The sequence below is a fragment of the Amycolatopsis sp. NPDC114478 genome (assembly GCF_055633805.1).
Window position 1 is genome coordinate 1 of sequence record NZ_JBVKDO010000012.1, and the last position, 53688, is coordinate 53688.

Sequence of the window (53688 nt, forward strand, 5' to 3'; positions counted from 1 at the left end):
CTTGCCAACGGCGATTCCGTGAGAGCCATACCCGGAGCCCCAGGGCCCACCGATCCTACGAATGACCAGTTCAGACCCAACAAAGAAGGTAGGACTTCCCGTGACCGACCTCTGGCACCAGCCGCTGCGCCACATCCGCGGCGCCGACCTCACCGGCGACACCAACCAGACCACCGGGATGACCCGGCTGGAGGCCATCTCCGGTAAGACCGTCGGGTCGTCGAAGGTCTGGATGGGCGAGACCCACGTAGCCCCGGTCACCAACTCCGGCGACCACCACCACGGCGAAGCCGAGACGGCGATCTACGTCAAGTCCGGCCACCCGGTGTTCGTCTTCGCCGACGGCGAGGAGGAGATCCGCATCGAGGCCGGGCCGGGCGACTACATCTTCGTGCCGCCGTACGTGCCCCACCGCGAAGAGAACCCGACTGACGAAGAGGCCGTGGTGATCATCGCCCGCAGCAGCCAGGAGGGCATCGTGGTCAACCTGCCCAGCCTGTGGTCCCCGGTCGACGTGCCCGAGGACTGAGGCGTGCCGCTCGACGTCGTCGAATACACCGATCCCGCCTGCCCCTGGGCGTGGGGATCGGAGCCGAAGTTCCGCCGGCTGCGGGCGGAACTGCCGGACGCCCGGTGGCGCCGGGTCTTCGGCATCCTCTTCGACGACGACGAGGACCCCGCACCGGACCCGGCCGCGGAAGCAGCCTGGTACGCGAAGTTCATCGACGGCGTCACCGAGCACACCGGCGCCCCCAAGCCACCCCACCTGGCCTGGGTGGCGCGGACGAGCTGGCCCGCCTCGCTCGCCGCGAAAGCCGCGGAGCAGCAAGGAAAAGCCGTCGCCGAGCTCGTCTTGACCCGGCTGCGGGAAACGACGTTCCTGCACGGCACCCCGGCCGACGACACCGAGCGCGTGCTCGCCGCCGTCGACGGCGTGCCGGGCCTCGACGTCGATGCGTTGCGCACAGCCATGGCGAGCGACGAAATCCGCCAGGCCGTCCGGGACGACTGGCGTGAGACGCGCAACCCGTGCCCGGAAGTCCTCGACATCACCGCGCCGGGACCGCACAGCGGCCGCGCGAAGCACCTTGAGCACCACGTCCGCTACGCCCTCCCGACGCTGACCTTCACCGGTCCCGGCGGCCGGTTCGTCGTGCCCGGCTGGCGTCCGCTGCGCGAGTACTTCGACGCCGCGCGGGTCGCGACGGTCCACAGTGGAACTTTTCTCGGCTCCTGGGAACCCGGCCGCGGGCGTTGACTCTCCCCGGGCGCGGGGGAAAATAGACACACGCCGGTGACCATTTAGCCCGGCGCCGCCACCGAATCTCCGCGGCCGACACCGCATTGGGGAGTTCCGCATGCCCTCGAAACCCCGGCTCGCCCTGCTCGTGGCCGCCTTGCTCGGCCTCACCGCGCTCACGGCGTGCGGATCGTCCACTTCGGACGCTTCCGGCGAGGTCGTGCTGCGCGTCGGCGACCAGACCGGCGCGACGCAGTCCCGGCTCAAGGCCGCCGGGCTGCTCGACAACCTGCCGTACAAGATCGAGTGGTCGCAGTTCGCCGCGGCGGTCAACCTGCACGAGGCACTGCGCGCGGACGCGATCGACATCGGCGGCGCCAACGACTCCCCCACCGTCACCGCGATCGCCGGCGGCTTCAAGATCAAGGTCGCCGCGGCGTGGAGCAACGGCGGCAAGGGCACCTACCTGCTGGTACCGAAGGACAGCCCCGCCCGCACGGTCGCCGACCTCAAGGGCAAGCGGATCTCCCCCACGACCCGGGGCAGCGTCGCGCATTACCTGGTGATCGGCGCCCTGAAGCAGGCCGGGTTGTCGGACAAGGACGTCACGCTCAACTCCTCGCCCCCTCGGAGGCGAACGGCGCGTTCTCCACCGGCAACATCGACGCCTGGGCCACCTGGAGCGTCTACGCCGCCCGCGCCCGTGGCGAACTCGGCGCTCGGGTGCTGTCCGACGGCGCGGGCATCAACTCCGGCCTCAACGTCTTGTCCGCCACCGACAAAGCCCTCGGCGACCCGCGTAAGCGCACGGCCATCCAGGACTTCGCGAGCCGCGTCGACAAGAGCTACACCTGGTCGAAGGACAACCCCGACGCGTTCGACAAGTGGTACGCCGGGTTCGCCCATCAGTCTCTCGAGGTCGCGAAACAGGTCCGGCCGGACGAGACGACCTACCAGCGCATCCCCGTCGATGCCGCGCTGGCCGCCCAGCTGCAGAAGACCTACGACACCTGGGTGCAGCAGGGGCTCTTCCCCGGCGGCAAGAAGCTCAGTGAGTACATCGACTCCGGGCTCGATCCGCGATGACCCGCGCCGTCGCCCGGCCGGTCGTCGTCCGCTCCCCGTACCGGGCCGTGTCCTGGCTGACGCCGATCGCCGTGCTCGCGCTCTGGGAACTGCTGGCCCAGGCCGGGATCCTGCCGAAGCAGGTGCTGCCCGCGCCGAGCGGCGTGCTGGCCAAGGCGGGCGACTTGATCGCCGACGGCGAGCTGCCGTCGAACCTGCTGGCCAGCCTGCAGCGCTCGGCGACGGGGTTCGCCATCGGCGCGAGCCTCGGGCTCGGGCTCGGCCTGCTCGTCGGACTGTCCAAAATGGCCGAAGCACTGCTGGACCGCAGCATCCAGATGATCCGCGCGGTCCCGTTCCTCGCGATCCTGCCCCTGGTGATCGTCTGGTTCGGGATCGGCGAGGCTGGGAAGATCTTCCTGATCGCGCTCGGCACCGCCGTCCCGCTCTACCTGACCACCGTGCTCGGTATCCGGCAGATCGACCCGAAACTGCTGGAGATGACCGACGTCGTCGGCCTCGGCCGGGCCGGGCAGATCCGCTGGGTGGTGCTGCCGGGTGCGCTGCCGTCGATCCTCGGCGGCCTCCGGCTGTCGCTGACGGCGGCCTGGCTCGCGCTCGTCATCGCCGAAACCCTCGGCGCCGACGCGGGGCTGGGGTTCATGGCCACCAACGCCCGCGAGTTCCTGCAGACCGACGTGATCGTGCTCGTCGTGCTCATCTACGCCGTGATCGGGATCCTCTGCGACCTGGTCACCCGTCTCCTCGAACGCCGCCTGCTGCGCTGGCACCCCACCTACGCCCGCCTGACCGCCTGAGGACAGCCATGACACTCTCCCGCCGCACGTTCCTGACCGCTGCCGGTCTGACCGCCCTCGCCGCCCCGCTCGCCACCGGTTCGGCCGGCCGCGCCACCCAGGGCAAGGTCAGGCTGACCTACAGCACGATCTCCGTCCCGAAGGCCCGCGGCGTGCTCGAGAAAACGCTCAAGGACCAGGGCATCACCGTCGAGTGGGTGGGCCCGTTCCCCAACCACGCGCCCACGCTGCAGGCCGTCGTCGGCGGCACCGCAGACTTCAGCTTCGGCGGCAGCACCACCCCGGCCGACCAGGCCATCCTGTCGGGCGCCGACCTCGTCTACGTCGCCTGGGCGGCCTCGACGCCGCGGACCACCGCCATCGTCGCCGGCGCGCACACGGGCATCGAGAAGGTCACCGACCTGGCGGGCAAGACGGTCGCGGTGAACAAGGCCGGGCTCGGCGAGTTCCTGCTGGTCGCCGCGCTGGAGAAGTACAAAGTCCCGCGCGAATCCGTGAAGGTCACCTACCTCAACCCGCCCGAGGCATCGGCCGCGTTCGGCGCCGGGAAGATCGACGCCTGGGCGATCTGGCAGGGCTTCCGCGAGATCGCCGAGGTCCAGTACGGCGCCAAGCCCATCTTCGTCGACGGCGACGAGCTGGACTTCCAGATCGACTTCACCAGCTACCTCGTCCGCCGCTACTACGCCAAGCAGAACGCCGACACCATCCGCAAGGTGATCGCCGCGTTCCAGGCCGACTACGACTGGCAGAACCAGCACTACAAGGAGTCCCTCGACATCGGCAACGCCGTCTCCCACTACCCCCAGACCGTGCTGGACAAGATGGCCGCCAAGAACGTCCAGACGAAGCTCGCGCTCATCAACGACGACGGCATCGCCCAGCTCCAGCGCGGCGCCGACTGGCTCACCCAGCGGAAGGTCCTCAGCGGGCCGATCACCATCGCCGACCACGCGGTCAAGCTGTGAGCACCGCCGTTCGCGTGCGAGCGCTGACCAAGAGCTTCGGGCCGCGAACCATCCTCAATGGACTCGACCTCGACATCGCGCCCGGCGAGTTCGTCGCGCTGATCGGCGAAAGCGGCTGCGGCAAGACGACGTTGCTGCGGCTGCTCGCCGGTCTCGACACCCCCGACGAGGGTGAGCTGGCCGCACCGGCCGAGCGGATGGTGGTGTTCCAGGAACATCGCCTGCTCCCGTGGCGGCGGGTGTGGCAGAACGTCGCCGTCGGCCTTCCCCGCGAGGCCGCGGCCCGCGCGCTGACCGAGGTCGGCCTGGCCGGGCACCTCGACGCCTGGCCGGTCACGCTGTCCGGCGGCGAGGCCCAGCGCGTCGCGCTCGCCCGGGCGCTGGTGCGCGAACCGCGTCTCCTGCTGCTCGACGAACCGTTCGCCGCCCTCGACGCGCTCACCCGGATCAAGATGCACGCCCTGGTCCGGCACCTCGTAGCCGCGCACCGCCCGGCCGTCCTGCTGGTCACCCACGACGTCGACGAGGCCATCCTCCTCGCCGACCGGGTCGTGGCGATGCGGTCCGGCCGGCTCGCCGCCGAACACCGCGTCGACTTCGAGGGCGAACGCAGCCGCCGCAACCCGGAGTTCGACGAGCTGCGGCACCGGCTGCTGGCCGAGCTGGGGGTCGCCGAGCTAGCGGAGTCCCGATGAGCGGTGACCTCGACCTGAGCGCCGGCGTGCTCGTCGTCGGCGGCGGTCTCGCCGCGACCTGGACCGCCTTGGCCGCGGCCCAGGCCGGCGGGGACGTCGTGCTGGTGGACAAGGGCTACTGCGGCACCAGCGGCGTCACCGCGACCGCCGGGGTCACGCACTGGTTCGTCGAACCGCGGCACCACGAACAGGCGGTCGCCGACCGGCACGCGCACGCGGGTGGCATCGCCGATCCCGAGCAGGCACTGCGGGTCCTGCGCACGACGTGGGAACGGCTGCCCACGTTGGATCGGTACTACCCGTTCCCGATGCGCGACGGGCAGCCGGACCGGACGAACAACGTGCGCGGGCCGGAGTACCTGCGGGCGATGCGTGGGCTCGTCCACCGCGCCGGCGTCCGGATCCTCGACCACCACCCGGCCCTCGAACTGCTGCTGCGCCCGGACGGATCCGTCGGCGGCGCAGCCGGGGTCCGCCGGCAGGCGGGCGGAACTGGCGCGTCCGGGCCGGCGCGGTCGTCCTGGCCACCGGCGGCACCGCGTTCCGTTCCCACCTGCTCGGCTCGCGCGGCAACACCGGCGACGGCCACCTCATGGCCGTCGAGGCCGGGGCGCGGCTGTCCGGCATGGAGTTCTCGAACTACTACACCCTCGCCCCGGCGTTCTCGACGATGGCGCGCTCGATGACGTACCTGTTCGGCACCTACACCGACGCCGACGGCCGCGTCATCGAACTGCCGTCCGGCCCGGACCGCAACCGCGTCCTCGGCGCGGCCATGCTCCGCGGTCCCGTCTTCACGACGCTCGACCGGGCACCGGACTGGGTGCGCCGGAAGATGCCCGTCGTGCAGCCGAACTTCCTGCTGCCGTTCACCCGCCGTGGCATCGACCCGTACCGGGACCGGTTCGAGGTCACCCTGCTCGGCGAGGGCACGATCCGCGGTGTCGGCGGCCTCGTCACCGGGCCGGACTGCGCCACCGGCGTGCCCGGCCTGTTCGCCGCGGGCGACGTCGCCGGCCGGGTGCCGGTCGTCGGCGCGATCTCCGGCGGCGGCTCGCCCAACTCGGCGTGGGCGGTCTCCTCGGGCACGTGGGCCGGGCGCGCCGCCGTCCGGTACGCCCGCGCGGCCACGGCGTCGCCCCTGCGGCCGGTGGGCGGAGCCGGGATCCGGCCGGGCGGGCGTCCGTCTGCAGTGGACACCGCCGCCGTGACCGACGTCGTCCGGGACGAGCTGAACGCCTACGACAAGAACATGTTCCGCGACGAAGCCGGTCTCCTCGCCTCGTTGTCCACATTGGATTCCTTGTGGACGGTGGTCGAAGGCGACTTGACCGGCACCGGCCGCGACGCCGTGACCGCGCGCGAGACCGCGTCACTGGTCGCCATGGGCCGCTGGGTCAAGACCGCCGCACTGCGCCGGCGCGAGTCCCTCGGCATGCACTGGCGCACGGACTGGCAGGAGGCTGCCGCGTGATCGAACTCGTCCTCGCCGACCGGTGCATCGCCTGCGACAAGTGCGTACAGGTGTGTCCCAGCGACGTCTTCGACGCCGTCCCGGGCGCGGCCCCGGTCATCGCCCGGCAGGCCGACTGCCAGACGTGCTTCCTGTGCGAGCTCTACTGCCCGGTCGACGCGCTGTTCGTCGACCCGGACTGCCGCACGCCGATGGCCGTCGACGAAACCGCCGTCCGGGCTTCGGACTGGCCCGAGCAGTACCGGCGCGACTCCGGCTGGGGCCGGGCGCGCCGCACCCACGCCAACGAAAGCTGGCGGATGAGCGACATCTTCGCCGCCGCCCGCGCCCTGGGACAGGAGACCCCGTGACGCTCGAATTCATCGGCTACGCCGCCGGCCGCCAGGCCAGCGAGACCATCGCGGCCGAAGGCCCGGTCATCCAGCCGGAGTACCTGCGCGAAGTCGCCCGGGCGCCGCCCCGGACGACGCACTGCGGCCCGGGGTGGTCCAGCTCCCCACCGGCGCGTGGTTCGACCCGGTCGAGGCCATCCGACCGGCCCGCTCCCGGAAGTACGAGCCCTGCGTCCCCCGACCGTGAGAGGACACCCGATGACCGCCTTGCAGCCCGTGACGTCCGAAAGCCGGTTGCGTGAAGCGTTCGGCTGCTTCCCGTCCGGCGTGACCGCCGTGTGCGCCCTGATCGACGGCGTCCCGCACGGGATGGCCGCCAGCTCCTTCACGTCGGTTTCGCTGGCGCCTCCGCTGGTGTCGATCTGCATCCAACGCACGTCGTCGACGTGGCCGCGGCTGCGCGACCGGCGGCTGGGCCTGAGCGTCTTGGCCGAGGGCCAGGACGACGCGTGCCTCAGCCTGTCCGCCCGCCACGGCGACCGCTTCCGCGATGTCGGCTGGGAACCCGGCCCCCACGGCAGCGTGTTCATCAGCGGCTCGAGCGCGTGGCTGGAGTGCTCGCTGCACGAGGAGGTGCCGGCCGGGGACCACCTGATCGCGCTGTTGCGGATCCACGGCCTGCACACCGCCGCGCACCCGCCGCTGGTCTTCCACGGCAGCCGCTTCCGCCGGCTCGCCGCGGTGTGACGCCTCAGGCGAGCTCCAGCGTGCGGTGCCGCTCCTCATCGGTGCCGACCGGGCTGACCAGCAGGTCGGTGACGCCCGCCTCCGCGAACCGGCGGACCGTAGCGGCCACGAGGTCCTCGAGCCCGGTCTTCCCCTGCTGCCGCGGCAACCGCCGGTAGCTCGCGAACTCCCCCGCCGCGCCGAACCGGGCGCGGATGTCGTCGCGGACGCGGTCCGGCACCGCCGTCACCGACAACATGGCCGACGCGACCACGCGCGGAGCCGGCGATCTTCGCAACCACGTCCTCGCCCAGCATTTCCGGGCCGGCCCACACGGTCATCGTGCCGTCGGCCAGCTCCCCCGCGATGCCGCGCATCACCGGGCCCAGCGCGGACACGAGCACCGGCGGCGGCTCCGCGCCCGGCACCTCGACCGTCCCGGACACCGTGAGCGTCTCGCCGCGAAAGTCGGCGGATTCCCCACGCAGCAACGGCGTCAACGCCCGCAGGTATTCGCGGACGTGCCGCGCCGGCCGGTCGTAGGAGAAGCCGTAGCCGCCTTCGATGATCTCGCGGTGGCTGGGCCCGATCCCCAGCGTCAGCCGTCCGCCGGTCGCCGCCTGCGCGGTCAGCGCGTCCCACGCCGTCAGCTGCGGGAGGAACGCGCTGTCCAGCGGGGCGCGGCGTCGGAACCCTGTACCGCCACTTCCCCGACCGGCGAGCGCTCGCACTGGACATCGGCCTCGGCGCATTGCGCGACCTCGCGGACTTCGCCCGGTCGACCAGCGAAGCCTCGTCGTGGGCCGAACTCCTGGCGAGCATCCGCCACTGCGCGACACTCCCGGCGCTCGCGAAGTCGCTGGCCGAGTTGCTGCCCGAGGAGGAAGCGCAAGCCGAGCTCGAGCACACGGTCGACACGATCATCTGCCGCTCGGGTGCCCGCCCCCACGGCTACCTGACCGTCATGCTGGACGGCCTCCGCGCCCGGGCCGAGTCCGGCTGAATGTCTGATCTCGATCGCACGGTCAGCCCGTTCTTCGCGGCTCGGACCAAGCCGCGGCGGCTTCACCGGCTCGGGCCGATGGCCCGGAGTCGCACCGCCTCGCTACCGCAGTCGGGCTTGCCGCCCATTCACTCACAACATCGCGCGATCGTTTACTGTCGTCCTCGACGGAAGGAGGCCCCGTGACCGAGGGCGACAGCACGCCGGGGCTGACGGTGCGGCTCACCACCTCGCCCGAAGCCGTCGTCCTCGCCGCGACCGGCGACCTCGACCTCGGCAGCGCCCAGCTGCTGCGCCTCCGGGCGCAAGGAACGCTGGCCGACGAGCCGCCCGCACTCGTCCTGGATCTCGGCGGCATCACCTTCTGCGGCTCGGCCGGGCTGCAAGTGCTCGCCGAGCTCGTCACCGCGACCGCGGCCGCCGGCCTGCCGTTCGCGCTCGTCGCCGACGGGAAACCCATGCTGCGCGCCATTCAGCTCAGCCGCCTCGACACCAAAGTCGGGATCCACCCGACCGTGGACGACGCCCGCGCGTGGATCCGCACGCAGGCCGGCCGGTGACACGTGAGCACCGAGCGCAACGACCGTCGCCACCCCCTCCCGGTACGGCCCGCACCTCGGCGAGCGAGCGTCGCACTGCTGGGGGACGCGCGGCGCGGACCGAGAGTCGAATGGTGACTGCGGAAGGCGCTGACCCGCCCGGCTGGCAGGTCCTGGACGTCACCGGAGCGGACCACGCCGGCTTGGCGGCTGCCCGGAGCTGGGCCAGGGCACGCCTGGCCACGTTCGGCGAGCTCGCGCTGATCGACATCCTGATAGTGGTCGCCGAGCTCCTGGAAAACGCCTACCGGCACGCCGGCGGACCGCTCCAGCTCCGGCTCCACCGCCCTCCCGGAACGGATGAGGTGACGGTCGCCGTCGCCGACGCGGGGCCCGGTGAGCCCCGGCCGCGGGAACCCGACACCGACGGCGGCCGGGGCCTGGTTCTCGTCGACCAGCTGTGCCGCGCGTGGGGGGTGCGCCACTACGACGGCGGGAAGCTGGTGTGGGGCCGCATCGGCGGTGAGGATCCCGGCTCGGTCTGACCGCGGGGTCAGTCCCCGCTCGCGCGCTCACTCCGCTGCCGCACGGGGACCCGCACCGCCAGCAGTGCGACGTCATCGCCCGGTGCCGGACCCGCCAGCCGCTCGGCCAGCTCGGCCAGCAGGTCCGGCAGCGGCCGGTCCCCGCGGGCGGCCAGCAGGGCCGCGAGCCGGGCGACCTCGGCGTCGATGTCGTGGCCGGGACGGTCGACCAGCCCGTCGGTGTAGAGCAGCAGCACCGATCCGGCGGCCAGCACGGTCCGGTGCGTCGAGCGGAGTTCGGGAGTTCCCGGGAAGATCAGCACGTCCGCGTCGGCGAGTTCCCGCACCACGCCGTCGGCCCCGCGCACCAGCGGCCGCGGGTGGCCGGCGGTCGTCCAGGCCAGCTCCCACCCCCCGTCGGGCAGCGGTCGGAGGTGGCCGTGCACGAGCGTGCCGCCCGCGTCGATGGAAGTGCGTGGTTGGCGTGTTCGAGGGCGCTGACGATGTCCGCGGGCGCCGCGCCGGGGTGGTCGAGGTCAGCTTGGCGCAGCATGCTGCGCAGCTGCCCCATCAGCGTGGCCGCGGTCGTGTCGTGACCGGTGATGTCGCCGATCGATATCGCGAGCTGCGCCGAATCCGGGCCGGTGGCCGGCAACGGGAAGGCGTCGTACCAGTCGCCGCCCACGAGGTCGTCGACCGCGGCCGGCCGGTAGAGCGCGGCCAGTTCGAGCCCGTCGACCTCGGGCAGCTCGGTCAGCATGGCCTGCTGCAGCATCCGCGCCACGACGACCCGCTGGTCCACGAACAGCGCCCGTTCCACCGCGCGGGCGGTGTACCCGGCGAGGGCGGTGACGACGGCGCGCTCCCCGACGTCCATCTCGTGGCGGGTGTCCCAGCCGATGATCAGCGTGCCCACCGGGGACCGGGGACCGGGCAGTGGCACGCAGATCGTCGTGTGCAGGCCCTGCCGGTCCAGCTCGGCGATCGCGCCCGGACTGTAGCCACCCTCGCGCAGGCCATCCGGACCGTGGATGAGCAGCGTCGTGCCGTCGCGGGCCGCGCGGGCGCTGGGCCACGGATCATCGAGGCCGTAGGTGGCATGATCCCGCTCCAGGCCGATCGAGTCGGACTCGTCCGACACCCGCCTCATCCGGTCACCCTCGACCAGGACCAGGCCCACGTAGGCCGGTTTCAGATCGCTGGTCACCAGCTCCCGGACACTGTGGCGCACCTCGGCCAGGCCCGTGGTGTCAGCGAGCTCTTCGGCGGCGCGCAGCAGCAGCTGTGAACGGGCCAGCGCGATCCGATTGTGTTCGGCCAGCTCCGCGGCCCGTGCCCCGGCTTCCCGCGCTTCGGCTCGGGCCTGTTCGCGGTGCCGCGACACGATCCGCAGCCGCAGTTCGGCGCCGCACGCCGCGGCGAGGTCGCCGAGGTCGCGCAGTTCGGCTTCGGTCCAGGCATGGGGCGCGGGGTCGATCGCGCAGAGTGAGCCGAGAACGCGCCCGTCGACATCGGTCAGCGGTACGGCCGCAAAGCCGACGATGCCGAGTCCTTCGAGAGCGGGGCACGCCCGGGTTCGCTCGTCGACCCGGGCGTCGGGCAGGTGCAACGGTTCGCCGGCGAGCACCACGTCCCGGCCCACCGCATACGACAACGGCGTCTCCCGGACCGCGGCCCACGGCTCGGCCAGGCCGTACGCGCCCGGTAGCAACTGCCGGTCCCGCGTCAGCAACGACACGAACGCGACCGGGACGCCGAGCACCCGCGTGACCAGCCGCGCGAACCGGTCCATGCCCACGTCCGCCGCGGCCGACAACCCGGTTTCACGCAGGGCCGTCAGCCGAAGCGCTTCCGCCGATCCGGGTGCCATGGTCTCGTTCCCCGCCACCGCTTCACCTTACGGTCGTGCATCCGTCCGCGCTGCGGGCTCCCCGGCGACTTGCTCGGAGATCACCGGCAGGCGAGTTCGGGCCGCAGCCCGATCGCGGCGGCGAACGTGGTGCCGTGGCCGCTTCATACCGGGGCCGAAGCGGCGTGGTGGCTCGTGCTGGTCATCGTGGTGGGGTCTTGCTCGGGTACTCGGCCGCCGTCGTCCTCGACACTTCCGGACGGCCCCGCCGGCCGCTTGACTGGACCGGCGGGACCTGAGTCCGGTCTCCTGTGCACAGAAGACGTGACCTGCTCTTGCGACTACCCCGGACCCAACTCCGCGAACCCCCGTTCGTCGTCCGGTGAGCGGCCGATCGGCGCAACCCTGCGCCCACCCGGAAGTCGAAGCCCCATGGGCGATCCAGCACCAGGCGCGGCACGCGACGGCGGTGAACGAGGAAAACGGGCACTGGCCGGACGATCAGGCACGGGTTCCGCGGTTACCGCCGCACTCGAGTCGGCGTTCGACCGGCCCTCGAGTGCGATGTCGAGCGCGCCGGAAACCGGTCTCACCACGCACCGCGCGATCGCGTCACTGAGATCCGCGGCGTGCACCACCTGCATCGGCTCCCCGCGGCCGCCGGTCCAACCCGAGGCGTCGCCGGAACACAGCATTCGCGGAATCTTCACCGCGGACACGACCGTCGCTACACCATTCAGGTGACATGGATACTGAAAGGCGTGTTCCCCGGCACAACCGGCTCGTCATCAGTCAGCACAGCAAGCCCATTCCCTGCGAGCGATGCGGCCGGGAGACGCATCACGTCGCGCAAATGCTTTCCGACAATGGAACCATGCTCGGGCAGACGATGGTCTGCACCGCCTGCCGTCCGCGCCGGCGCTTCCGGCCTGCCGGTTGAGTGCCCGTATCCGCTGAGGAGGAGCCTGATCGGTGCGGCGGAGATCCCGGCTCGGCTATTGCGTCGACGACCGTCACACCGTTGGTGCCTCGTCCGCGCCTGTTGACGTTTTTCCTGCGGTTTCACGGCCGGTGTGCCGTGGTAGCCGACGGCCAACGGCGCGGAGCAAGCAGCGGGGATGACGGCCCAGCCGGGTCCATCCGCACGTGCCGGCTACGGACGGACGACAATGCCCCAGGACGAAGTATCCATCAGGCCGCGAAGCGTGGATTCCACGCTGGTGCTGCGTATCAGCGGCATGCTGGCAGGAAATGCGGTGCAAGTGACCGCGGGGAAACTCGCCGACATCACCAGCACGGTGCCGTCCGCGGCTTGCATCGTCCTGGACCTGCGGAAGATGAGGGACTTGTCCGCGGCGGGTGCTCGGATGATGCACGATTTCGTGCGTCAGCACGCAGTTCGGGGCGTCTTGTCGGTCGCGGTACTCGGCCCGGACGCGGCGATCACGACAGCGTTGCGGGTCGCGATCACCGCCGCCGAGCTACCGGCCTACGAGACGGTCGACGCCGCCGTCGCGAACGAGTCTCGGCATGACGAATCCGCTCGCCTGGGTAACCAGCTCTCGGCGCTGACCCGGGTTCTGCTCGACGCCACGACCATCGAGCAGACTTTGCGACAGATCACGGCGGCGTCGATCGTCGTCATCCCCCACACGAAAATAGCCAGTGTCACGTTGTGCGATCCGGCCGGCCGGTTCTTCACCCCGGTTCAAACCGACAACGTCGCCACCGAACTCGACCAGGTGCAGTACGCGACCGGTGCCGGGCCGTGCGTGGACGTCGCCAGTGCCGATGGGCCCGGCTACGCTCTCGATCAAGACCTCACCACCGCGTCCGCGTGGCCCCGGTTCGCCGCCACCGCGGTCCGGAACGGGCTCGGATCGGTGCTGTCGACGGCGCTGCAACCGGCCGGCGGCGAGGTCTCGGTTCGCGGCGCGCTCAACATCTACAGCCACCGCGACGCGATCACCGAAGACGACCGTCATCGCGCGCTCCTGCTGGCCACCCACGCCGCCCTCGCCCTGGCTCGCAGCCACGCCGGCGAGGTCGCCGCGCTGCACTCCGCCCAGCTGCGGCGCGCGATCGACTCCCGCGACGTCATCGGCCAAACCAAGGGAATCCTCATCACCCGCCAAGGCCTGACCGCCGACGAAGCGTTCGCCTTGCTGCGCCGCACCTCCCAGGATCTCGACGTGAAGCTGGCCGACATCGCCGGCACCCTCGCCGGCCTGCACACCGACCTCGGTCCGCCCCCGACGTAGGCGCACTCACGACGATCGGTCGCAGCCCGTGCTCGGCATGGGACTCATGGCCCGGTGCCCGGCACGTCCATCCGCAACCGGAACTCCTGCACCGACTCCGGCTGCCCGGTCTCGTAGACCCGGTCGAACATCTGGAACACCTGCTGCCCGATCACCTCGGGAAACGCCTCGCGCACCGGCCGGCCGTGGTCGAAGACCCGCTGCACCGTCTCCGCGGCCCCTGCTCGTGCCGAGAGGTCGTCGTCCTCCCGAGCGGCCCGGCGCTCCGAGGGCTACGGTCGGGGTTCATCGTCGCCGACGGGAACCGGCACACCATGTACGAAGAGGGCACGACCCACTTCACCCTCGCTCAGAGCGCCAAGAGCGGGGCGCTGGTGCTGACGATCGGCGGCGAGATCGACGCGGCGACCGGCCCCGCCGCGAGCACGACGCTGAACGATGCCCTCGACGGCCTGCCACCCCCCGATGTGGTCGTCGCCGACCTGAGTACCGTCGCGTACATTTCCGCGGCCGGCGTGCGCGTGCTGGCGACGATCCACCGCGCCTGCCTCGATCGCCAGCTGGTTTTCCGGATCGTCGCGGCCGCGGACACCATCGTGCGGCGGGTTCTGCTCATCGCCGGGCTGAAGGCGGGCACCGACATCTTCGCCACGCTCGACGACGCCCTGGGTGTCAGCTGAAACACGCCGGCGGCCGATGCGGCCGGGAGACCACAGCCTGCTCGCCGCGAGCCCACGCCCACCGCGTTGCGCGGGCGCCCGTCGCGATCGGGACGCCGGCGGACTGCGGTGAGCGTCCGCGCACCGGCGCGGTGAACAGGCCGAGTGCGACCATGCCGACGCCCAAGCGCGATCGCGCGCCGGCTGCACGACCTGCGCTGGGCCGACCTGCCCGGCGGGATCGTCGCCGTCATCGGTGTGGTTCTCCTGGCCGCGGCGGCGCGCCCGGGCCCGTGACCGCGGCGCTGAACGCCTACGGCGGCGGCCTCGCCCGATCCCGCGGGAATTCGGCTGAGCGCACTCCGGTCGCAGCTCTACCCGATTCCCGGCCTTGGTTCTAGCGTTGCCCCGGACGGCACTGCTTCCGTCCGGAGGAGAGGCCATGCGGAGCACACTCGACCTCGAGGTGGCGCCAGGGCCGCGCTTTACGCTGGTCACCGTCTCCGGCGGCCTCCACCTGGGCAGCTACCGGCACCTGCGCGACGGCTTGCTCAGCGTCGCCGCCGACGGGCCGGAGGCCGTGATCGCCGGCATCGACGACCTCGATTTCGACGCCGTCGCGCCCCTCGGCGTGTTCGGGCTGGTCGCCCGGCGAATCGAAACCTGGCCGGGGATCCCCCTCGCACTGGCCGGCGCACCTGGCCGGGCACGGGCGCTGCGGGAGCAAGGGATCCACCGCCAGGTCGCGATCGGCGAGGACGTCCCCAAAGCCGAACGAGCGTTGTCCTGGTCGTCGCGCCAACGGGCCGAGGTCGTTCTCCCGCGCAGCCTGAAAGCCTCGGCGGTGGCCCGCGCCGCCGTCCGCGAGGCCTGCGCACAGTGGGAAATCCCCCAGTTCATCTACGACGGCGTCCTCGTGGCCGGTGAACTCGCGACCAACGCGATCCAGCACACGAGGTCGGCAGCCGTGCTGCGGCTGGACCTGCGACGGGGACGGCTGACCATTGCCGTGCTCGACGACGATCCCAGCCCGGCCGTGCTGCTCCCGCCGCCTCGGCCCGGCGCCTCGGGACTGGGGTTGCACATCGTGGCGAGTTCGGCGCACGCGTGGGGCTGCAGCCTCCGATGGTCCCGCGGGAAGGTCGTCTGGGCCGTCCTGACGACCGATCGGCCCGTCGGCGAGCCCGGCTAGGCGAGGTCAGCCGGCTCCGGGTCCATGACGATCCGCTCCGCGCGCACCCCACTCGTGCGAAAGATCGCCGACCAGGACCAGTCCCCGCCCGCGACGGCCCGTCGAAGACGGCGAAACCGACGAGCGGAAGGCCTTCGCTCTCATCTGCGGCGACCCGGCTGATCACGGCTTGATCAGCGGGCCAGCAGGTCCCGGATCGCGCCCGTGATCTCGTCCGGTGCTTCCTCGGCCATGAAATGCCCCGCCCGGGTCAGCCGGTGGTCCAGGTCCGGCGCCCACGCCTTCCACACCGCGGCGGCGTCGTAGCCCAGCTGCGCGCCCCAGTCCTGCTGGACGACCGTCACCGGCATGGCCAGCTGCGACCCGGCATCCAGATCGGCCTGGTCATGACCGACGTCGATGCCGGCCGAGGCGCGGTAGTCCGCGACGATCGACGGCACCGCCGCCGCGCTCGCCCGCAGGTACTCCGCGCGCACCTCCGCCGGGATCGCGGCCGGGTCGTTCGCCCAGGCGTCGAGGAACGAACCGAAGAACGCGTCGGCGCTCGCCGCGATCATCGTCTCGGGCAAACCCGGCGGCTGCGCCATGAGGAACAGGTGGTAGCCGACCGCAGCCGGGACGCCGTGCAGCACGTTCCACATGTCCAGCGTCGGGACGACGTCGAGGATGCCCAGGTGCGAAACGGTTTCCGGGTGGTCCAAGCCCGCCCGGAACGCCACCAGGGCGCCCCGGTCGTGCCCGACGAGGGCGAAGCGCTCGTGGCCGACCGCGGCCGCCAGAACCACGACGTCGGCGGCCATCGTGCGCTTGGCGTAGACGTCCTCGCCGGTGGCCGCCGGCTTGTCGCTGGCGCCGTAACCGCGCAGGTCGGGGCAGATCACCGTGTGCTCGCCGGCAAGCCGCTCGGCGACGTGCCGCCACATCAGGTGCGTCTGGGGGAAACCGTGCAGCAGCACCACCGGGCTGCCGGTGCCGCCGACCGCGGCAGCCAGCTCGACACCGCCGGCACCGGGCAGGCGGACGTGGTCGAAACCGGGAATGGAGAGTGTCATCGAAGGCCGTCTTTCGGATCGGGAAACCTGACCCCGCCGAGCCTGGGCGACGGCGATCAGCAACCGATCAGTGCGCCCGGGCGCACCCGGCCACCGGCACCGATGATGGGGGCATGCGAATCGACGTGCTCGGTGCCGTGCGGGCCCTGGACGACGACGGCAGCCCTGTCGGCCTGGGCGGTCCCCGCCACCGCGAGGTGCTCGCCCGCCTCGTCGCCGCCGAGGGGCGGCTGGTCACGACCGACACCTTCGTCGACGACCTCTGGGCCGAGCCACCGGCACGCGCGGTCGGCGCGCTGCGGACGTTCGTCGCCGCGCTGCGCCGCGCCCTGGAACCCGACCGGTCACCCCGCACCCCGCCGCGGGTGATCGTCACCGAAGGCCCCGGCTACGCACTGCGGCTGCCCCGCGAAGACGTCGACGTCCACCGGTTCGAAGACGCGCTCGCCCAAGCCCGCCACTCCCCCGGCGCCGTGACCGACCTCAGCGCAGCGCTCGCCGCCTGGCGCGGCCCCGCCTACGCCGACGTACCGGATTCCCCGTGGGCGCACCGCGAACGGACCCGGCTGGAGGAACTTCGCCTGGCGGCACTGGAACTACGCGCGCGCATCCTCCTCGACGCCGGAGAAGGCGCGGACCTCGTCGCCGAACTCGGCGCTCACGTCACCGAACACCCGTGGCGAGAACCGGCCTGGGGACTGCTGGCCCGCGCCTTGCACCGCGCGGGCCGTCAGTCCGACGCACTGTCGACCCTCCGCCGCGCCCGCACGATGCTCGTCGGCCAGCTCGGCCTCGATCCCGGCCCCGAACTGCAACGCCTGGAGACCGACATCCTGACCGGGCCCGGCACGCCGGACGCGTGGACTGCCCCGGCGGTCCGGCTCGGCCCGCGCACGACCGTGGACCTCGCCCGCACGCTCGCGCTGGCCGGCGGCGACGCGCTCGTCCACTCCCGGCGTGACCGCCTGGCCGCGATCCACGCCGCCGAACGCACCGGGGACCTGCGCCTGACCGCCCGGATCATCGGCGCCTACGACGTGCCCGCCATCTGGAGCCGCGCCGACGACCCCGGGCAGTCCCGGGCGGTCGTCACCGCCGCCGAACGCACGCTCAGCCGGCTCGGCCCGGACGAGCCCGCCGACCTCCGGGCGCGGCTGCTGGCCACGATCGCCGTCGAGAGCCGCACCGCCGGCCTGGACGCGAGCGAGCTGAGCCGCGCCCGGCAGGCCGCGCACCAAGCCGAGGCGCTGGCCCGAGAACTGGGCGACCCCGCACTGCTGGTGTTCGCGCTCAACGGCGTGTTCCTGCAGTCCTTCACCCGCCCCGGGCTCGCGGCAACGCGAGACGGGATCGGCACCGAGATCCTCGACCTGGCGACCCGGCACGACCTGCCGAACTTCGCGGTCCTCGGCCGGCTCGTCCGCCTGCAATCCGCCTCAGCCCTGGGAGACCTGGACACCGCGGCCGCACACGCGGCGGCAGCCGAACAGCTCGCCGCCACCACCGAGGCTCCCCTCGTCGAGGTCCTCACCGCCTGGTTCCGGGCCCGGGTCACCGCCACCCGCAGCACCGAGCCGAACGGACCGGCCCCCGCCACGGCCGCGGCGCAGTACCGCGCCGCCGAGGAGGCCCTGCGTTCCGCCGGAATGCCCGGACTGCACCGCGGCCTGTTCCCGCTCGCCCTGCTGGGACTGCGTCTGCTGCACGACCGGCCCGCACCCACCGACCGGCACCTGGACTGGGGGCCGTACCTGCCCTGGGCACGTCCCCACGTGCTGCTCGCCCAAGACCGTGCCGAGGACGCCCGCACGGCCCTGGCCGCGGCGCCGGAGCCACCCCACGACCACCTGCAGGAGGCGATGTGGTGCCTGACCGCCCACACCGCCGTACGCCTCCGCGACCGCGAAGCCGCCGCGCGGGCCACCGCCGCCCTGCGTGACGCTCAGGGCGAAGACGCCGGCGCCGCCAGCGGCATGCTGACCCTGGGCCCGGTGGCCCGGTACCTGGCGGACGCAAGCCGGTCGTCGTGGACGTGAGCCTCGGCAGCGACTGGTGGTAACCCCGGTCAGCCGGCGGACGTGGATCGCGCCGGACTCGGCACAGGTGTGCAGTGTCACCGTCACCGACCGCGGCGGCGGGGACGCGGCCATTGTGGACGGTTACCGCGTCGCCTTCGACGTCCTCGCCGTCGTCAGCCTGATCACCGCCGCCTTGGCGCTGCTGCTCAAGCCCTCCCGCGTGCGTGATCGATGAACGCGGTCAACGCGTGCACGACCGCGTCGGGTTGTTCGTCGGGAATGAAGTGCCCGGCCTGCGGGATGACGACGCCCGTCGCGTTGTCCGTCCAGGGGCCGAGGGAAGCGGCCATGTCGGGGATCGAACCGTGGGAACCCGAGACGCCCAGGACCGGGACGCTCAAGTGCTGCCGGCCGAGTGCGTCCAGGTTCTTGCGCGCGGATTCCGCGGCGTCGCGGTAATACGCGAGAGACGCTCGGAGACCTCCCTCGGCCGCGATGGCGGCGGCGTAGTGGTCGATCTCGGTGCTGTCGAACGTGTTCGGGGACAAGGTCTTGGCCGTCAGGAACCATTCGACGTACTCGCGCTCACGACCGGCGAGCAGCGTCTCGGGCAGCTCAGGGACGACGTGGAACGCGAAGTGCCAGGTCTTCCACGCCCGGCCGGGATCCGTGGGGACCGCGTCCGGGAGGGTGATGCCGGGGATGCCCGCGTCGAGCAGGGCGAGGCCGTGCAGGCGCTCTTCGTACTTCAGGGCCAGCGAGAAAGCGACCCAGGCGCCGACGTCGTGGGCAGCGAGCCAGTACTTCGGCACGTCGAGCGCGGTCACCGCGGCCTGGACGCGCGAGGCGACGGTGTGCGTGTCGTAGCTGTCGTGAGGGCGGGCGGAGTGGCCTTGGCCCGGCAGGTCGATCGCGATCACGCGGAATCGCCCGGCGAGGCCGGGCATCGCTTTGCGCCAGGCCCACCAGGTCTGCGGGAAACCGGCGAGCAGGACGACGGCCGGACCGGTCGGCTGACCACCCTCCACGGCGTGGAGCCGGACGCCTTCCGCGTCGACCCAGCGGTGGGTGAACCCCGCGAGGTCGTGCAGCGGCAACCCGGAGATCGAATTTTCGGTCATGTCACCCACCCTAAATCATCTTGAACTGTTCGGTTCAAGATAGGATGGGCTTGTCACAGCGGCTTGACGCAGAAGCGAGGTGGCCGGCGCGATGGCCGGGAAGAAGCAGTTCGATGTGGACGTCGTGCTCGACGCGGCGATGGTCCAGTTCTGGCGAGCCGGGTACGCCGACACGTCGCTCGACGACCTCTCCCGGGCGACCGGGTTGAACCGCAGTTCCATCTACTCTTCGCTCGGCGACAAGGAGTCGCTCTACCTGCGCTGCCTGGACCGCTACGCCACGCGCTACGGGGAACGGTACGACCAGGCGCTTTCTGGCGCGTCCGACGAGCCACTGCGGGCGATACGGGAGTTCTTCGACGTCACCCTGAACCGGATCGCCGACCCCGACCTGCCGGACGGGTGCCTGATCGCCCAGACCGCGATGGCGACACCGGTCCTGAGCCCAGCCATCGCCGCGCGCGCGACCGAAGCTCTCGGCTTTCAGCATGCGCGGCTGCGGAGGGCTTTGAAGGCCGTGAAGCGGGCCGACGCCTTCGCCGTTCACCTTGCGGCGGTCAACCAGTCGCTGGCCGTGATGAGCCGGGCCGGGGCGAGTCCGGAGCAGCTCCGCACGATCGTCGACGTCAGCCTGGGCGCGATTTCCCAGGCGTTGCGCTAGGAAATCGCCAGGCAAACGCTCAGTAGTTCCGGGCGCCGAGGTCGACGTCGATGACCGGTGCGAGCTTCCGGAGCAGAGCCACGAGCTGCGCGCGCTCCTCGGACGTGAACACGGTGAACGCCTCCGCCTGGCGTTCCCGGCGGCGGGTGAGCAACCGGGTCAGCCGCTCACCGCCGTCCGCCGTCAACGCGACCAGTACCTTGCGCTCGTCCTCGGCCGAGCGCCGGCGCACCACCACTCCGGCGGACTCCAGCTGCTGGAGCATCCGGGTCGCCGTCGGAATCGACACGTCCGCGGCCGCGGCGAGCCGGCCGACCGGCAGCTCCGGCTCGGCGACCAGCGGCTCGAGCATCGTGACCTGCGGCAGCGACAGCCCGCCGTCCCGGTCCGCCCCCGCTGACCGGGCCTTCCGCATCGCGAAGAACACCGCGTCGGCCGCCTGCACGAGCTCGTCGACCTCCGCGGCCGTGGGCGGATGGTTGCCGGTCGTCCTCATGGGAGCTAGGCTAGCAGAACAATAGTTAGCAACCTAGTTATTAGGAGGCTAGACACCGTGAGCGGTCGAATCGACGTGCACCAGCACCTGCTCCCCTCCCGCTACCTGAAGGCGCTCGAGGACAGTGGCGAAACCGCCGGCGGCTGGCCGATGCCCTCGTGGAGCCCGGCCGCCGCGACCGCGATGATGGACGGCGCGGGAATCGCCACCGGGGTGCTGTCGATCAGCGCACCCGGCGTCCACTTCGGCGACGACGCCGCGGCCCGCGACCTGGCCCGCGAAATCAACGACTTCCAGGCGGAACTGGTCAAGGACACGCCAGACCGGTTCGGGCACTTCGCCGTGCTGCCGCTGCCGGACTTCGACGGCGCCGTCGCCGAAGCCGTGCGCGCGCTCGACGACCTGCACGCCGACGGCGTCGTCCTGCTGTCCAACGCCCACGGCCACTACCTGGGCGACCCGGCCTACGAGCCACTGTGGACGGAACTGGCCGCCCGCCGCACCGTGGTGTTCGTGCACCCGGCCGAGCCGCCGATCGCGCGGCTCGACGGCCTGCCGAGCCCACTGCTGGACTTCCCCTTCGACACCACGCGCGCCGCGCTCGACCTGGTGGCCCACGGTGTGTTCGACCGGTACCCCGACCTGCGGATCATCCTCTCGCACGCCGGCGGCTTCCTGCCCTTCGCCGCGCACCGCTTCACCGGCGCGGCGATGTTCAACCCCGGTACCACCCCGGACGGCATCCTGGCCGGGCTGCGGAAGTTCTACTTCGACACGGCGCTGTCCGCCACCCCGACGGCGCTGCCGTCCCTCTACGCCTTCGCCGAACCAGGCCACGTCCTCTACGGCAGCGACTTCCCGTTCGCGCCGGGGGCGTGGCGCGAGGAGTTCGACCGGAACCTCACCACCTACGAGGGCCCGGGCGCCGACCGCTTCCCCGACGTCGACCGCACGGCCGCCGAAGCCCTGTTCCCCCGGCTCGCCCGGAATCGGGTCACCGCACGACCCTGACGGGCAACGAGCCCCACGCTCTGAGGGTGTTGTTGTGGTGGCGTCGCGGTCGGCCGTCCAGCTCGATCAGCCGAACCCGTCCGACGAGCGCGGTGAGCAGCGCCTCGGCTTCGAGGCGGGCGACGTGCTGGCCGACGCACTGATGCAGGCCCATGCCGAAGCCGACGTGACCGGAAGGATCGCGCGCGAGATCGAACGCGTCCGGGTCGTTCCAGCGACGGGGGTCCCGGTTCGCCGCGGCCAGGAACATCAGCACCTTGTTTCCTTGGGGTACGAGGACGTCTCCAATCCGCACGTCCGTGGTCGTCGTGCGGAAGAACGTCTGCACCGGCGACTCCCAGCGGACGGCCTCGTCGAACGCCACCCGGGCCAAGCCCGGGTCCTCCCGCAGGCGCTGCCACTGCCCGGGGTGCGTGGCAAAGGCGTGCAGTACGGCGGAAAGCGCGTGCACAGTGGTGTCGACGCCCGCGGTCAGCAGGGACCGCACGATCAGCGGTGCCTGCTCGGGGGTGATGTCCCCGCTGTCGGCGGCGGCCCAGACGTCGGCGCCGAACCCCTGGGGCGCAAGGACTTCCCGCCGGCATCGGCGGCTCACCCCGTCCGACAGCTCCCCCACTCGCGGCGCTCCCTTGGCCACGAGGTCGTTGTCCGGGCCGAAGGCGTTGAAGGCGTGGTCACCGTAGGGCAGCAGGTTTTCGCGTCCATCCGGCGGAAGACCGACCGCGTCGGGGAACACGCGCAGCGGGAACGCGTGGGCCAGCGCCTGGGCGGCGTCGAACCGCGAGCCCCCAGCCAGAACCTGGTCGACCAGCACTCCCGCGTCGGCGGTCCACCGCTCGCGCAGGCGCCGCAGCGCGCGCGGGCCGAGGACCTTGCTGAGGACGCGGCGAGGCGCGTCGTGGCGGGGTGGGTCGGCCTCCAGCAGCAGGCTCGGCGGCCGCCAGGGCTTCTCGGTCCGGAAGTTCGCCAAACCGACGCCGGCCGCGGACTGGAACCGCTGCCAGTCGGTGAGCGCGGCGTGCACCTGCTCGTAGCGGGCGACGGCGTAGACGTCGTAGCGGGACAGGTAGACGACCGGACCGGCGTCGCGGAGCTGAGCGTGCAGTGGGAGGGGGTCCTCCAGCACGGCGTGGCTGAACGGGTCGCCGTCGTGGACCGGGCAAGGAGTTTCGAGCGTGGTCATGCGAGACCTCCGGAGGGTCACAGGTCGAGGACGAGGCGGTCGGACAGGGAGCGGGACACGCAGACGAACATGCAGTCGTCCGCGGCGCGTTCGTGATCTTCGAGGATCGCGTCGCGGTGTTCGGGGCGTCCCGCGAGCACCGTGGTCTCGCAGGTGCCGCACGTGCCCTGGCGGCAGGATGAAAGGACCTCGACGCCCGCTTCGGCGACGGCGTCGAGCACGCTGGTCCCGGCCGGCACGGTGACGCTGACGCCGCTGCGGGCCAGCTCGACCTCGAAGGGCGTGGTCCGGGCCGCTTCTCCCGGGCCGGCGGCGAACCGCTCGGTGCGCAGCGTGTGCGCCGGCCACGCCGCGCAGACCTGCTCGATCGCGGCCAGCATCGGCTCCGGGCCACAGGCGTAGATCTTCACATCCGGCCGCGGATCACCGAGGAAGCCGGCCAGGTCGAGCAGGCCGTGCTCGTCCTGGGGACGAACCAGGACGCGGTCGCCGTAAGCATCCAGGTCGCCCAGGAACGCCATCGCCGCGCGGCTCCGGCCGCCGTAGAGCAGCCGCCACCGTGCGCCGAGCAGCTCGGCCTGGTGCACCATCGGCAGCAGCGGCGTGATCCCGATGCCGCCGGCGACGAACAGGTACTCCGGCGACGGCACCAGCGGGAAGTTGTTCCGCGGGCCGCCCACGCCGACCTCGTCGCCGACGTCCAGCTCGTCGTGCACGTACGCCGAGCCGCCCCGTCCGCCGGGCTCGCGCAGGACCCCGATCCGGTACCGCCCGGGGTCCCAGCGGTCGCCGCACAGGGAGTACTGCCGGGTCAGCCCGTTCGGCAGCACCAGGTCGACGTGCGCGCCGGGTGTCCAGTCCTTCAGCCGGCCACCGCCGGCCGCGGCCAGCTCGAGCGTCACCACCCCGTCCGCCACCACGTGCTTGCTCCGGACCTGCAAGGAAGCATTCATCGTTGACCCTCCTCGACGTGCTTGACGACCATCGCCGACACCCACGCGGGCCGCGAACGAACTCTCAATGGACGAGAGAACCGGCGGCGGCGATACTCGGGGCATGGCACGGGCACCCACCGGCGAGTCGTCGATCGCCCGGGCGGCGCGGATCATCGCCGCGTTCACCGCCGACGAGACGTCCTTGACCGTCTCCGAGATCGCGCGGCGCACCGGCCTGCACATCGCCACCGCCTCCCGGCTGATCGCCGAACTGAGCGCGCACGGGCTGCTGGCCCGCGGTCCCGGCCGCGAGGTCCGGGTCGGCGTCCGGCTGTGGGAGCTCGCCGCCCGGGCCTCCCCCACGTCGTCACTGCGGGACGCGGCGATGCCGTACCTGGAGGATCTGCACGCGGTCGTCGGCCACCACGCCCAGCTCGCCGTCCTCGACGGCGACGACGTGCTGTTCGTGGAACGGCTCTCGGCTCGCGACGCGGTGATCAACTACTCCCAGATCGCCGGGCGGCTGCCGGTGCACCTCTCCTCGAGCGGGCACGTGCTGCTGGCCTACGCACCCGCCGAGATCCGCGAGCGCGTGCTGCGACGCCCGATGCGGCGTCGCACCGCGGCGACGATCACGACCGCGGACCAGCTGGAGCGGGCCTGGGCAGCGGTCCGGAAGCAGGGCTACGCGCTGCTGCCCGGACACGTCCACGAGGACGCGACCGGCATCGCGGTCCCCGTCCGAGACGCGCTCAACGACGTCGTCGCGGCGCTCTCGATCATCGTCCCCAACGACGACCACGCCCACGCCGGCATCCCCGCCCTGTTGGCCGCGGCGCGCGGGGTGACGCGGACGTTGTCCGGGCGCCGCTGACCCAACCGGTGCGGTCGTCCAGGAACAGCCGCGCAAGCCCGTGGCCGACCGGCTGCAAGACTGCCCGGGTGGACATCGAAGAGGCTGGCGCCCGGTTGGGTCCCGACGCCGCAGGGTGGCTCGACGAGGTTCCGGCCCTCGCCGCGCGGCTGGCCGCCCGGTGGGGCCTCGTGCTCGGTGAACTGTTCCAGAGTGGAGCGTCCTCGGTCGTCCTGCGATGTCACTGGCCGGACGGAACGCCGGCGGTGCTCAAGCTCAGTCCGGATCGGGCCCTGCTGACCAGACAGGTGGAGATGCTGCGCGTGTTCGCGTCCTCTGGCCGGGTGCCGGCGGTGTTGTGCGCGGACGCCGAGGCGGGCGCGATGGTGCTGGAAGAGGTCCGGCCCGGCACCGAGGCCGGTGACCTTCCGCAGACGTCGTTGCCGCAGCAGTGGGCAGAGCTGCTAGCCGCGCTGCACGCGGTGGCCCCGCCCGCGCGCTGGCCGTGGAATCTGCGCGGCCGGTGTGAGGAAGCGTTCGCCCGGATCGGCCGGCGGCTGGCCGAGCCGGCCATCGCCGCCCGGATCGACCAGGCCACGTGGCGACGGGCGATCGAACGCTGCGAGGCGCTGCTGGACACCCAGGCCCGGGTCGTGTTGCTGCACGGCGATCTGCACCTCGGCAACGTCCTCGACGGCGGCCCGTCACGCGGTCTGGTCGCGATCGATCCCAAGGCCTGCATCGGCGATCCCTGCTTCGACGCCGTCGACTACGCGGTGGCCGGCGCCGGACACGAGGGCGTCGAGGTCCGCTGCCGGCGGGTGGCGACCGCGTGCGGCCTCGACGGTGACCGGCTCTACGCCTGGAGCCGGGTGATCGCTCCGATGTTCGCCATCGCCTATCTCACCTACGACGGTCCGGAGCAAGCAATCGACGAACTCCTCGCCCTGGCCCGGTGATCTCACATCCGCCGGCTCGCCGAGGGTTGACCTTCACCTTCGGGGAAGCCCCACAGTGGTCGTGACCGGGCGCCGCGACGGCCGGTGGAATCGTGCTGGCCGGTCCCCGAGGACCGGGCCGCCGAGATCGCGGCCGGGTTCCCCGATCTGACCCTGCGCACGGAGCCCGCCCACCAGGAAGCGTTCGTCCGCCAGGAGAAACCCGGCCGGTGGGCCGCCGGCTCCCAAGCAACCGGGCCTTACGTCGAATTCGCCCTGTCGCTGAGCTGAGCAGTGCGCAGCAGTTGAAGTCGTTCGTCGTCTGCGCTGCCCGGCTCGGCGGTGTAGACGATGAGCACGGGCCCCGGCGCGCCCGGCATCGGGTAGGCGTCCCAGTCCAGATTCAGTTCCCCGACCAGCGGGTGCTGGACGCGCATCCGGCCGCGGGTCGTGTCCTCGACGTCGTGGCGGGCCCACAGCGTCGCGAACTCCGCACTGCGCACCGCCAGCTCACCCACCAGCTCCACCGCGCGCGGGTGCCCCGGCTCGGTGGCGACCTGAGTCCGCAGCATGGCGGTCAGCTCGGCGACGGTGGCCGACCGTTCCGGGCAGGCCTGGTCGGCGTCGGGGTGCAGCAACATCGCCAGCAGGTTCCGCTCGGCCCGCGGCAGGTCGGTGAACGCGCCCAGCAACGCACCGGCCAGCGGGTTCCAGGCCAGCACGTCCAGGAAACGCCCGACGACCAGGGCGGGCGAGGTCGTCGCGGCCAGCAGCCGCAGCGTGGTCTCCGGTACTTCCTCCGGCGGGTACGCGCGTGCGGGGCGGGCCGGGGTGCGCGCGGCGGCCGCGAGGCCGTGCAGGTGCCGGGTCTCCTCGGCGGAGAAGTTCAGCGCGCCGGCGATCGCGTCGAGGACCTGGCCGGAGGGCCGCACGTCGCGGCCCTGCTCCATGCGCTGGTAGTAGTCCGAGCTCACCCCGGCCAGCATGGCCAGTTCTTCGCGGCGCAGCCCGGCGACGCGTCGCCGCGGGCCCGGCTCCAAGCCGACGTCCTGCGGCCGCACCCGGGTTCGCCGGGTCCGCAGGAACTCGGCCAATGCGCGGCGGGGGTCGTCGGTCACCGGCCCAGTATGCCCGGGACGCGCCCGGCGAAGGTGGGTCCGCCAGACCCAGGACAACGCGAACGACCGAGTTTCCCTGGGCAGGCCCCAGGATCGGCGGCACACCAGCCGACCACGGGAGGAAACCCGACATGAAAGCCGCACAGATCACCAGCTTCGGAGCACCGGACGTCCTGCGAGTCACCGAAACCGACCGCCCCTCCCCCGGTGCCGGCGAGGTCCTGGTGGCGGTCGAGGCGTCCAGCGTGAACGGACACGACGCCATCGTCCGCGTCGGCGGGGTCAAGATGGTGTCGGGCCGGAAGTTCCCGATCGGGGTCGGCCTGGACTTCGCCGGTGTCGTCGTCACGGCCGGCGCCGGCGTCGAGGGCTACCAGGCCGGGGACCGGGTGTGGGGCATGGTGCACCCCCGGCAACGGCACACCGTCGCCGGAGCAGCCGAGTACGTCGTGGTTCCCGCCGACCGCATCAGTCCCGCGCCGGTGGGTGTTTCGGCGGTCGAGGCGGCCTCCCTGGTCGTCGCGGGCAGCACCGCGCTGATCGCGCTGCGCGACAGCGTCCGGCTGACCGAGGGCGAGCGGGTCCTGGTCCGGGGCGCGGCCGGCGGCGTGGGCACCGCGGTGGTGCAGCTGGCCCACGCGATGGGTGGCCACGTCACCGCGCTGGCCCGCGACCGCCACGCCGCGGTCCTGCGTGACCTCGGAGCCGACGAGGTCCTCGACTACGGCACCACCACCCCCGAGGAGATCGGGCCGTTCGACGTCATCGTCGACACGGTCGGCTCCGAGCTGCACTGCTACCGCGGCAGGCTGGCCAAGGGCGGCCGGATGGTCACCGTCGGGCTCTCGGCTCCCGCCTTGGCCGCGATCGCGGCGTCGAGCATCCACGGCTCCCGGCGCATCCGCACGTTCAGCGCCAACCCCGGTTCCGCGGTGCTGGACGAGCTGGCCGACCACGTCACGGCCGGCGCGCTTCGCCCGGTGGTGCACCGCGTGTACCCGCTGGCCGACATCGCCGCGGCGCACGAGGCCTTCGAACGCGGCGGTGTGCTGGGCAAGCACGTAATCGCCGTCTCCGGATGAAGGTCGTGTGGGCGGTGCCGCAATCACGCCGAGCCCGCGGCCAGGGCCATGATCCGGCGGGTGCGCTCGCGCAGCAGTGCGTGCGTCCGGTCGTGGTGGTTGCGGGATGCCAGGCCATGCCGAGCACCACATCCGGCAACGCCACGGGGATCGGGAACGTCCGCAGCCCCAGCGTCTCCAGCATCGAGCGACCCAGCCTGGCGGGCGTGACGCAGACGACGTCGGTGGCCCGGGCCAGGTGCAGCGCCCCCGCGAAGCTCGGCAGCACGGCGATCACCCGGCGGCTCAGGCCCAGTTCGGCGGGCCGCTCGTCGATCGGGCCGTGGGCGCGGCCCCGGCGCGACACGACGATGTGGTCGGCCGCGGCGAACCTCTTCGGGGTGACAGTCTTCGCCTTCGCCAGCGGGTGTTCCGGCCGGATCGCGCCGACCGGCGTTTCGGTGACGAGCGTTTCCGAGTGGACTCCAGCGCCCGAGGGGTCGGCACGAGGTCACGCCCGGGCCCGCACGAGCAGCGGATCGTCGAACGCGCGCCGCCGCCTTCGTCACGCTGCTCTCGGTGAGCAGTGCGTCCAGCGCCTCGATGAGGCTCAGATCGCAATCTACCCGCCGATTATCACAGGTGGAATCAGTCCGTACCAACCTTGCACTGGAGTTAACCGGTTGACGTCCTTAGCGTCGACGGCGGACGACGAACGAATCGCGTTGCACCGCAGCGGGCGGCCGGCCGGGGCGGGGCTGGGCTTGTGGGCCAACGCGCTGGCGGTCTTCGACGACCCCGAACCTGAGGAGCACCGCCGATGTTCTACGAGATCCGCACCGAGCATGCCCGGCCGGGCCGCGGCGCCGAACTGGCCCGCTACCTGGACGAGTCCGTCATCCCACTGCACCGAGAACACGGGATGCAGGTGGTGGGCTCGTTCACGGGGGCCGCCGACACCGTCGTCTGGATCAGGCGCTTCGAAGACGACGCCGATCGCGAACGTATCCTGGACGCCGTCCACCAAGATCCCCGGTGCGCCGCGCTGGCTGCCACCGTTTCGGCGCTGACGAGCGACCCGGCGGCCACGATCCGCCTGCTGCCGACCGCCGGGTCGGCGCTGCGCTGAGCCCGACGTCGGAAAGGAAACCCTTGGCCGAGCACCAGCTTCCCGCGACGCGCGAGTCCACAGTGGAGGTCTTCGACCGGGCCACCCCGCCCGTGCTCACGGTCGACCCGGGGACTCCATCGTGGTCGGCTCGCTCGACGCCGCCGGCTACCTGGACCGGCGGGTGCAGGGCCCCACGATGTTCCCGGACCGGCGCGGCCACTGCCTGACCGGGCCGATCGCGGTGCGCGGCGCCGAGCCCGGCATGGTCCTGGGCGTGCACTTCACGTCGATCACGCCCGGGGACTGGGGCTGGACCGCGGCGGGGACGAAGGACAACGCGCTCAACCGCCGGCTCGGGGTGGCCGGCGGCCCCGGCGCGTGGTTGACGTGGGACATCGGGCCCGAGACCGCCACCAACAACCTCGGGCACACCGTCGCCGTCGCGCCCGGCCGGCGGCGGCAACCTCGACTGCCGCGACCTCGTCGCCGGGTCGACGCTGTTCCTGCCGCTGACCGTCCCGGACGCGCTGCTGCACCTGGGCGACGGCCACGCGGCGCAGGGCCACGGCGAGGTCGGCGGGACGGCGATCGAATGCCCGATGACCACCGAGGTGACCCTCACCCTGGCCGCGGACGCGGCGGTCCCGGGCATCCACGCCGAAACCCCGGAAGGCCGGGTCACCTTCGGCTTCGGTACCGACCTCAACGAGGCGACGGCCGACGCGCTGGACGCCATGGTGACCTGGCTGCAGCGCCTGCACGGCCTGGACCGGCCGACCGCCCTGGCGCTCGCCTCGCCGGTCGTCGACCTGCGGATCACCCAGGTCGCCAACGAAACGTGGGGCGTGCACGCAGTCCTCCCGCGCGGCGCGATCCGCTGACCGCGTGTCAGCCGCGTGCTTGAATCCCGGTCGCCAGCCCCTCCTGGCCGGCCGCCCACGACGCCAACAGGGTCAGACCGTCCGCGGTCGCCGTGCCGGCAGGCGCCGTGTAGACGTTCAGGAGCAGGCCGGGTTCGGCAGGCAGCTCCATCGACTCGACGTCCAGGTCGAGCCGGCCCACTACCGGATGGTGCAGGCGCTTGCGTCCGGACCGGTGGAGCCGAACGTCCTGAGAGGCCCACCGCTGCCGAAACAGCTCACTGCGGGTCGACAATTCACCGACCAGGGCGATCAATTCTTCGTCGTGCGGATTGCGGCCGGCTTCCATGCGCAGCTTCGCGGCCACATCGCAGGCGATTCGGTCATAGTCGACGAAGAACGTTTCCGCCGCTTCGGGATCCAGGTACACGAACCGCGCGGTGTTCGCCCGCCGTCTCGGGTCGGCCAGCACCGGTGAATACAGCGCGCGGGCGAGGTGATTCGTGGCCAGGACGTCATAGCGGCCGTTGCAAATCCAAGCCGGCGCGTCGGTGATGGCGTCGAGCACCTGCTGGAGCGCCGGACGCACCGTCCCGGCGGGTCGCCGGCGGCGTGGACCGCCGGGCGCCCTTGACTGCCGCGCGAGGTGGAACAGGTGATCGCGCTCGGCCTCGTCGAGTTGCAGGGCAGAGGCCAACGCGTCGAGCACCCCGTCGGACGCGCCGGTGAGGCTGCCGCGCTCCATCCGCACGTAGTAGTCGACGGATACCCCTGCCAGCAGAGCCACCTCCTCGCGACGCAGACCTTTGACCCGGCGGCTGCCGCCGTAGGCGGGCAGTCCGGCCTGCTCAGGCGTGATCCGCGCGCGCCGCGAGGTCAGGAACTCCTTGATCTCGGTGCGTAGATCGATCATGGCCACCTTTTCACCATAGGCGCTGTCCGCAGACGGAGGGAGGTTCTGCTGGTACCCCGATGGCTGTCGCGGCACGCGCCCTAGGTACCTGTTGCGGTGGTGGCGATACCGCCGTCGCTCGGGATGATGGTGCCCGTGAGGTACGACCCGGCCCGGCTGGCGAGGAACACCGCGACGCCGGCCATGTCGTCATCGCGGCCGAGCCGGCGCAAAGGCGCCTTCGCCGCGATCTTGTCGCCGATGGCGTCGAGCGTGGCCGCCATCATCTGCGACGGGAACGGTCCTGGGGCCACCGCGTTCACCGTGATGTGCTGTGGGCCCAGTTCCCGGGCAAGCACTCGGGTGAGCTGGTGGAGTGCCGCTTTGCTGCTGGCGTACGAGTAGTTGGGCGCCTCGGCGACGTGGATGGCGGCGATACTGCCGATGTTGATGATCCGCGCGGGATCATCGGCGGTGCCCGCCCGGCGAAGTGCGGGGAGCAGTGCCTGCACGAGCCAGAACGGCGACTTGAGGTTGAGGTCGATCACCGAGTCCCAGGCCTCGTCCGGGAACGTCTCCAGCGGCTCGCGCCACATCGCTCCCGCATTGTTGACGAGGATGTCCAAGCGGTCCGAGTCGAGCTGGACAAGATCAGCGAGGCGCTGACACTCGTCATGATGGGACAGGTCGGCGGGGAATGCTTGGACGTCACCGAATTCGGAAAGCAGTTTCTGCGCCTCTTCGCACGCGTCTGCCTTGCGTGAGCTGACGATGACGCGGGCGCCCGCCTGCAGAAGGCCGCGCGCGATCATCATGCCAATTCCCCTGGTGCCGCCGGTGACGAGTGCGTACTTCCCACTCAGATCGAAAAGATCTGCGTGGGCGGTGAACTGGTTGTCCGCCATTGGTTTTCGTTCCTTCTGTCGTGGAGGCATGTACCGTCTCGACGAGACTGACAGGCGTCCTGGACTTCCGGGAGATCCTGGCGATACAGGTACTGCGAGAGCCTCACTCCGGCGCGGCCCCTTGCGCCGTGCCGGTTCTCACGCGGTTGCTCGCGTCAGGCGTTCAAGCAGTTCGCCGTCCGGCAGCCGTGTCGCCGGCGTGCCGCTCGGCCCAGTCCCGCACGGGGATCAGCACCTCGAACAGCGAACGGCCCAGCGGGGTGAGCGAGTACTCCACCTTCGGGGGCGTCACCGACGGCGTCTCGACGCGGTCGACGAGCCCGTCGGACGCGCGCCGATCAGGTTGAGCACGGCCCAGCTCGGGCACCGAGCGGCCAGCGAGTCGTGCGCGGCGCCCATCGCCTGGCTCCTCCCGGTTTCGTTGAAGATACCGATCTCCCGACGATACCTTCGCCCGCATGACCAGGGTTGAAGGAGCGTCGCGGTGGATTTGGAGCTGAAAGGCAAGGTCGCGCTCGTCAGCGGCTCGTCGTCCGGGATGGAGCTGGGGATCGCGGAAGTCCTGGCCGGCGAGGGCGCCGACGTCGTCATGACCGCCCGGCGCGGTGACGTGCTGGCCTCGCACGCCGCCAGGATCGGTGCCCACGCGGTGGCCGCGGACCTGAGCTTGCCCGCCGAGCCCGCGCGAGTCGTCGCGGAGACGGTGGAGCGGTTCGGCGGGCTGGACATCGTGCTGTGGAACAGCGTCCACCCTGGTGTTGCTGCCGCTCGTCCGGCTCGTTCAGGCCGCCGTCCCGCACCTGCGCCGGAGTTCGAGCGGGCGGATCCTGGCGATCACGACGAACGGCGTCCGCGAGCCGACTCCGGGGATGGCCGCGTCCAACGCCGTCCGTCCCGGGATCCACGGGTATCTGAAGACCCTGGCGACCGAGCGCCGGGACGTCGTGTTCCCGGACGGGGTGCCGCCCCGGCTCGCCGAAGAGATCCCGTTGCGGCGCTGGGGAACCGTCCGGGAGTTCGCCGACGTCGCCGCGTTCCTGGCCTCGCCCCGGGCCGCTTATCTGACGGGCACGACGACCTATGTCCTGACTTGGCTCAAATTAGTGCGCACCGCGGTCGTGGATGCGGGTGAGGGCATCGCGGAGGTCGTCGGGTAGCGGGTCGACGGCGGTGAGGGTGTGCTCGCCGGCCTGGATGTTGATGGTGCGGTAGCGGCGGGTGGTGCGCACGAACTTCTTGATCGACCAGCCGGTGGTCCGCTCGATCCACCTGCTGACGGCCAGGGCGGCGAACACGACCGTCAGGTGCGCGTCGATCGACTCGCGCTTGTGGTGGTAGATCGGCCGCGCACGTAGGTCGTGTTTAGACATTCGGAACGACTTCTCGATGTGGAACAGTCGGTGGTAGGCGTCGATCACGAACTCGGCGGTGACGTCCGGGAGGTTGGTGACGTAGCCTTTGAGGCCGGCAAGGGCGCGTGCCTTGGCTTCCAGGGTCCGGTTGACACTCTTGGTGGCGCCGGTGAGCTGGATGAACCGGTTGCGTTTGACCCGGTCTTGCCGGCGACGGCCTGCTCGGCCTTGGCGACCTGTTCGTCGATGCCGTGCAGGGTGCGCCGAGCCCGGTCCGCCCGGTACTGGTAGTAGATGATCTGGTCGCGGCGCTGGTCCTTGGGGCCGGCAGGCCAGGGCTGGGTGAAGATGTGCCCGTCGGGGATCTGCTCATCCGGGTGCTCGTGGCGCCACGCCTGGACCACGTACGGCACGTCGGGTATCCGCGCGCCGAGGATGAACGACAACCCCGCGGCCTCGATGGCCTGCTGGTTGGCCGCAGAGATCATGCCAGCGTCGGCCACGACCGTGACATCAGCCAGCTGGTGGGCATCCATGAACGCACGGACGGTCGGCAGCATCGTAGTGGTCTCGCCCCGGTTGCCCTCGAACGCGTTAACCATCAACGGAAACCCGCTTGCGTCGGTGAGCAGCCCGATCGTGATCTGCGGCTCCAGGCGGCGTTCTTTGGAGAACCCGGGCTCACGGAACCCGTCCCCGGCATCGGTCTCGAAGTACAAGGTGGACACATCGTAGAGGACCAGTGACGCCGGCCCCAGATCAGCGGTGCGGGCGCACGCCGCGGCCAACTTCTGCCGCCAGGACTCTTTCGCGAACGCGGGCAGACGCCGCTTGAGGGTCGCGTACGCCGACGGGTCGAAACCTGCCTCCTCGACCACCCGCAGACTGTCCAGCTTGCTGGTCGGCTCGACGATCCGTGCCAGTACCAGTAAACGGAACACCTCGTCACCACCAGCGGCCTCCTCGAACCCCAACAGCTGGTAGGCGTGGCCGAGCGCGTCCCACAGGTACCCCATCCGCGACGACGTGATCGCAAGCGGCCCACCACCAGCACCACTGCCGGCCTGCAACGCCGCGAAGTCCGGGCCAAAGTCGAGCTCGGGCTGCCCCACAGCCAGACGCTGCCTCGCCACCGCCTTGAGCGCCTCCAACGCCGCATCGTCATGCGCCGAGCCGATGTGCTCGATGTCCCGCGACCCGCGACGCGAGGAGTGCACGATCTGCACCGCCCTGGCCCCCGACGCCGTCTTCACCGTGCGCACATACGCCACGAGAGACAGCCTAGAACCGGCCGCTTAGTGCGCAGATTTTCGCCTTCTACACGACGAAACCGCAGTTCAACAGCCAGCACCCTACCCAAGATCAGCGATCTTGAGCCAAAGTCAGGTAAGGTGACGGAATGGTCATGCGGGTGGCGGTTCCCGTGCTGCCGTGCCGAGATGTGCAGGCAGCGCGGTCGTACTTCACGGACGCGCTCGGATTCGACACCATATTCACCTGGGAGACCCCACCTAGCTACGCGGCCGTGATCCGCGACACCGCCGAGTTCCACCTGTACGCCGAAAGCAGCGTCGGCCCGGCCAGGGTGACGGTTGTCGTCGACGACGTCGATTCCTGCCACGACGAGCTGCGCGCCCGCGGCGCCGACATCGTCGAGCCACTGGCTGACCGGCCCTACGGGATGCGCGACTTCAACGTACGGACACCTGATGGGCACTTGTTGATCTTTAGCCAGCCGCTTACCGAGTACGGGTGACCGGTGCCGGGCAGCCAGTAGAGCATCAGGTTGTCGAGCAGCTCATCCTGGGTAATAACCCGATGCAGGTCGCCACCGGAGTCGGTCCACGACCAGAACTTCTCGACGATCCAGGCGCAGAGGGCGGCCGGCGAGTCGACCAGCCCGTAGCCGACCGTCTGCGGCCGGGTCGACTGCTGCGCCGAGTATCCGGAGCCCCATTCGTCCGCCTCCCGCAGTGTCGCGAGCGCCGCCCGCTCGGCACCGGTGAGGTCGTCCAACGTGGCCGGATCGGGCGGTGCGAGCGGCGGCATGAGATGGATGCCGGCGACCCGATCGGCTTGCCGTTGACCGATGCTGGTGCCCCAGTCGCTGCCCTGGGCGCCGAACCGCCGGTAGCCGAGCCGGGCCATCAGCTCGCACCACGCGTCGGATATCCGCTCGATCCCCCACCCCGGCGCGGCCGGCTTGTCGCTGAAGCCGTAACCGGGAAGCGATGGGCAGACCTCTAGAACCGGCCGCTTAGTGCGCAGATTTTCGCCGTTCACACGACGAAACCGCAGCTCAACAGCCAGCACCCTACCCAAGATCAGCGATCTTGAGCCAAGTCAGGTCTGACGGGCACGACGACCTATGTGGACGGTGGACTGACGAGGAGTGCGTCATGACGGGAGTGCGGTGCGAGGTCGCCCTCGCGCTGGTGCGGGCAGCCCGCGCCGAAGCGGCTGCTTCCGGCGTGCCGATGGCGATCGCGGTGGTCGACGGCGGCGGGGCGCTGGTGGCCTTCGCCCGCGCCGACGGCACGCCGTTCCCGCTCACGGAGGTGGCGATCAGGAAGGCGTACACGGCCGCGGCGTTCGGGCGGCCGGGTGGTGCTCGGCAAGGGCGGGGTGCCGATCGTCGAGGACGGCGTGGTCGTCGGGGGTATCGGTGCGAGTGGCGGCAGCGGGGAGCAGGATCTCGCCGTCGTCGAAGCCGCTGTCGCCGCGGTGGTGGGACGGCTTCCCGATTCGCCGTAGTTCCCGCCGCGTCGGCCCGCGCGGGGAGCTAGGCCGCGGCGCGTTCGGCGAGCGGGCGGCGGCGCAGGTCCGGGTCGTGCACCGCCGGCGGCTGGTAGTTCTGGTCCAGCGCGCCGACGTTCGTTCCGGGCGGCACGATTTCGTCGATGCGGTCCAGGACGTCGTCGGTGAGCCGGACCTCGAGGCCGGCCAGCAGGTCGTCGAGCTGCGGCATGGTCCGCGGGCCGAGCAGTGCGCTGGTGACGCCGGGGTGGGCGATGACGAAGGCCATCGCGAGGTGGGTCATCGGCAGACCCGCTTCGGCGGCCAGCGGAACGAGCTGCTCGACGACGTCGAGCCGGCGTTCGTCGGTGAGGTGCTTGAGCAGGTGGGCCCGGCGCAGGTCGGTCCGCTCGCCCTTGCGGACGCGCCCGGTGAGCAGGCCCTGGCCGAGCGGGCCCCAGATCAGCGTGCCCATGCCGAAGCGCTGGGCCAGCGGCAGCACTTCGCGTTCGACACCGCGGTTGAGGAGGGAGTAGGCCGCCTGCTCGGTGCGGAACCGCGCCAGGCCGCGCCGTTCGGCGACCCACTGGGCCTCGACGAGGTCGGACGCGAGGCTCTGGGACGTGCCGATCGCGCGGACCTTGCCGGTGCGGAGCAGGTCGGTCAGCGCGGAAAGCGTTTCCTCGACGTCCGTCGCGGGATCGGTGCGGTGCAGCTGGTAGAGGTCGATGTGGTCGACCCCCAGGCGCCGCAACGAGTTCTCGACGGCGGTGACGATCCAGCGCCGGGACGCGCCTTGGTGGTGCGGGTCGTCGCCGACCTGGCGGCCGAACTTGGTGGCGAGCACGACGTCGTCGCGGCGGCCTCGCAACGCTTTGCCGACGACCTCTTCGGAGTCGCCGTAGGCGTCGGCGGTGTCGATGAAGTTGATGCCCGCGTCCAGTGCCTTGTGGATCATGCGCGCGGAGTCGTCCGGGTCGGGGTTGCCGAAGGACGTCGCGAACATCATCGCGCCGAGCGCGTACGGGCTGACCTTGATCCCGGTCCGGCCGAGGGTGCGGTAGTGCATGGGTTCTCTCCCGCCGAGGTGCCGGCCGGCGCGGATGGCGTACGCTGACCGTAAGTGGAAACCTATTCCGGAACTATACGGAAAGACTTTCCGTTTACGCAACCGAGAGGGGCGAAGTGACCCAGGAGACCCGACGGCGGCGCGCCGACGCCCAGCGCAACGTCGACGCCCTCGTCGAGGCGGCGCGGACGGTCTTCGACACGTCCGGCGTCGACGCCCCGGCCAAGGAGATCACCGACCTCGCCGGCGTCGGCGTCGGCACGCTGTACCGGCACTTCCCCCAGCGCTCGGACCTGGTCAAGGCCGTGGTGCGGACCGGGATCGACGCCGTCGCCGACGCCGGCCCGGAGCTGAGCGCCGCCCACCCGCCGGAGCGGGCGCTTTCCCTCTGGATCGACCGGTTCGTCGAGCTCCTGGGGACCAAACGCGGGCTCGCCTCGGCCCTGCACTCGGGCGATCCGGCGTTCGAGGGGCTGCCCGGCTACTTCATGGAGCGGCTGGGTCCCACGCTCACGGCCTTGCTCGACGCGGCGGCGGCCGACGGCGCGATCCGCGGCGACCTCGGCGCCGAAGACCTCTTGTACGCGATCGCGTTGTTGTGCCAGCCCGTACCCGGCCGCGACCCCGAGCACGGCAAGCGCCTGGTCGCCGTCCTCGTCGACGGCCTCCGCTACGGCGTCCGCTGAAGGGCGGCGGCGAGGCGCGCGACCGCCGGGTCGTCGTCGTGAGCCAGTTGCCGCAGAACGTCTTTCGTGAGCGTCGTCGGCAGCTCGGCGAGGGCTTGCGTCAGGCGGACCCGCACCGCGGAGTCCGCCGTCGGTGCGGCCAGTTCGCCGGCGAGCGCGCTCATGACCTGGTCCGCGCACCCGTGTCCGGTGGCCAGCACGCTCAGGACCTCGGCCGCCTCGACGTCGCTCGCTCCCTCGACCACCATGCCGACGAGGACCGGCACCGCCGCGCGCCCGCCGCGGCTGCCGACGGCCAGCGCGGCGGGCCGGCGGACAGCGGGGTCCGGGTCGCCGAGCGCGCCCACGAGCGCCGCGGTCGCCTCGTCGCCGGGCAGCTCCGCCATCGCCCGGACCGCGCGACGCCGGACGCCGGCGTCGGCCGAGCGCAGGCCGGCCGCCACGGTCGCCACGCCGTCGCCGCCGGCCCGCGCGAGCGCCCACCGGAGCGCGCCGGCGACGTTCGGGTCGGACTCGGCGAGGACCGCCTTGGCCAGCACGTCGGCGGGCACCGGGCCGTCCTCAGCCGGGGCGAGGACGGCCTGCTGCCGGCGGGCGGCGTGGGGCGAGTCGAGCCCGTGCAGCAGCTCGACGACGCGCAGGACGTCCTGCCAGCCGCCGGGCGCCGAGGCGTCGATCGCCCGCAGCCGGTCGAGCAGCTCCTGTTCCCGCTCGATCCGGTCCTCCGTCCGCCGGATGAGGTCACCGACCAGCACGGCCGGCGGGAAGTCCGCGTCCGCCAAAGCGGTGCCGATCTGCCGCAGCGACAACCCCAGCGACCGCAGGCCTTCCACGTGGAAGATCCGGCGGATGTCCTCTTCGGAGTATTCGCGGTAGCCGCCCACGGTGCGGCCGGTCGGGCGCACCAGCCCGAGGGAGTCGTAGTGCCGCAGCATCCGCGTGCTCACCCCGGACCGGCGGGCCACCTCGCCGATCAGCACGCCGCTCCCCCGGCGCGCTCCGGGCCGAGCGCGACGACCCGCTTCGCCTCTTCGACGGCCAGGTCGAACCCGGCGTCCGGGTCGTGCAGGAGCCGCTGCGTGGCCCGGGCGTGCGCGCGCACGGCCGGGCCGGCGCCGGCCAGCGCCGTCCGCAGAACCGGCTCGATCACGTCCCCGAGGGCGACGAGGGCCCGGCTGAGGCTCAGCCGGGTGTCCCGGTCGCCGCGGCCGAGCTGGGTGGCCAGCGTTGCGGCCAGCTCCGCGCGGTCCTCGTGGGGCACGAGCACGACGGCGGCCCGCCACGCGCTGCGTTTGACGTCGTCGTCGGCGTCACCGAGCAGCGACGGCGTGATGGCGGGCCAGGCGGTCCGGTCGCCGATCTTCGACAGCGTGTGCAGCGCCTGGCTCCTGGCCTGGGCGTGCTCCGAACGGAGCTCGGCCAGGAGCCGGGGGACGGTGACGTCGGCGGGCAGCCGGGTCAGGGCCCAGGTGAGCATGTCGCGCACGAAGAAGTCCGGCTCGACGGCGCACCGGCCGACGAGCGCGTCGACGAGCCCGGGGTCGGCGTGCGTGCCGGCGGCGAGCGCCGCTTCCAGGCGCGTGGACGAGGTGCCGGCCGCCAGCGCGGCGAGCAGGCGCGCGTGTTGTTCCCGGTTGATGGGGATCACCTCCTGCCGCCAGTGAAGACCTTGTCACAGTGTCAAGGTCAAGGGGCGGCGGGCGCCGGTGCCTCAGCCGACGCCGTTCAGGTGAACGTCCGTGAGGCCGACGTGGACGAGCGTTGTCCGGCCGACTGGGAAGGCGTACGCCGATTGCGGAACGCTGCCGCCCGGTCGATCCAGGCAAGGCTTCCGACACGGAACCCGGTTTCGGCGCGGGAACCGTCCACCCGGGAGCCGCGCGCTCCCAGGTGGACGGCGTTTTCACCCCACCTGCAGGTCTATGCAGCTGTAGAACGCGTTCGCCGTGTCCGCGATGTTCCACACCGCCAGCACCGTCTGGCGTCCCGGGTGGCCGCTCAGGTTCACCTGGTGCGACACCGTGGCCGGCGGCTGCTGGTTGTTGCCGCTGATGTCCGCGACCTTGGCGCCGCCGATCCAGTACTCGTAGTTCGACGTGCGGTGGCGGGCCGTGAAGGTCCACGTGAACGTCGCCGTCGTGCCGACCGGGGACGCGTGCCAGCCCTTGCCGTTGTCGTTCAGCTCGGCGAACTGGGCATTGCCGCCGTTGCAGGACTTCAGGCCCTTCGGGCCCTCGACACTCTGGGGCTCGTACTTGATGTCGCCGCAGGACACCGTGCCCTGCGCGCACTGGGCCTGGCGGCTGGCCGGGGAATTCACGTAACCGTGCGCGCTGGCGATGCCCGCGGGGTTCACCACCACCAGGACCGGCGCCAGGAGGGCACCCGTCGCGGCCGCGACCAGTTTGCGGTTCATGGAAGCTCCTTCGGGGACAGGCTCGCTTCCCGGGTACGACGAAGCCGCGGCGGGCATGCCCACCGCTTCCGGGAAGGGGTTCGAGCGAAGGAAAATTGTGGTCTAGACCATACGTCGAATCGGACATCAGGTCAACAGATGGCGAAGTCGGCGTTCATGTTGGTAAGGCGCCAACCGTCACCCGATGTTCCGGTCAGCGGGACTCGCCGGAGCGACCAGGCCGCACCCCGCGCCGCGCCTGCCTCTAGGATTCCGCCGGTGACCACCTACGACGACACGTTCGAGCACCTCGACGCCGCGGCCCTGCCGGAGCGGCAGCAGAAGATCCTGGTCGTGATCCGCGACTGGGTGGTCCGCCACGGCTACTCCCCCAGCACCCGCGAGATCGGCCAGGCCGTCGGCCTGCAGTCGACGTCGTCGGTGTCGAAGCACCTGGCGAGCCTGGAGGACAAGGGTTTCCTGCGCCGCGGGGCCACGGTGTCGCGCCCGATGGACGTGCGCGCGTTCCTGCACGGCAGCGCGCCGAGCGAAGACTCCGACTCGGTGCCCGTGCCCGTCGTCGGTGACATCGCCGCCGGCACGCCGATCTCGGCCGTGGAGCACGTCGACGACGTCCTCAAGCTGCCGCGCGACCTCACGGGCCGCGGCAACGTCTTCGGCCTGCGCGTGCGCGGCGACTCGATGATCGACGCGGCCATCTGCGACGGCGACATCGTCGTGGTGAAGCAGCAGACCGAGGCCCACTCCGGCCAGATCGTCGCGGCGATGATCGACGAGGAGGCGACGGTCAAGGTGTACCGCCGCCGCGACGGCCACGTCTACCTCGAGCCCCGCAACCCGGCGTACGCCGTCATCGACGGCGACCGGGCGGCGATCCTGGGCGTGGTCGTTTCGGTGCTGCGGAGCGTTTAGCGCGCCTCGGCGGCGTCGGCCAGCGCCGCGCCCGCTCGCGCGGCGCTTTCCGCGACCGCGGCTTCGTAAGCCTCCATCACCGCGGCGGCGAGGTTCGGCTCGTCGCCTTCCTGGGCTGCGCCCCGGGCCAGCTTGATGCGCAGCAGGCGGCCGACGGCATCGACCCAGACCGTCACCGTCCCCGCCCGCGACCGGCCGGGGATCTCGCCGAGCAGCGCGGCGGCCGGGTCGGCCTCGGCCAGGGCGGCCTGCTCGACGGCGTGCCGCATCGCGGCCCGCACGGCGTCGGTGGTCATCTCGGTGCCTCCGGTTCAGTCGTTCGGGTTCGCGGTCACGGGCTTCCACTTGTCGTGCGACGGCGGCACGATCAGCGCGTCCTCCGGGCCGGGGATCTTCAGGTCGCCACGGAGCAGCGCCATCGCCTCCTCGGCCGCCCGCACCCGCGGCCACGTCGAGCTGATCAGCGACACCACCAGGCTGACGCAGGTGAGCACCCAGCCGATGACGCCGAGCACGATGCCGATCACCTTGGTCACGACCGGCTCGGGGACCGCCATCGCGCCGATGGCGACGACGGTGCCGGCGATCGAGCCCACCAGGCCGATGATCTCGATCCAGGTGAGGTCGAACTTCTCGGCGAGGTCCTCGAGCACCTGCCCGACCTGCTGCGCGGGCACGGGATAGCCCTTCACGGCCCCGTTGACCCCCTTCAGCGCGCCCTCGAACTGCGTGTACGCCGGCCCGGTCCAGCGGTTGTTCAAGGGGTCGAGCAGCTCCAGCACCCGTTCCGGGACGTCCGCCGCGATCGTGGCCGGGATGCCCTGGTGCTCCCCGCCGGTGCCCCAGACGTCCTTGGCGACCGCGCGCAGCTTGTCGCTGTCGATGAGCGAGAACTGCTCCAGGATCGGCCGCAGGTGCGGCGCGGGCAGGTGGTGCTTGTCGGTGAAGCGGTCGATCTTGCCGATCAGCGACCAGAACTGCTCCTCGAGCACGGCCGAATCTGGGGACGCGAGGAGCGGGATGTCGGCCACGGCTCAGCGGTCCTCGTCCCGCGGTAGCGCGTCGATCGCCAGCGCCTCCCTGCGCTGGTAGTGCCACGCGGCCTCGACCAGGTTGTCGGCGTAGGCCCGGAGCACGGCGGCGGTCTGGCCGACGGTGGCCGCCGTCTGCGCGCGCACGGCGTCGTACGGTCCTTCGATCATGTCCGCGAGCCGGCCGGAGAAGTTCCAGACCGGCGGGATCGGCGGCGGCATCGACTGACCGCCGTACGCCTCCTTCGGGATGGAGGAGTCCTGCTCGCCGCCTGCATCATCACGTCGGCATCGGTCGTGTATCCGGCCATGCCGTGAACACGCGCGAGGCCGCGAACGGTTCAGGCCGATCGGCCGGTCGGCCTCACCAGGTCACCGGCAGCTCGTAGACGCCGTACACCGACCCGTCGTGCTTGAACGGGATCCGCTCGACGTCCGTAGCCAGCGTCAGGGTCGGAATCCGCCGGTACAGCGTGCTGTAGACGACCTGCAGCTCGAGCCGGGCCAGCGGCTGCCCGAGGCACTGGTGGACGCCGAAGCCGAACGCGACCTGCCGGTGCGCGTCGCGGGTGAGGTCGAGCCGGTCGCCGTCCGGGAAGACCGCCGGATCGCGGTTGGCGATGTCGCTCGCCATGATCAGGCCCTCGCCCGCGCGGATCGTCTCCCCGGCGATTTCGATGTCCTCCAGCGCGACGCGCCGGCGCCCGTTGTGCGTGATGTTCAAGTAGCGCAACAGCTCTTCGACCGCCGACGCGACCAGCGCCGGATCGTCGCCCTCGCGCAGCAGCGCCAACTGGTCCGGGTGCTCCAGCAGGGCCAGCGTGCCGAGCGCGATCATGTTCGCCGTCGTCTCGTGGCCGGCGACGAGCAGCAGGAAGCCCATTTGCGCCGCTTCGACCCGGGTCAGCTCGCCCGCCGCGACCCGGGCGGCGAGCCCGGAAAGCAAGTCGGGGGCCGGATTGTCGAGCTTCGCCCCCACCAGCCGGTCGAGGTAGCCGATCAGCGCCTGGAGCCCGGCCGTCCGCTCCTCGGGGTTCGCGTCGCGGCGCACGATGACCTTGCTGTTCTCCTGGAAGAAGCCGTGGTCGGCGTACGGGACGCCGAGCAGCTCGCAGATCACCAGTGACGGCACCGGCAGCGCGAACGCCTCGACGAGGTCCACCGGCTTCGGGCCGGCCAGCAGCTCGTCGATCAGGTCGTCGACGATCCGCTGCACGGCCGGGCGCATCGCGGCGACCCGGCGGATCGTGAACGGCGCCGTCACCATCTTGCGCAGCCGCGCGTGCTCCGGGTTGTCCATGAGGATGAAGCCGAATCCGGTGCCGTCCTTCGGCAACGGCGCGGGGCTGGGGTACCCGGGCCGGGTGATGTCGGCGCTGACCCGGGGATCCGCCAGCAGCGCCCGCTGGTCGGCGTAGCGGGTCACCAGCCACGGCGTGCTGCCGTCCCACAGCCGGACCCGGGCGAGCGGGGTCTCCTCCTGCAGCGCGCGGGCGGCGGGCGGCGGGTCGAACGGGCAGCCCGCGGCCCGGGGCATCGGGAACTCGGGAATCTCGGTGGCCGTCATCGTTCCTCCACGGTGGCCGTCGGTTCGTCAGCAGTCAACCGAAGACTGCTACGCTGAGTCAAGCAACTGATTTAATTCAGATCTCCGGAGGACCGCCCCGTGCTCGACCCAGCCACCCCCGCGAGAAAGGCGTCGCCGCGCGCGAACCTCGTCGTCGCGGTCCTCGCCCTCGCGGGCATCACCGTCTCGTTGATGCAAACGCTGGTCATCCCTTTGATCCCCGCCCTGCCCGGGCTGCTGCACGCCTCCGCGGCCGACGCCACCTGGGCCATCACGGCCACCCTGCTCGCGGGCGCGGTGGCGACGCCGACCATGGGCCGCCTCGGCGACATGTACGGCAAGCGGCGGATGCTGCTCGTCAGCCTCGGCGCGCTCGTCGTGGGCTCGGCGATCGGCGGGCTCTCGGACAGCCTCGTGCCGATGGTCGTGGGCCGGACGCTGCAGGGGCTTGCCGCCGGCGTCATCCCGCTCGGGATCAGCATCATGCGCGACGAGCTGCCCGCCGAACGGCTCGGCTCGGCGACGGCGCTGATGAGCGCGTCGCTCGGCGTCGGCGGGGCGCTGGGCCTGCCCGCGGCGGCGCTGCTGGCCGAAAACGCCGACTGGCACGTGCTCTTCTGGACCGCGGCGGGTCTCGGCGTGGTCGTCACCGCACTCGTCGTCGCGCTCGTGCCGGAGTCACCGGTACGCACCGGCGGGCGGTTCGACGTCCTCGGCGCGGCCGGGCTGTCCGTCGCGCTGGTGTGCCTGCTGCTTGCCATCTCCAAGGGCGCCGACTGGGGCTGGGGCAGCGGACCCACGCTCGGCCTGATCGCCGCGGCGGTCGTCGTCCTGCTGCTGTGGGGCCGGTGGGAGCTGCGCACGCCGCGGCCGCTGGTCGACCTGCGGACGAGCGCGCGGCGCCAGGTGCTGCTGACGAACATCGCGTCGGCGGTCTTCGGCTTCGCGATGTTCGCGATGTCGCTGGTGCTCCCCCAGCTGCTGCAGCTGCCGGCCGCCACCGGGTACGGCCTCGGGAAGTCGATGCTGGCGGTGGGCCTGGTGATGGCGCCGTCGGGGCTGGTCATGATGGCGCTGGCGCCGGTGTCCGCGCGCATCACGGCCACCCGCGGCCCGAAGACGACGCTGATGCTCGGCGCGGTGGTCGTCGCCGCCGGGTACGCGCTCGGCATCGTGCTGATGAGCGCGACCTGGCACCTGGTGCTGGTGTCGAGCGTCATCGGCGCCGGCATCGGGCTCGCCTACGGCGCGATGCCGTCGCTGGTGATGGGCGCCGTGCCGGTGTCGGAGACCGCGGCCGCGAACAGCCTGAACACGCTGATGCGCTCGATCGGGACGTCGGTGTCCAGCGCGACGGCCGGTTTGATCCTCGCGCGGCTGACCATCCGGTTCGGACCGGTGGAACTGCCGTCGCAGAACGGGTTCCGGCTGGTGCTGGGGATGGGATCGGCCGCCGCGCTCATCGCGCTGGGCGTCGCCGCGTTCCTGCCCCGGCGCTCTCCGGCGTCCGCGAGCCCGGAACCGGTCGCGGTGGGCCGCTGACCGTCGCCCGGAGGGGTGGTTCGCGCGCGGTGCGCGTCCGGTCAGCGCCGAGCGGAAACCTTCGATCAGCGCCGGGCCACGACGTCCCGGCACCGACCCGGAGGAGCCGGAAATGACGAAGAACGCGTTGGTGACGGGGGCTTCGCGCGGGATCGGCCGCGCGATCGCGCTGCGGCTGGCGGCCGACGGCGCCGTGGTCGCGGTGCACCACGGCGGCAACGAGGTCGCGGCCAAGGAGACGGTCGCGCTGATCGAGGCCGCCGGCGGGCACGCCTTCCCCGTGTGCGCCCGGTTCGGTGAAGCCGGTGCCGTCGACCGGCTGGCGGAGGCGGTGACCGAGGCGTTCGACGGGCTGGACGTCCTGGTCAACAACGCGGGCATCGGCTCGCACAGCCGGATCGGCCAGGTGACCGAGGAGGAGCTCGACCGGCTGCTGGCGATCAACGTGAAGACGCCGATGCTGCTGGTCCAGCGGCTGCTCCCGGCGCTGAACGACGGCGGCCGGGTGATCACCGTCGGTTCGATGGCTTCGCGGATCGCGGTGCAGAGCCAGATCGCTTACACGGTGAGCAAGGCCGCGGTCGAGGCGCTCGCGCCGACGCTGGCCAACGAGCTCGGCCACCGCGGGATCACGGTGAACACGGTCGCGCCCGGGCCGATCCGCACGGACCTGACGGAGCCACTGCTGGCGATCCCGGAGGCGGCGGCCGGTCTCACCGCGATGACGGCGCTGGGGCGGATCGGCGAGCCGGAGGATGTGGCCGGTGTGGTCGGGTTCTTGGCGGGGCCGGACGGGCGGTGGATCACGGGCCGGACCCTGGACGTTTCGGGTGGAACGTATCTCGGGCCGATCGGGTGAGGCGGGGTGGCCGCCCGGGTGGGACCGGGCGGCCAGCCGGCGGGGTATGCCTTGGGCGGCAACGAACCTGAGCCGTAGGTAGCGAACCGCGCGATCGCACGGCCGGGTGACCGACCCGAGCCGTTCGGTCAGGATCGGGCGGCCACTCCGTCAAGATGGAGTACGCCGTCCGTGTGGTGCTCCGCGACGAACTCCGGGCCCTTCGTGACCAGCCGGGCGATCGCCGTTGCGTGGCCGTGGCCGAGGGCGTGCTCGGTCTTCAGCCACGTGATGATCTCGGCGTGCTTGGTCAGCTTCTTCTCCGCGGCCAGTTCGAGGAACGCGCGCGGGGTGATGCCCGTCTGCTGCTCCGCCTTGTCGAGGTAAGCCTGAAAAGACATCGATAACTCCCCAGTTCGAGCCGAAGGTTCATCGGCATCTCGTGCTTGCCACCAAGATCTCACCGACAACTTTTCTTGTCAAGGCTTGAGTGCAGTCACCGCCAACGTCGCGTACTCGATCGTGAAGCCACCACCGAGCACATCGATCGCGGCGCCGACTCCGGCGAGGACATCGGCCAGCGCGTCGGGCTCGAGGCGCGTCAGGCCGCCGGTCGTGGGCAGGAGATCCAGCCATTCGTCGCGGGCGTACGTCCGCTCCCACGCGAACGACCACCGCTCGGGCACGCCGAAGGCACCCGACTCCAGGATCCCGTCGGCGAACTTGGTGAACATGACGTCGTAGAGCTCGGCGGCAGTTCGCGACTCCCCCGCGAACGGCGAATCGGGCCGGACGCGCCGGATGCCCGCGGCGAGGGCGTCCGCCACCGCGGGCGGCGGCTGGAACACGTGCGCAAAGAGGGCGAGCAGCCCGCCGGGACGCAAGAGGCCGGCCGCCTTGACCGCGCCGGCGACCGGGTCGACCCAGTGCCAGGACTGCCCGGCGACGATCGCGTCGAAGGTCCGTCCCGCGCTGTCCCAGTCCTCGAACTTCGCGACCTCGACCTCGACGCCGGTACCGCGGGCGAAGCCGGCCATCCGCGGATCGGGATCGACCCCGAGCACCCGGCGGCCCGCGGCGCGGAACTGCCGCGCGGCGATCCCGGTGCCACAGCCGACGTCGAGGAAGTCGGGACCGGGACTCGCGGCGACGACCCGGGCGACCAGTTCGGCGGGATACTCCGGACGGGCGCGGTCGTAGCGTTCGACGTCGACCCCGAAGGATTCGGCGAAGGACCGGGCCTCATGAGGCTTAGTGGGCATGCGCCCACTCTAATGGGCGCGCGCCCACTCGAACAACCGCCCGCGCGTTCGCCGCGGGCGTAACGGAGAATGGGGCCATGCCGACCGGTGTCCACTTGCGCGACGTCCGCAAGCAGCTGTTCGAGGCGGCGGAGCGAGTCTTGCTCCGCGACGGCCCGAACGCCCTGACGAGCCGAGCAGTGACAGCCGAGGCAGACGTGGCAAAGGGCGTGCTCCACCGCCACTTCACCGACTTCGACGCGTTCCTGGCCGAACTGGTACACGACCGCATCGGCCGCCTGAAAGACCAATCAGCGATCCTGGAAGCCGCAGCAGGAACCCGCACAGTGCCATCGAACCTGGCAGACGCCCTGACAGAGCTGTTCGACCCAGCCTCGATAGCCCTGACAAGCTTGGTCTTCTTCCGCGACGAGCTGAGAGAGCGCCTACGCCGCCCAGGCGACGGCCTGCCGTTCCTGGCCGAGGCAAGGGAGATGCTGTCGACCTACCTGACAGCAGAGCGAGCACAGGGCCGCATAGCGGCGGACGCAAACGTGGACTCCCTGGCCCTGTCCTTGATCGGGGCAAGCCACCTGCTCTTCGCGGGCCGCCAGAGGCACACCCTCCCCGACCCGACAGAGCTGGAAAAGCTGGTGAACACAGTGACAGCCGACGTAGTACAGCGCCGCCTGCTGTAAAAGTCCACTAAGGACAAAACCGCCGGCCGAAAGGAAAACCCAGCCACACGCGGGGGTCCGGGGGCTTGCCCCCGGCGGGGGCGTGGGGGCTCGGCCCCCACAGGACACAACGAGATGAGCCCTGTTTGCGCACTCCGCAAACAGGGCTCTCCCGCGAATCTCGTGGGCGATACTGGGATCGAACCAGTGACCTCTTCGGTGTGAACGAAGCGCTCTCCCCCTGAGCTAATCGCCCGCGGCACGGACTTCCACGAGTTCCCGGGGGTGGGCTCGTGGTGCGCGATACTGGGATTGAACCAGTGACCTCTTCCGTGTCAGGGAAGCGCTCTCCCGCTGAGCTAATCGCGCGCTGCGGAACTCCGTACTCGCTGAAGCATATCGGACGGTTTCGGAGCGTCAGCGGGGGGTCCCCTGTGACCGCGGGCACGGCGGAAACCGCCGTGACACGAAGGCGACGGAACGGGCAGACTGCAAGGAGACCGCCCGCTGTCGCCGGCGGCCGCGCCCGACCAGGAGAGCTCTCGCCCCGATGACCGACACCGTGTCCACCCCGCCCGCCGACCTGGATCGCGCTCCGGTGCGCCCGGGGCTCCTCATCGGGGTCTTGGTGCTGTCCGCGTTCGTGATGATCCTCAACGAGACGATCCTGAGTGTCGCGCTGCGTGACCTGACCGTCGACCTGGGGGTGCCGACGACGACCGTGCAGTGGCTGACCAGCGGGTTCCTGCTGACGATGGCGGTGGTCATCCCGACGACGGGGTTCTTGCTGGAGCGGTTCTCGCCGCGGCAGGTGTTCTTGTTCTCGCTGTCGGCGTTCAGCTTGGGGACGTTGCTGTGCGCGCTCGCGCCGGGCTTCGGGATGTTGATGGCGGGGCGGGTGGTGCAGGCGTGCGGGACGGCGGTGATGCTGCCGTTGCTGATGACGACCGTGATGCGGCTGGTGCCGCCGGAGCGGCGCGGCGCGACGATGGGGACGATCACGATCGTCATCGCGGTGGCGCCGGCGATCGGGCCGACGATCGGTGGCGCGGTGCTGTCGTCGCTGAGCTGGCGGTGGATGTTCTGGATCGTGCTGCCGCTGGCGGTGGCGGCGCTGGTGACCGGCGCGCTGCAACTGCGGCTGGACAGCGAGACGCGGCGGGTGCCGCTGGACGTGCCGTCGGTGCTGTTGTCGGCGATCGGGTTCGGCGGCGTGCTGTACGGGCTGTCCTCGACCGGTGAGCAGGCCGGGGCGGCGCCCCTGGTGCCGTCATGGGTGCCGATCGTCGTGGGCGTGGTCGCGCTGGCGGTGTTCACGTGGCGGCAGCTGCGGCTGCAGCGGCGTGACCGGGCGCTGCTGGACCTGCGGCCGTTCACGCACCGGAGTTTCGTGGTGGCGCTGGTGCTGACGGCACTGCTGTTCGTGTGCCTGATCGGCGCGGCGGCGATCCTGCTGCCGCTGTACTTGCAGACGGTGCTGCACACGAGCACGTTCGTGAGCGGGCTGGCGGTGCTGCCGGGCGGGCTGGTACTGGGGCTGCTGGGCCGTCCGGTGGGGGCGCTGTTCGACAAGGTCGGCGCGCGCCCGCTGGTGATCCCGGGCGCGGCGGCGATGGCGGTGTCGTTGTGGCTGTTCACGACGCTGGGGGCGGGGTCGCCGCTGATCGCGGTGATCGGGATCCACGTGCTGCTGATGGCCGGGCTGGGGCTGATGATGACGCCGCTGTTCACCGAGTCGCTGGGCGTGCTGCCGGACCACCTGTACTCGCACGGGAGCGCGATCCTGTCGACGCTGCAGCAGGTGGCGGGCGCGCTGGGGACGGCGGTGTTCGTGAGCGTGGCGACGCTGTGGAGCGCGGACGGGGCGGCCGCGGGGCCGGACGCTTCGGGCCTCCGGGCGGCCTTCGTGGTGGCCGGGGTGATCGGGTTGCTGGCCTTCGCGGGCACTTGGTTCATCCGGAAGTCGACGCCGGGGGCTGCGACCGCGCCGAAGCACTGACGGCGAGCGAGGCAGCCCGGGAGGCCGCCCAGGACCGTCCACCGAGGACAAAATAGTCCCGCTTCCGCTCGGCGAAGGCTGGGGGGAACCTGCGAGCGGAAACGGGAGTTCGAGGCCGGTACGGGGGTCGCCTCGCGGCGAGTGGCGCTACACGGCTCCAGCCGGACTGGCACTCCGTGAAGGCAATGGGTGAGGCCCGGGGACTCTCCGTACCGACACCCCTTACAACGCCCTGGCCGCGCAGGTGTTCCCGACGTGACCGGGCTCATGCCGGCATCCGGTCCCAGCAGGACGCCCAGCCGGGTGCGGTCCGCCGTGGCCATCGCCCGCCCCGCCTCCGCCGTCAGTTCACGAGCCAGGGCAACGCCGGGCGGGGTCAGGCTGACGCGCACCGAACGGCCGTCATCGCGGCTGGCCTCCCGGAGAACCAGACCCCGGCGGACCGCCCGGTCGATCAGGCCGCTCACCGACGACCGGTCCAGTCCCAGGTGCGTCGCCAGCTCCGCCATCTTCGGCGTGCGGTCGCGCAGGAGACCCAATACCCGCAGCTGCGTCAGGGAAAGCTCGTGCGCCGCCGGGACTTCGCCGATCCCCAGCCGCGAACCGAAGAAGAGATCGTCGTCGCCGCCGGGCTGCACCCCCGGGTCCGCTCCCAGGCCGAGGGCGAGCACTACACCGGAAGGGGTGAACTTCCGCTCGTACCCCCATCGCCGTGGCCGCCGGCATGAACCCCGCGATGTCCGCGTGGATCGCCCTGCGCCGGCGGATCGAGTTCACCGCCGGGCAGGACGTCCTGGTCCTCGGCGCCACCGGGAACGCGGGACGGCTCGCCGTCCAGGTCGCGAAGCACCTCGGTGCGGGCCGCGTGATCGCCGCCGGCCGCGACCGGAAAAGCTCGCCGACGTGCCAGCCGACGACACCCTCACCTTCGACGAACTCGGCAAGGCAGCCGACGTCGACGTCGTCCTCGACTACGTCTGGGGCCCGCCGGCCGCTGACGTGGGTCGAGATCGGCTCGGTGGCGGGACCGGCGATCGAACTCCCCTCGACCGCGCTCCGGGCGGCGCGCCTGCAGCTCGCCGGCAGCGGGCAGGGCTCGGTGCCCACCCGGGACATCGTCACCGAGCTGCGGGCGCTCGTGCCCGAAATCGAGAACTTCCGGATCGACGCGCGCCCGGTGCCCCTCCAGGACGTCGAAACGGCCTGGCGGGACACCGGGACGGCTCAGCGCGTCGTCGTCACTCCTTGACCTTCGGCGTCGCCCGCACGCCGGAGTGCAGGTACCGCTCCCCCGTCGGCAGCGTGTAGAACGTCACCGACACCCAGCCGCGCATGCCCGCCGGGCTGTAGGCGAAGTGCGCCGGGCCGACCGGCACCAGCTCGTCCTCCGTCGTCGGCTCCGGCACCAGCTCGGCGAGCGGGCCGGTGACGGTCTGGCGGATCCACAGCTTCCCGTCCCGGTCGAGGACCTCGGTGCGGACCGACTCCCGCTCGTAGACGCCGAGGAACTCCGAGGCGTCGACCTCGGGAGCGGGCACGGGCGGTTCGAGCGGCTGCGGCATCGCGACCCCGGCCAGCTCGGCGAAGATCTCGCGGTAGAGCTCCTCGTAGAGGTCGTGGGTGCTGCCGCCGTTGGTGAGCAGCGTGACCGCCAGCCCGTGCGACGGCAGGATCCGCAGGAACGCCGCCTGCCCGATCGTGTTGCCGTCGTGGCCGTACACGCGCCGGCCGTCCCAGCCGAAGCGGATCCAGCCGAGGCCCCACGAGTCGCCGAGGGTGTCCTTGTCCGGCATCTCGAACTGCTCTTCGGTCATCGCCTGGGCGGACTCCGCCGAGAGCACGCGCGAGCCGTCCGGGCCGAGGCCGCCGGTCAGGTGCAGGCGGGCGAACGCCAGGACGTCGTCGGTCGACGCCGTGATGAGCCCGGCCGGGCCCGCCGAGCGCTGCAGGCCCCACACCGGCGCCGGTTCCGGCTCGGCGTCGCCCGCCGCGACGTGCCCCATCGCCGCGCGCTGCAGGAGAGCCTCCTCCGGGAGGGTGCTCGTCCGCTTGAGGCCGAGCGGGGTGAACAGCCGCTCGCGCAGGGCCGCGTCCCAGGTCTTGCCGGTCAGCTTCTCGATCACCCGGCCGATCAGGACGAACCCCGAGTTGCAGTAGGACAGCGTCGCGCCGAGGGGGTGGGTCTGCGCGGCCTGGTCGAGGATCGCGACGTACTTCTCGAGGCAGTCGTCGCCGCGGCCGGTGTCGGTGAAGACGTCGCCGTCGATGCCGCTGGTGTGGGTAAGCAGGTGCCGCAGCGTCACCTTCTTCGTGACGTCGGGGTCGGCGAGCCGCAGCTCGGGCAGGACGTCGATGATCGGCGCGTCGAGCTTCAGCAGCCCTTCGTCGACCAGCTGCATCGCGACGGTCGCCGTCCACACCTTGGTGATCGAGCCGATCTGGAACACCGAGTCGTCGGTGACCTCGACGCCGGTCGCCTTGTTCAGCACGCCGTGGCTCACCTGGACGACCTCGTCGCCGTCGAGGCGCAGGATGCCCAGCGCCGCCCCGGGGACGCGGTGCTTGCGCGCGAGCTCGGCCAGGCGCCGGCGCCAGTGCGCGACGTCGAGCGGCACCCGCGCCGGCTTGCCCGGCTCCCCCGCGTACTGCTCGACCCAGTCGACGACGCGGCGGTTGAAGTCCACGCGGTGCGACGGCCGGCCCTCCAGGATGAACAGGTGCGACGCGCCCGGGTAGAGCACCAGCCGGGCGGGCACGCCCTGCTCGCGCAGCGCGGTGAACCACTGCTCCGCCTGTCCCACCGGGCACCGGTCGTCGTCGGCGCCGTGCACCACCAGCGTCGGCGTGCGCACCTTTTCCACCTGCGCCAGCGGCGAAAGCGCCGCGTAGTGCGCGCGGTTCTCCGACGGGACGGCGCCGAGCTCGGCGACCCCGAGGTAGTGCCCGCTGTCGGACGTGCCCGCCATGCTCACCGGGTCGCTGACCACCCCGCCCGCGATCGCGGCGGCGAACCGGTCGTCGCGGCTGGTGAGGTAGCAGGTCATGAAGCCGCCGTAGCTGTAGCCGGTCACCGCGAGCCGCCGCGGGTCCGCCACCCCTTCGGCGACGAGGTCGTCGAGGGGCTCGAGGAAGTCCTTGGCGTCGGCCACGCCCCAGGCACCGACCGCGGCGGTCAGGAACGCTTCGCCGTAGCCGTCGCTGCCGCGCGGGTTGAGCAGCAGCACCGCCCAGCCGCGGGCGGCGAGCTCCTGGTGGTGGACGTGCACGGCGTCGGCCGTGCCGTTCCACGCGTTGTGCGGGCCGCCGTGGATGTCGAGCAGCAGCGGGAGTGGGCCGGTACGGGCGGGGTCGCGCAGCAGCCAGCCGTGCACGACCGTGCCGTCGGAGACGGTGAACTCCCGCTCCTCGCGGGTGAACAGCTCGATTTCGTCCGGGCCGTGCGCGGTGTGCACCCGCGCTTCTCCGCCGGTGACGTCGACCGTCGCGACCTCGCCGAACGACGTCGGCGTGGTCAGCACGACCGCCGCGGTGGTCCCGGCGACGCTCAGCCCGTCGACGGCGGTGCCGGCCTCGCCGAGGACGCGCCGCGGCTCGCCCCCGGTGACGTCGACGACGTACAGGTGCGTGCAGCCGCGGTCCCGGACGCAGAACAGGACCGTCGAGCCGTCGCCGGCGAGCCGCGGGACCGCGCCGGGGTAGCCCGGGCCGCCCGGCATGACGTTGCGGTCGAGCGGCGCGGCGAGGTCGACGGTCTCGCCGCCGGCCAGCGGCACGCGCAGCAGCCCGGCGTGGCCCGGCGCGGTGTCGACGCGGCCGATGACGAGCAGGGCTTCGCCGTCCGCGGTCCAGGTGACCGTCCCGGCCATGCCCTCGGCCGAGCCCGCCAGCCGCGGTTCGGCGGTGCGGTCGCCGGGGTCGAGAACGTAGACGCCGGACCGGAAAGTGAGGTCGGAGTCAGCGTCACGCGCCGCAGGGAAGGCCAGCCGGCCGCCGTCGGGCGACCAGGCCGGGTCGCCCGCGTGCCAGTCCCCCGTCGTGACCCGCCGGACCTCGCCGGAAGCG

Annotated in this window: 57 protein-coding genes, 2 tRNA genes and 9 pseudogenes (1 of these 68 only partly in view); 37 read left to right on the plus strand and 31 right to left on the minus strand. The window is 71.7% G+C overall.

What is annotated here, in order from left to right:
- Positions 1-100 precede the first annotated feature (100 nt).
- The 11 genes and pseudogenes from ACZ7OH_RS29500 (at position 101) to ACZ7OH_RS29550 (ending at position 7339) form a co-directional block, all read left to right on the plus strand.
- Positions 101-529: a cupin domain-containing protein gene (locus ACZ7OH_RS29500; RefSeq protein ID WP_470283791.1), complete on the plus strand. Its 429-nt coding sequence runs from the start codon at positions 101-103 to the stop codon at positions 527-529.
- 3 nt (positions 530-532) lie between these two features.
- Positions 533-1258 carry a DsbA family oxidoreductase gene (locus tag ACZ7OH_RS29505; RefSeq protein WP_470283792.1) on the plus strand — a complete coding sequence of 242 codons (726 nt, stop codon included), beginning with the start codon at positions 533-535 and terminating at the stop codon, positions 1256-1258.
- A gap of 100 nt (positions 1259-1358) precedes the next feature.
- Positions 1359-1841: pseudogene (locus ACZ7OH_RS29510) on the plus strand (PhnD/SsuA/transferrin family substrate-binding protein); the annotation flags it as partial.
- 122 nt (positions 1842-1963) lie between these two features.
- Complete coding sequence (locus tag ACZ7OH_RS29515) at positions 1964-2326, plus strand: type 2 periplasmic-binding domain-containing protein (protein ID WP_470283793.1); 363 nt, start codon at positions 1964-1966, stop codon at positions 2324-2326.
- Positions 2323-3123: an ABC transporter permease subunit gene (locus ACZ7OH_RS29520; RefSeq protein ID WP_470283794.1), complete on the plus strand. Its 801-nt coding sequence runs from the start codon at positions 2323-2325 to the stop codon at positions 3121-3123. Before ACZ7OH_RS29515 ends, ACZ7OH_RS29520 begins: the two co-directional genes overlap by 4 nt.
- An 8-nt stretch (positions 3124-3131) precedes the next feature.
- Positions 3132-4091, plus strand: a complete 960-nt coding sequence (locus tag ACZ7OH_RS29525) for an ABC transporter substrate-binding protein (RefSeq protein WP_470284081.1) — start codon at positions 3132-3134, stop codon at positions 4089-4091.
- Entirely contained in the window at positions 4088-4786 is a 699-nt protein-coding gene (locus ACZ7OH_RS29530; RefSeq protein ID WP_470283795.1) for an ABC transporter ATP-binding protein, read from the plus strand. The genes ACZ7OH_RS29525 and ACZ7OH_RS29530 overlap by 4 nt, the downstream gene beginning before the upstream one ends.
- Positions 4783-4992, plus strand: a pseudogene (locus ACZ7OH_RS29535) (FAD-dependent oxidoreductase); the annotation flags it as partial. The gene ACZ7OH_RS29530 and the pseudogene ACZ7OH_RS29535, both read left to right, overlap by 4 nt.
- A 59-nt stretch (positions 4993-5051) precedes the next feature.
- On the plus strand, positions 5052-6260 hold the full coding sequence (locus ACZ7OH_RS29540; protein ID WP_470283796.1) for an FAD-binding protein: 1209 nt from the start codon (positions 5052-5054) through the stop codon (positions 6258-6260).
- Entirely contained in the window at positions 6257-6610 is a 354-nt protein-coding gene (locus tag ACZ7OH_RS29545) for a 4Fe-4S dicluster-binding protein (protein ID WP_470283797.1), read from the plus strand. The genes ACZ7OH_RS29540 and ACZ7OH_RS29545 overlap by 4 nt, the downstream gene beginning before the upstream one ends.
- A gap of 240 nt (positions 6611-6850) precedes the next feature.
- Positions 6851-7339 carry a flavin reductase family protein gene (locus tag ACZ7OH_RS29550; protein ID WP_470283798.1) on the plus strand — a complete coding sequence of 163 codons (489 nt, stop codon included), beginning with the start codon at positions 6851-6853 and terminating at the stop codon, positions 7337-7339.
- 4 nt (positions 7340-7343) lie between these two features.
- Here ACZ7OH_RS29550 and ACZ7OH_RS29555 read toward each other — a convergent pair whose 3' ends face one another.
- Together ACZ7OH_RS29555 and ACZ7OH_RS29560 are read right to left on the minus strand one after the other, a co-directional pair.
- The gene (locus ACZ7OH_RS29555; RefSeq protein ID WP_470284086.1) at positions 7344-7592 is read right to left on the minus strand and encodes a hypothetical protein; all 249 of its coding nucleotides are present in this window, start codon (positions 7590-7592) and stop codon (positions 7344-7346) included.
- A 58-nt stretch (positions 7593-7650) separates the two neighbouring features.
- Positions 7651-8070, minus strand: a pseudogene (locus ACZ7OH_RS29560) (LLM class flavin-dependent oxidoreductase); the annotation flags it as partial.
- On the opposite strand from ACZ7OH_RS29560, the gene ACZ7OH_RS29565 reads away from it, so the two are divergent.
- The 3 genes from ACZ7OH_RS29565 to ACZ7OH_RS29575 all read left to right on the plus strand — a co-directional run bounded on the left by ACZ7OH_RS29565 (position 8070) and on the right by ACZ7OH_RS29575 (position 9405).
- Positions 8070-8321, plus strand: coding sequence for a hypothetical protein (locus ACZ7OH_RS29565; protein ID WP_470283799.1), 252 nt, complete (start codon positions 8070-8072; stop codon positions 8319-8321). The pseudogene ACZ7OH_RS29560 and the gene ACZ7OH_RS29565 sit on opposite strands and share 1 nt — an antisense overlap.
- Before the next feature lie 182 nt (positions 8322-8503).
- A complete protein-coding gene (locus ACZ7OH_RS29570; RefSeq protein ID WP_470283800.1) occupies positions 8504-8881 on the plus strand; it encodes an STAS domain-containing protein in 378 nt (125 codons plus the stop codon).
- A 113-nt stretch (positions 8882-8994) separates the two neighbouring features.
- On the plus strand, positions 8995-9405 hold the full coding sequence (locus tag ACZ7OH_RS29575; protein WP_470283801.1) for an ATP-binding protein: 411 nt from the start codon (positions 8995-8997) through the stop codon (positions 9403-9405).
- 8 nt (positions 9406-9413) lie between these two features.
- Here ACZ7OH_RS29575 and ACZ7OH_RS29580 read toward each other — a convergent pair whose 3' ends face one another.
- Together ACZ7OH_RS29580 and ACZ7OH_RS29585 are read right to left on the minus strand one after the other, a co-directional pair.
- Positions 9414-9752 (minus strand): SpoIIE family protein phosphatase, encoded by a 339-nt coding sequence (locus ACZ7OH_RS29580; RefSeq protein ID WP_470283802.1) that lies wholly within the window; start codon positions 9750-9752, stop codon positions 9414-9416.
- Positions 9701-11272, minus strand: coding sequence for a GAF domain-containing protein (locus tag ACZ7OH_RS29585; protein WP_470283803.1), 1572 nt, complete (start codon positions 11270-11272; stop codon positions 9701-9703). Before ACZ7OH_RS29585 ends, ACZ7OH_RS29580 begins: the two co-directional genes overlap by 52 nt.
- Before the next feature lie 1079 nt (positions 11273-12351).
- Between ACZ7OH_RS29585 and ACZ7OH_RS29590 the strand changes: the two genes are divergently transcribed.
- On the plus strand, positions 12352-13494 hold the full coding sequence (locus tag ACZ7OH_RS29590; RefSeq protein ID WP_470283804.1) for an ANTAR domain-containing protein: 1143 nt from the start codon (positions 12352-12354) through the stop codon (positions 13492-13494).
- Between the two features lie 44 nt (positions 13495-13538).
- Here ACZ7OH_RS29590 and ACZ7OH_RS29595 read toward each other — a convergent pair whose 3' ends face one another.
- Positions 13539-13700, minus strand: coding sequence for a hypothetical protein (locus ACZ7OH_RS29595; RefSeq protein WP_470283805.1), 162 nt, complete (start codon positions 13698-13700; stop codon positions 13539-13541).
- A gap of 108 nt (positions 13701-13808) precedes the next feature.
- On the opposite strand from ACZ7OH_RS29595, the gene ACZ7OH_RS29600 reads away from it, so the two are divergent.
- Positions 13809-14174, plus strand: coding sequence for an STAS domain-containing protein (locus ACZ7OH_RS29600; protein WP_470283806.1), 366 nt, complete (start codon positions 13809-13811; stop codon positions 14172-14174).
- A gap of 421 nt (positions 14175-14595) precedes the next feature.
- Positions 14596-15345, plus strand: coding sequence for an ATP-binding protein (locus ACZ7OH_RS29605; protein ID WP_470283807.1), 750 nt, complete (start codon positions 14596-14598; stop codon positions 15343-15345).
- Between the two features lie 173 nt (positions 15346-15518).
- Here the strand turns inward: ACZ7OH_RS29605 and ACZ7OH_RS29610 are convergent, their stop codons facing one another.
- The gene (locus ACZ7OH_RS29610) at positions 15519-16397 is read right to left on the minus strand and encodes an alpha/beta fold hydrolase (protein ID WP_470283808.1); all 879 of its coding nucleotides are present in this window, start codon (positions 16395-16397) and stop codon (positions 15519-15521) included.
- A 113-nt stretch (positions 16398-16510) separates the two neighbouring features.
- On the opposite strand from ACZ7OH_RS29610, the gene ACZ7OH_RS29615 reads away from it, so the two are divergent.
- Together ACZ7OH_RS29615 and ACZ7OH_RS29620 are read left to right on the plus strand one after the other, a co-directional pair.
- Positions 16511-18433 carry a BTAD domain-containing putative transcriptional regulator gene (locus ACZ7OH_RS29615; RefSeq protein WP_470283809.1) on the plus strand — a complete coding sequence of 641 codons (1923 nt, stop codon included), beginning with the start codon at positions 16511-16513 and terminating at the stop codon, positions 18431-18433.
- A gap of 16 nt (positions 18434-18449) precedes the next feature.
- Positions 18450-18650, plus strand: coding sequence for a hypothetical protein (locus ACZ7OH_RS29620; protein ID WP_470283810.1), 201 nt, complete (start codon positions 18450-18452; stop codon positions 18648-18650).
- On the opposite strand, the gene ACZ7OH_RS29625 is transcribed toward ACZ7OH_RS29620, so the two are convergent.
- Entirely contained in the window at positions 18622-19536 is a 915-nt protein-coding gene (locus ACZ7OH_RS29625) for an alpha/beta fold hydrolase (RefSeq protein WP_470283811.1), read from the minus strand. The two genes, ACZ7OH_RS29620 and ACZ7OH_RS29625, sit on opposite strands and share 29 nt — an antisense overlap.
- A gap of 115 nt (positions 19537-19651) precedes the next feature.
- Between ACZ7OH_RS29625 and ACZ7OH_RS29630 the strand changes: the two genes are divergently transcribed.
- Complete coding sequence (locus ACZ7OH_RS29630) at positions 19652-20197, plus strand: TetR/AcrR family transcriptional regulator (RefSeq protein WP_470283812.1); 546 nt, start codon at positions 19652-19654, stop codon at positions 20195-20197.
- A 19-nt stretch (positions 20198-20216) separates the two neighbouring features.
- Here the strand turns inward: ACZ7OH_RS29630 and ACZ7OH_RS29635 are convergent, their stop codons facing one another.
- Positions 20217-20693 (minus strand): MarR family winged helix-turn-helix transcriptional regulator, encoded by a 477-nt coding sequence (locus tag ACZ7OH_RS29635; RefSeq protein ID WP_470283813.1) that lies wholly within the window; start codon positions 20691-20693, stop codon positions 20217-20219.
- A 57-nt stretch (positions 20694-20750) separates the two neighbouring features.
- On the opposite strand from ACZ7OH_RS29635, the gene ACZ7OH_RS29640 reads away from it, so the two are divergent.
- Entirely contained in the window at positions 20751-21704 is a 954-nt protein-coding gene (locus tag ACZ7OH_RS29640) for an amidohydrolase family protein (protein ID WP_470283814.1), read from the plus strand.
- Here ACZ7OH_RS29640 and ACZ7OH_RS29645 read toward each other — a convergent pair.
- A complete protein-coding gene (locus ACZ7OH_RS29645; protein WP_470283815.1) occupies positions 21688-22887 on the minus strand; it encodes a cytochrome P450 in 1200 nt (399 codons plus the stop codon). The genes ACZ7OH_RS29640 and ACZ7OH_RS29645 overlap by 17 nt on opposite strands.
- A gap of 17 nt (positions 22888-22904) precedes the next feature.
- Positions 22905-23840: a PDR/VanB family oxidoreductase gene (locus ACZ7OH_RS29650; RefSeq protein ID WP_470283816.1), complete on the minus strand. Its 936-nt coding sequence runs from the start codon at positions 23838-23840 to the stop codon at positions 22905-22907.
- A gap of 103 nt (positions 23841-23943) precedes the next feature.
- Between ACZ7OH_RS29650 and ACZ7OH_RS29655 the strand changes: the two genes are divergently transcribed.
- Both ACZ7OH_RS29655 and ACZ7OH_RS29660 read left to right on the plus strand, forming a co-directional pair.
- Entirely contained in the window at positions 23944-24696 is a 753-nt protein-coding gene (locus ACZ7OH_RS29655; protein ID WP_470283817.1) for an IclR family transcriptional regulator, read from the plus strand.
- A gap of 68 nt (positions 24697-24764) precedes the next feature.
- Positions 24765-25634: an aminoglycoside phosphotransferase family protein gene (locus ACZ7OH_RS29660; RefSeq protein WP_470283818.1), complete on the plus strand. Its 870-nt coding sequence runs from the start codon at positions 24765-24767 to the stop codon at positions 25632-25634.
- A gap of 239 nt (positions 25635-25873) precedes the next feature.
- Here ACZ7OH_RS29660 and ACZ7OH_RS29665 read toward each other — a convergent pair whose 3' ends face one another.
- Complete coding sequence (locus tag ACZ7OH_RS29665) at positions 25874-26731, minus strand: helix-turn-helix transcriptional regulator (protein WP_470283819.1); 858 nt, start codon at positions 26729-26731, stop codon at positions 25874-25876.
- Positions 26732-26862: 131 nt separating this feature from the next.
- On the opposite strand from ACZ7OH_RS29665, the gene ACZ7OH_RS29670 reads away from it, so the two are divergent.
- The gene (locus ACZ7OH_RS29670; protein WP_470283820.1) at positions 26863-27813 is read left to right on the plus strand and encodes an NADP-dependent oxidoreductase; all 951 of its coding nucleotides are present in this window, start codon (positions 26863-26865) and stop codon (positions 27811-27813) included.
- 148 nt (positions 27814-27961) lie between these two features.
- On the opposite strand, the pseudogene ACZ7OH_RS29675 reads toward ACZ7OH_RS29670, so the two are convergent.
- Positions 27962-28234 (minus strand): annotated as a pseudogene (locus tag ACZ7OH_RS29675) (LysR substrate-binding domain-containing protein); the annotation flags it as partial.
- A gap of 378 nt (positions 28235-28612) precedes the next feature.
- Between ACZ7OH_RS29675 and ACZ7OH_RS29680 the strand changes: the two are divergent.
- Positions 28613-28921 carry an NIPSNAP family protein gene (locus ACZ7OH_RS29680; RefSeq protein ID WP_470283821.1) on the plus strand — a complete coding sequence of 103 codons (309 nt, stop codon included), beginning with the start codon at positions 28613-28615 and terminating at the stop codon, positions 28919-28921.
- 431 nt (positions 28922-29352) lie between these two features.
- Positions 29353-29784 (plus strand): annotated as a pseudogene (locus tag ACZ7OH_RS29685) (acetamidase/formamidase family protein); the annotation flags it as partial.
- A 7-nt stretch (positions 29785-29791) separates the two neighbouring features.
- On the opposite strand, the gene ACZ7OH_RS29690 reads toward ACZ7OH_RS29685, so the two are convergent.
- The 3 genes from ACZ7OH_RS29690 to ACZ7OH_RS29700 all read right to left on the minus strand — a co-directional run bounded on the left by ACZ7OH_RS29690 (position 29792) and on the right by ACZ7OH_RS29700 (position 31927).
- Complete coding sequence (locus ACZ7OH_RS29690; RefSeq protein WP_470283822.1) at positions 29792-30682, minus strand: helix-turn-helix transcriptional regulator; 891 nt, start codon at positions 30680-30682, stop codon at positions 29792-29794.
- A 74-nt stretch (positions 30683-30756) separates the two neighbouring features.
- Positions 30757-31560: an SDR family oxidoreductase gene (locus ACZ7OH_RS29695; RefSeq protein ID WP_470283823.1), complete on the minus strand. Its 804-nt coding sequence runs from the start codon at positions 31558-31560 to the stop codon at positions 30757-30759.
- A gap of 163 nt (positions 31561-31723) precedes the next feature.
- Positions 31724-31927, minus strand: a complete 204-nt coding sequence (locus tag ACZ7OH_RS29700; RefSeq protein ID WP_470283824.1) for a winged helix-turn-helix transcriptional regulator — start codon at positions 31925-31927, stop codon at positions 31724-31726.
- 117 nt (positions 31928-32044) lie between these two features.
- On the opposite strand from ACZ7OH_RS29700, the pseudogene ACZ7OH_RS29705 reads away from it, so the two are divergent.
- A pseudogene (locus ACZ7OH_RS29705) lies at positions 32045-32293 on the plus strand (SDR family NAD(P)-dependent oxidoreductase); the annotation flags it as partial.
- Between the two features lie 22 nt (positions 32294-32315).
- Complete coding sequence (locus ACZ7OH_RS29710; RefSeq protein ID WP_470283825.1) at positions 32316-32717, plus strand: SDR family oxidoreductase; 402 nt, start codon at positions 32316-32318, stop codon at positions 32715-32717.
- Here ACZ7OH_RS29710 and ACZ7OH_RS29715 read toward each other — a convergent pair.
- Positions 32661-34183 (minus strand): annotated as a pseudogene (locus ACZ7OH_RS29715) (IS1634 family transposase). The gene ACZ7OH_RS29710 and the pseudogene ACZ7OH_RS29715 overlap by 57 nt on opposite strands.
- A 128-nt stretch (positions 34184-34311) precedes the next feature.
- Here ACZ7OH_RS29715 and ACZ7OH_RS29720 point away from each other — a divergent pair.
- Complete coding sequence (locus tag ACZ7OH_RS29720) at positions 34312-34668, plus strand: VOC family protein (protein WP_020641977.1); 357 nt, start codon at positions 34312-34314, stop codon at positions 34666-34668.
- On the opposite strand, the gene ACZ7OH_RS29725 is transcribed toward ACZ7OH_RS29720, so the two are convergent.
- Positions 34587-35225 (minus strand): alpha/beta fold hydrolase, encoded by a 639-nt coding sequence (locus tag ACZ7OH_RS29725; RefSeq protein WP_470283826.1) that lies wholly within the window; start codon positions 35223-35225, stop codon positions 34587-34589. The two genes, ACZ7OH_RS29720 and ACZ7OH_RS29725, sit on opposite strands and share 82 nt — an antisense overlap.
- Positions 35226-35311: 86 nt before the next feature.
- Between ACZ7OH_RS29725 and ACZ7OH_RS29730 the strand changes: the two are divergent.
- Positions 35312-35666, plus strand: a pseudogene (locus ACZ7OH_RS29730) (heme-binding protein).
- Positions 35667-35694: 28 nt separating this feature from the next.
- Here the strand turns inward: ACZ7OH_RS29730 and ACZ7OH_RS29735 are convergent.
- Positions 35695-36717, minus strand: coding sequence for an aldo/keto reductase (locus ACZ7OH_RS29735; RefSeq protein ID WP_470283827.1), 1023 nt, complete (start codon positions 36715-36717; stop codon positions 35695-35697).
- A gap of 116 nt (positions 36718-36833) precedes the next feature.
- On the opposite strand from ACZ7OH_RS29735, the gene ACZ7OH_RS29740 reads away from it, so the two are divergent.
- Positions 36834-37403: a TetR/AcrR family transcriptional regulator gene (locus ACZ7OH_RS29740; protein WP_470283828.1), complete on the plus strand. Its 570-nt coding sequence runs from the start codon at positions 36834-36836 to the stop codon at positions 37401-37403.
- Here the strand turns inward: ACZ7OH_RS29740 and ACZ7OH_RS29745 are convergent.
- The 3 genes from ACZ7OH_RS29745 to ACZ7OH_RS29755 form a co-directional block, all read right to left on the minus strand.
- Positions 37388-38383, minus strand: a complete 996-nt coding sequence (locus ACZ7OH_RS29745) for a HEAT repeat domain-containing protein (RefSeq protein WP_470283829.1) — start codon at positions 38381-38383, stop codon at positions 37388-37390. The two genes, ACZ7OH_RS29740 and ACZ7OH_RS29745, sit on opposite strands and share 16 nt — an antisense overlap.
- Positions 38377-39051, minus strand: a complete 675-nt coding sequence (locus ACZ7OH_RS29750; RefSeq protein ID WP_470283830.1) for a HEAT repeat domain-containing protein — start codon at positions 39049-39051, stop codon at positions 38377-38379. The genes ACZ7OH_RS29745 and ACZ7OH_RS29750 overlap by 7 nt, the downstream gene beginning before the upstream one ends.
- Positions 39052-39306: 255 nt before the next feature.
- On the minus strand, positions 39307-39819 hold the full coding sequence (locus tag ACZ7OH_RS29755) for a lytic polysaccharide monooxygenase auxiliary activity family 9 protein (protein WP_470283831.1): 513 nt from the start codon (positions 39817-39819) through the stop codon (positions 39307-39309).
- A gap of 258 nt (positions 39820-40077) precedes the next feature.
- On the opposite strand from ACZ7OH_RS29755, the gene lexA reads away from it, so the two are divergent.
- Entirely contained in the window at positions 40078-40731 is a 654-nt protein-coding gene (gene lexA / locus ACZ7OH_RS29760; protein WP_470283832.1) for a transcriptional repressor LexA, read from the plus strand.
- On the opposite strand, the gene ACZ7OH_RS29765 is transcribed toward lexA, so the two are convergent.
- The 4 genes from ACZ7OH_RS29765 to ACZ7OH_RS29780 form a co-directional block, all read right to left on the minus strand.
- Entirely contained in the window at positions 40728-41027 is a 300-nt protein-coding gene (locus ACZ7OH_RS29765; protein ID WP_470283833.1) for a YbaB/EbfC family nucleoid-associated protein, read from the minus strand. The genes lexA and ACZ7OH_RS29765 overlap by 4 nt on opposite strands.
- Positions 41028-41042: 15 nt before the next feature.
- Positions 41043-41762 carry a WXG100 family type VII secretion target gene (locus tag ACZ7OH_RS29770; RefSeq protein WP_470283834.1) on the minus strand — a complete coding sequence of 240 codons (720 nt, stop codon included), beginning with the start codon at positions 41760-41762 and terminating at the stop codon, positions 41043-41045.
- 3 nt (positions 41763-41765) lie between these two features.
- Complete coding sequence (locus ACZ7OH_RS29775) at positions 41766-41984, minus strand: hypothetical protein (RefSeq protein ID WP_470283835.1); 219 nt, start codon at positions 41982-41984, stop codon at positions 41766-41768.
- Between the two features lie 142 nt (positions 41985-42126).
- On the minus strand, positions 42127-43329 hold the full coding sequence (locus ACZ7OH_RS29780; protein ID WP_470283836.1) for a cytochrome P450: 1203 nt from the start codon (positions 43327-43329) through the stop codon (positions 42127-42129).
- Between the two features lie 99 nt (positions 43330-43428).
- On the opposite strand from ACZ7OH_RS29780, the gene ACZ7OH_RS29785 reads away from it, so the two are divergent.
- Both ACZ7OH_RS29785 and ACZ7OH_RS29790 read left to right on the plus strand, forming a co-directional pair.
- On the plus strand, positions 43429-44871 hold the full coding sequence (locus tag ACZ7OH_RS29785) for an MFS transporter (RefSeq protein WP_470283837.1): 1443 nt from the start codon (positions 43429-43431) through the stop codon (positions 44869-44871).
- A 112-nt stretch (positions 44872-44983) separates the two neighbouring features.
- Positions 44984-45730 carry an SDR family NAD(P)-dependent oxidoreductase gene (locus tag ACZ7OH_RS29790; protein ID WP_470283838.1) on the plus strand — a complete coding sequence of 249 codons (747 nt, stop codon included), beginning with the start codon at positions 44984-44986 and terminating at the stop codon, positions 45728-45730.
- Positions 45731-45858: 128 nt separating this feature from the next.
- Here the strand turns inward: ACZ7OH_RS29790 and ACZ7OH_RS29795 are convergent, their stop codons facing one another.
- Entirely contained in the window at positions 45859-46110 is a 252-nt protein-coding gene (locus tag ACZ7OH_RS29795) for a DUF4287 domain-containing protein (protein ID WP_470283839.1), read from the minus strand.
- Between the two features lie 78 nt (positions 46111-46188).
- Positions 46189-46971: a class I SAM-dependent methyltransferase gene (locus ACZ7OH_RS29800; protein ID WP_470283840.1), complete on the minus strand. Its 783-nt coding sequence runs from the start codon at positions 46969-46971 to the stop codon at positions 46189-46191.
- A 77-nt stretch (positions 46972-47048) separates the two neighbouring features.
- Here ACZ7OH_RS29800 and ACZ7OH_RS29805 point away from each other — a divergent pair, with 77 nt between their 5' ends.
- Positions 47049-47648 (plus strand): TetR/AcrR family transcriptional regulator, encoded by a 600-nt coding sequence (locus ACZ7OH_RS29805; protein WP_470283841.1) that lies wholly within the window; start codon positions 47049-47051, stop codon positions 47646-47648.
- A gap of 163 nt (positions 47649-47811) precedes the next feature.
- Here the strand turns inward: ACZ7OH_RS29805 and ACZ7OH_RS29810 are convergent.
- Together ACZ7OH_RS29810 and ACZ7OH_RS29815 are read right to left on the minus strand one after the other, a co-directional pair.
- Positions 47812-47883 (minus strand) — tRNA-Val (locus ACZ7OH_RS29810).
- Positions 47884-47921: 38 nt separating this feature from the next.
- Positions 47922-47996: transfer RNA gene (locus tag ACZ7OH_RS29815), tRNA-Val, on the minus strand.
- A 181-nt stretch (positions 47997-48177) separates the two neighbouring features.
- On the opposite strand from ACZ7OH_RS29815, the gene ACZ7OH_RS29820 reads away from it, so the two are divergent.
- Entirely contained in the window at positions 48178-49626 is a 1449-nt protein-coding gene (locus tag ACZ7OH_RS29820) for a DHA2 family efflux MFS transporter permease subunit (RefSeq protein ID WP_470283842.1), read from the plus strand.
- A 401-nt stretch (positions 49627-50027) separates the two neighbouring features.
- Here the strand turns inward: ACZ7OH_RS29820 and ACZ7OH_RS29825 are convergent.
- Positions 50028-50297, minus strand: a pseudogene (locus ACZ7OH_RS29825) (MarR family winged helix-turn-helix transcriptional regulator); the annotation flags it as partial.
- A gap of 41 nt (positions 50298-50338) precedes the next feature.
- Between ACZ7OH_RS29825 and ACZ7OH_RS29830 the strand changes: the two are divergent.
- A complete protein-coding gene (locus tag ACZ7OH_RS29830; RefSeq protein ID WP_470283843.1) occupies positions 50339-50875 on the plus strand; it encodes an MDR/zinc-dependent alcohol dehydrogenase-like family protein in 537 nt (178 codons plus the stop codon).
- On the opposite strand, the gene ACZ7OH_RS29835 is transcribed toward ACZ7OH_RS29830, so the two are convergent.
- Positions 50865-53688, minus strand: partial view of a serine hydrolase gene (locus ACZ7OH_RS29835; protein ID WP_470283844.1) — the 3' portion only. The gene runs 524 nt beyond the window's last position; only the last 2824 of its 3348 coding nucleotides appear in the window; the start codon falls outside the window, past its right edge; it ends in the stop codon at positions 50865-50867. The two genes, ACZ7OH_RS29830 and ACZ7OH_RS29835, sit on opposite strands and share 11 nt — an antisense overlap.

Excerpts from the sequence above, each read along its gene's own strand:
- ACZ7OH_RS29680 (WP_470283821.1), top strand. The coding sequence starts at position 28,613 with ATGTTCTACGAGATCCGCACCGAGCATGCCCGGCCGGGCCGCGGCGCC.
- ACZ7OH_RS29775 (WP_470283835.1), bottom strand. The coding sequence starts at position 41,984 with ATGCCGCCGCCGATCCCGCCGGTCTGGAACTTCTCCGGCCGGCTCGCG.
- ACZ7OH_RS29790 (WP_470283838.1), top strand. The coding sequence starts at position 44,984 with ATGACGAAGAACGCGTTGGTGACGGGGGCTTCGCGCGGGATCGGCCGC.
- ACZ7OH_RS29720 (WP_020641977.1), top strand. The coding sequence starts at position 34,312 with ATGGTCATGCGGGTGGCGGTTCCCGTGCTGCCGTGCCGAGATGTGCAG.
- ACZ7OH_RS29650 (WP_470283816.1), bottom strand. The coding sequence starts at position 23,840 with ATGAATGCTTCCTTGCAGGTCCGGAGCAAGCACGTGGTGGCGGACGGG.
- ACZ7OH_RS29605 (WP_470283807.1), top strand. The coding sequence starts at position 14,596 with ATGCGGAGCACACTCGACCTCGAGGTGGCGCCAGGGCCGCGCTTTACG.
- ACZ7OH_RS29805 (WP_470283841.1), top strand. The coding sequence starts at position 47,049 with ATGCCGACCGGTGTCCACTTGCGCGACGTCCGCAAGCAGCTGTTCGAG.
- ACZ7OH_RS29635 (WP_470283813.1), bottom strand. The coding sequence starts at position 20,693 with ATGAGGACGACCGGCAACCATCCGCCCACGGCCGCGGAGGTCGACGAG.
- ACZ7OH_RS29780 (WP_470283836.1), bottom strand. The coding sequence starts at position 43,329 with ATGACGGCCACCGAGATTCCCGAGTTCCCGATGCCCCGGGCCGCGGGC.
- ACZ7OH_RS29670 (WP_470283820.1), top strand. The coding sequence starts at position 26,863 with ATGAAAGCCGCACAGATCACCAGCTTCGGAGCACCGGACGTCCTGCGA.
- ACZ7OH_RS29795 (WP_470283839.1), bottom strand. The coding sequence starts at position 46,110 with ATGTCTTTTCAGGCTTACCTCGACAAGGCGGAGCAGCAGACGGGCATC.
- ACZ7OH_RS29600 (WP_470283806.1), top strand. The coding sequence starts at position 13,809 with ATGTACGAAGAGGGCACGACCCACTTCACCCTCGCTCAGAGCGCCAAG.
- ACZ7OH_RS29615 (WP_470283809.1), top strand. The coding sequence starts at position 16,511 with ATGCGAATCGACGTGCTCGGTGCCGTGCGGGCCCTGGACGACGACGGC.
- ACZ7OH_RS29755 (WP_470283831.1), bottom strand. The coding sequence starts at position 39,819 with ATGAACCGCAAACTGGTCGCGGCCGCGACGGGTGCCCTCCTGGCGCCG.
- ACZ7OH_RS29735 (WP_470283827.1), bottom strand. The coding sequence starts at position 36,717 with ATGCACTACCGCACCCTCGGCCGGACCGGGATCAAGGTCAGCCCGTAC.
- ACZ7OH_RS29765 (WP_470283833.1), bottom strand. The coding sequence starts at position 41,027 with ATGACCACCGACGCCGTGCGGGCCGCGATGCGGCACGCCGTCGAGCAG.
- ACZ7OH_RS29610 (WP_470283808.1), bottom strand. The coding sequence starts at position 16,397 with ATGACACTCTCCATTCCCGGTTTCGACCACGTCCGCCTGCCCGGTGCC.
- ACZ7OH_RS29525 (WP_470284081.1), top strand. The coding sequence starts at position 3,132 with ATGACACTCTCCCGCCGCACGTTCCTGACCGCTGCCGGTCTGACCGCC.
- ACZ7OH_RS29520 (WP_470283794.1), top strand. The coding sequence starts at position 2,323 with ATGACCCGCGCCGTCGCCCGGCCGGTCGTCGTCCGCTCCCCGTACCGG.
- ACZ7OH_RS29820 (WP_470283842.1), top strand. The coding sequence starts at position 48,178 with ATGACCGACACCGTGTCCACCCCGCCCGCCGACCTGGATCGCGCTCCG.
- ACZ7OH_RS29695 (WP_470283823.1), bottom strand. The coding sequence starts at position 31,560 with ATGGCGGACAACCAGTTCACCGCCCACGCAGATCTTTTCGATCTGAGT.
- ACZ7OH_RS29645 (WP_470283815.1), bottom strand. The coding sequence starts at position 22,887 with ATGACCACGCTCGAAACTCCTTGCCCGGTCCACGACGGCGACCCGTTC.
- ACZ7OH_RS29800 (WP_470283840.1), bottom strand. The coding sequence starts at position 46,971 with ATGCCCACTAAGCCTCATGAGGCCCGGTCCTTCGCCGAATCCTTCGGG.
- ACZ7OH_RS29625 (WP_470283811.1), bottom strand. The coding sequence starts at position 19,536 with ATGACCGAAAATTCGATCTCCGGGTTGCCGCTGCACGACCTCGCGGGG.
- ACZ7OH_RS29655 (WP_470283817.1), top strand. The coding sequence starts at position 23,944 with ATGGCACGGGCACCCACCGGCGAGTCGTCGATCGCCCGGGCGGCGCGG.
- ACZ7OH_RS29590 (WP_470283804.1), top strand. The coding sequence starts at position 12,352 with ATGACGGCCCAGCCGGGTCCATCCGCACGTGCCGGCTACGGACGGACG.
- ACZ7OH_RS29550 (WP_470283798.1), top strand. The coding sequence starts at position 6,851 with ATGACCGCCTTGCAGCCCGTGACGTCCGAAAGCCGGTTGCGTGAAGCG.